This window comes from Stutzerimonas stutzeri SDM-LAC (assembly GCF_000235745.1).
GTDB classification, from domain to species: domain Bacteria; phylum Pseudomonadota; class Gammaproteobacteria; order Pseudomonadales; family Pseudomonadaceae; genus Stutzerimonas; species Stutzerimonas stutzeri_H.
The window spans coordinates 1-56,443 of sequence record NZ_AGSX01000048.1 but is presented as its reverse complement, the minus strand read 5'-3'; the positions used below and the strand labels follow the sequence as shown (position 1 = coordinate 56,443).

The 56,443-nt window shown below is 62.5% G+C and carries 54 protein-coding genes, 2 pseudogenes and 1 riboswitch (1 of these 57 cut by a window edge); of the genes and pseudogenes, 22 read left to right on the top strand and 34 right to left on the bottom strand.

What is annotated here, in order from left to right:
- The 5 genes in view from miaA to PSTU_RS0105865 are tightly spaced (at most 60 nt apart) and all read right to left on the bottom strand, a layout consistent with a single transcriptional unit that may run on beyond the window.
- Positions 1-947, bottom strand: partial view of a tRNA (adenosine(37)-N6)-dimethylallyltransferase MiaA gene (miaA, locus tag PSTU_RS0105885; RefSeq protein ID WP_019340118.1) — the 5' portion only. It extends 25 nt beyond the left edge of the window; 947 of the gene's 972 nt are visible here — the first part of the coding sequence; it begins with the start codon at positions 945-947; the stop codon falls past the left edge of the window.
- 60 nt (positions 948-1,007) lie between these two features.
- On the bottom strand, positions 1,008-2,885 hold the full coding sequence (gene mutL, locus PSTU_RS0105880; RefSeq protein WP_019340117.1) for a DNA mismatch repair endonuclease MutL: 1,878 nt from the start codon (positions 2,883-2,885) through the stop codon (positions 1,008-1,010).
- On the bottom strand, positions 2,882-4,303 hold the full coding sequence (locus PSTU_RS0105875) for an N-acetylmuramoyl-L-alanine amidase (protein WP_029404637.1): 1,422 nt from the start codon (positions 4,301-4,303) through the stop codon (positions 2,882-2,884). Before PSTU_RS0105875 ends, mutL begins: the two co-directional genes overlap by 4 nt.
- Positions 4,304-4,320: 17 nt before the next feature.
- Positions 4,321-4,791: a tRNA (adenosine(37)-N6)-threonylcarbamoyltransferase complex ATPase subunit type 1 TsaE gene (tsaE, locus tag PSTU_RS0105870; protein WP_019340115.1), complete on the bottom strand. Its 471-nt coding sequence runs from the start codon at positions 4,789-4,791 to the stop codon at positions 4,321-4,323.
- Positions 4,779-6,278 carry an NAD(P)H-hydrate dehydratase gene (locus PSTU_RS0105865; RefSeq protein WP_019340114.1) on the bottom strand — a complete coding sequence of 500 codons (1,500 nt, stop codon included), beginning with the start codon at positions 6,276-6,278 and terminating at the stop codon, positions 4,779-4,781. The genes tsaE and PSTU_RS0105865 overlap by 13 nt, the downstream gene beginning before the upstream one ends.
- 183 nt (positions 6,279-6,461) lie before the next feature.
- On the opposite strand from PSTU_RS0105865, the gene queG reads away from it, so the two are divergent.
- Entirely contained in the window at positions 6,462-7,535 is a 1,074-nt protein-coding gene (gene queG, locus PSTU_RS0105860) for a tRNA epoxyqueuosine(34) reductase QueG (protein ID WP_019340113.1), read from the top strand.
- A 179-nt stretch (positions 7,536-7,714) separates the two neighbouring features.
- Positions 7,715-8,863, top strand: a complete 1,149-nt coding sequence (locus PSTU_RS0105855; protein ID WP_029404636.1) for an aldose epimerase family protein — start codon at positions 7,715-7,717, stop codon at positions 8,861-8,863.
- Positions 8,864-8,931: 68 nt separating this feature from the next.
- On the opposite strand, the gene dgoD is transcribed toward PSTU_RS0105855, so the two are convergent.
- From dgoD to mpl, 12 genes are all read right to left on the bottom strand, one after another.
- Positions 8,932-10,080, bottom strand: a complete 1,149-nt coding sequence (dgoD, locus tag PSTU_RS0105850; protein ID WP_019340111.1) for a galactonate dehydratase — start codon at positions 10,078-10,080, stop codon at positions 8,932-8,934.
- A gap of 23 nt (positions 10,081-10,103) precedes the next feature.
- The gene (locus PSTU_RS0105845; protein WP_019340110.1) at positions 10,104-10,727 is read right to left on the bottom strand and encodes a 2-dehydro-3-deoxy-6-phosphogalactonate aldolase; all 624 of its coding nucleotides are present in this window, start codon (positions 10,725-10,727) and stop codon (positions 10,104-10,106) included.
- Positions 10,702-11,676 (bottom strand): 2-dehydro-3-deoxygalactonokinase, encoded by a 975-nt coding sequence (locus PSTU_RS0105840; protein ID WP_019340109.1) that lies wholly within the window; start codon positions 11,674-11,676, stop codon positions 10,702-10,704. Before PSTU_RS0105840 ends, PSTU_RS0105845 begins: the two co-directional genes overlap by 26 nt.
- A 39-nt stretch (positions 11,677-11,715) precedes the next feature.
- Complete coding sequence (araH, locus tag PSTU_RS0105835) at positions 11,716-12,684, bottom strand: L-arabinose ABC transporter permease AraH (RefSeq protein ID WP_019340108.1); 969 nt, start codon at positions 12,682-12,684, stop codon at positions 11,716-11,718.
- Between the two features lie 21 nt (positions 12,685-12,705).
- Complete coding sequence (araG, locus tag PSTU_RS0105830; RefSeq protein ID WP_019340107.1) at positions 12,706-14,220, bottom strand: L-arabinose ABC transporter ATP-binding protein AraG; 1,515 nt, start codon at positions 14,218-14,220, stop codon at positions 12,706-12,708.
- Positions 14,221-14,305: 85 nt separating this feature from the next.
- On the bottom strand, positions 14,306-15,310 hold the full coding sequence (locus tag PSTU_RS0105825; protein ID WP_019340106.1) for a substrate-binding domain-containing protein: 1,005 nt from the start codon (positions 15,308-15,310) through the stop codon (positions 14,306-14,308).
- A gap of 157 nt (positions 15,311-15,467) precedes the next feature.
- On the bottom strand, positions 15,468-16,286 hold the full coding sequence (locus PSTU_RS0105820; protein WP_019340105.1) for an SDR family oxidoreductase: 819 nt from the start codon (positions 16,284-16,286) through the stop codon (positions 15,468-15,470).
- Positions 16,287-16,338: 52 nt separating this feature from the next.
- Positions 16,339-17,211, bottom strand: a complete 873-nt coding sequence (locus PSTU_RS0105815; protein ID WP_019340104.1) for an SMP-30/gluconolactonase/LRE family protein — start codon at positions 17,209-17,211, stop codon at positions 16,339-16,341.
- 24 nt (positions 17,212-17,235) lie between these two features.
- A complete protein-coding gene (locus PSTU_RS0105810) occupies positions 17,236-17,961 on the bottom strand; it encodes a FadR/GntR family transcriptional regulator (protein ID WP_019340103.1) in 726 nt (241 codons plus the stop codon).
- 506 nt (positions 17,962-18,467) lie between these two features.
- Positions 18,468-18,752 carry a YceK/YidQ family lipoprotein gene (locus tag PSTU_RS0105805; RefSeq protein ID WP_019340102.1) on the bottom strand — a complete coding sequence of 95 codons (285 nt, stop codon included), beginning with the start codon at positions 18,750-18,752 and terminating at the stop codon, positions 18,468-18,470.
- A gap of 80 nt (positions 18,753-18,832) precedes the next feature.
- Positions 18,833-19,462, bottom strand: a complete 630-nt coding sequence (gene ubiX, locus PSTU_RS0105800; protein WP_019340101.1) for a flavin prenyltransferase UbiX — start codon at positions 19,460-19,462, stop codon at positions 18,833-18,835.
- 232 nt (positions 19,463-19,694) lie between these two features.
- Entirely contained in the window at positions 19,695-21,044 is a 1,350-nt protein-coding gene (gene mpl / locus PSTU_RS0105795) for a UDP-N-acetylmuramate:L-alanyl-gamma-D-glutamyl-meso-diaminopimelate ligase (protein ID WP_019340100.1), read from the bottom strand.
- A gap of 205 nt (positions 21,045-21,249) precedes the next feature.
- On the opposite strand from mpl, the gene PSTU_RS0105790 reads away from it, so the two are divergent.
- The 6 genes from PSTU_RS0105790 to ppa all read left to right on the top strand — a co-directional run bounded on the left by PSTU_RS0105790 (position 21,250) and on the right by ppa (position 28,736).
- On the top strand, positions 21,250-22,770 hold the full coding sequence (locus PSTU_RS0105790; RefSeq protein ID WP_019340099.1) for an aldehyde dehydrogenase family protein: 1,521 nt from the start codon (positions 21,250-21,252) through the stop codon (positions 22,768-22,770).
- Positions 22,771-22,935: 165 nt separating this feature from the next.
- Positions 22,936-24,384 carry an ethanolamine permease gene (gene eat, locus PSTU_RS0105785; RefSeq protein WP_019340098.1) on the top strand — a complete coding sequence of 483 codons (1,449 nt, stop codon included), beginning with the start codon at positions 22,936-22,938 and terminating at the stop codon, positions 24,382-24,384.
- Positions 24,385-24,397: 13 nt separating this feature from the next.
- Complete coding sequence (locus PSTU_RS0105780; RefSeq protein ID WP_019340097.1) at positions 24,398-25,792, top strand: ethanolamine ammonia-lyase subunit EutB; 1,395 nt, start codon at positions 24,398-24,400, stop codon at positions 25,790-25,792.
- 335 nt (positions 25,793-26,127) lie between these two features.
- Complete coding sequence (eutC, locus tag PSTU_RS0105775) at positions 26,128-26,934, top strand: ethanolamine ammonia-lyase subunit EutC (RefSeq protein ID WP_019340096.1); 807 nt, start codon at positions 26,128-26,130, stop codon at positions 26,932-26,934.
- Between the two features lie 321 nt (positions 26,935-27,255).
- Positions 27,256-28,068 (top strand): zinc-dependent peptidase, encoded by an 813-nt coding sequence (locus PSTU_RS0105770; RefSeq protein WP_019340095.1) that lies wholly within the window; start codon positions 27,256-27,258, stop codon positions 28,066-28,068.
- Positions 28,069-28,208: 140 nt separating this feature from the next.
- Positions 28,209-28,736: an inorganic diphosphatase gene (gene ppa, locus PSTU_RS0105765; RefSeq protein ID WP_019340094.1), complete on the top strand. Its 528-nt coding sequence runs from the start codon at positions 28,209-28,211 to the stop codon at positions 28,734-28,736.
- 97 nt (positions 28,737-28,833) lie between these two features.
- On the opposite strand, the gene PSTU_RS20495 is transcribed toward ppa, so the two are convergent.
- Positions 28,834-29,034: a hypothetical protein gene (locus PSTU_RS20495; RefSeq protein WP_019340093.1), complete on the bottom strand. Its 201-nt coding sequence runs from the start codon at positions 29,032-29,034 to the stop codon at positions 28,834-28,836.
- A gap of 611 nt (positions 29,035-29,645) precedes the next feature.
- On the opposite strand from PSTU_RS20495, the gene nirK reads away from it, so the two are divergent.
- Together nirK and PSTU_RS0105750 are read left to right on the top strand one after the other, a co-directional pair.
- Entirely contained in the window at positions 29,646-30,722 is a 1,077-nt protein-coding gene (gene nirK / locus PSTU_RS0105755; RefSeq protein WP_019340092.1) for a copper-containing nitrite reductase, read from the top strand.
- A 4-nt stretch (positions 30,723-30,726) separates the two neighbouring features.
- Positions 30,727-31,455 (top strand): SUMF1/EgtB/PvdO family nonheme iron enzyme, encoded by a 729-nt coding sequence (locus PSTU_RS0105750; protein WP_019340091.1) that lies wholly within the window; start codon positions 30,727-30,729, stop codon positions 31,453-31,455.
- Between the two features lie 107 nt (positions 31,456-31,562).
- On the opposite strand, the pseudogene PSTU_RS20490 reads toward PSTU_RS0105750, so the two are convergent.
- A pseudogene (locus PSTU_RS20490) lies at positions 31,563-32,460 on the bottom strand (manganese catalase family protein).
- A gap of 286 nt (positions 32,461-32,746) precedes the next feature.
- On the opposite strand from PSTU_RS20490, the gene PSTU_RS0105740 reads away from it, so the two are divergent.
- The 3 genes from PSTU_RS0105740 (at position 32,747) to PSTU_RS0105730 (ending at position 35,972) form a co-directional block, all read left to right on the top strand.
- Positions 32,747-33,286, top strand: a complete 540-nt coding sequence (locus PSTU_RS0105740) for an ATP-dependent zinc protease (protein ID WP_019340088.1) — start codon at positions 32,747-32,749, stop codon at positions 33,284-33,286.
- Positions 33,287-33,489: 203 nt separating this feature from the next.
- Positions 33,490-34,950, top strand: coding sequence for a vitamin K epoxide reductase family protein (locus PSTU_RS0105735; protein WP_237709837.1), 1,461 nt, complete (start codon positions 33,490-33,492; stop codon positions 34,948-34,950).
- A 23-nt stretch (positions 34,951-34,973) separates the two neighbouring features.
- Entirely contained in the window at positions 34,974-35,972 is a 999-nt protein-coding gene (locus PSTU_RS0105730) for an SDR family oxidoreductase (protein ID WP_019340086.1), read from the top strand.
- Positions 35,973-36,030: 58 nt separating this feature from the next.
- On the opposite strand, the gene PSTU_RS0105725 is transcribed toward PSTU_RS0105730, so the two are convergent.
- Positions 36,031-36,690 (bottom strand): cation transporter, encoded by a 660-nt coding sequence (locus PSTU_RS0105725; protein WP_019340085.1) that lies wholly within the window; start codon positions 36,688-36,690, stop codon positions 36,031-36,033.
- Between the two features lie 98 nt (positions 36,691-36,788).
- Between PSTU_RS0105725 and cadR the strand changes: the two genes are divergently transcribed.
- The 4 genes from cadR (at position 36,789) to PSTU_RS0105705 (ending at position 39,408) form a co-directional block, all read left to right on the top strand.
- Positions 36,789-37,211: a Cd(II)/Pb(II)-responsive transcriptional regulator gene (gene cadR / locus PSTU_RS0105720; RefSeq protein ID WP_237709836.1), complete on the top strand. Its 423-nt coding sequence runs from the start codon at positions 36,789-36,791 to the stop codon at positions 37,209-37,211.
- A 189-nt stretch (positions 37,212-37,400) separates the two neighbouring features.
- Positions 37,401-38,186, top strand: a complete 786-nt coding sequence (locus tag PSTU_RS0105715; protein ID WP_029404633.1) for a sulfite exporter TauE/SafE family protein — start codon at positions 37,401-37,403, stop codon at positions 38,184-38,186.
- A gap of 95 nt (positions 38,187-38,281) precedes the next feature.
- Positions 38,282-38,524, top strand: a complete 243-nt coding sequence (locus tag PSTU_RS0105710; protein WP_019340082.1) for an exodeoxyribonuclease VII small subunit — start codon at positions 38,282-38,284, stop codon at positions 38,522-38,524.
- On the top strand, positions 38,521-39,408 hold the full coding sequence (locus tag PSTU_RS0105705) for a polyprenyl synthetase family protein (protein ID WP_019340081.1): 888 nt from the start codon (positions 38,521-38,523) through the stop codon (positions 39,406-39,408). Before PSTU_RS0105710 ends, PSTU_RS0105705 begins: the two co-directional genes overlap by 4 nt.
- 75 nt (positions 39,409-39,483) lie before the next feature.
- On the opposite strand, the gene PSTU_RS20485 is transcribed toward PSTU_RS0105705, so the two are convergent.
- Positions 39,484-40,077 carry a FlgO family outer membrane protein gene (locus PSTU_RS20485; protein WP_019340080.1) on the bottom strand — a complete coding sequence of 198 codons (594 nt, stop codon included), beginning with the start codon at positions 40,075-40,077 and terminating at the stop codon, positions 39,484-39,486.
- Positions 40,074-40,814 (bottom strand): hypothetical protein, encoded by a 741-nt coding sequence (locus PSTU_RS0105695; RefSeq protein WP_019340079.1) that lies wholly within the window; start codon positions 40,812-40,814, stop codon positions 40,074-40,076. Before PSTU_RS0105695 ends, PSTU_RS20485 begins: the two co-directional genes overlap by 4 nt.
- A 247-nt stretch (positions 40,815-41,061) precedes the next feature.
- Here PSTU_RS0105695 and dxs point away from each other — a divergent pair, with 247 nt between their 5' ends.
- Both dxs and PSTU_RS0105680 read left to right on the top strand, forming a co-directional pair.
- Positions 41,062-42,966 (top strand): 1-deoxy-D-xylulose-5-phosphate synthase, encoded by a 1,905-nt coding sequence (dxs, locus tag PSTU_RS0105690; RefSeq protein ID WP_019340078.1) that lies wholly within the window; start codon positions 41,062-41,064, stop codon positions 42,964-42,966.
- 211 nt (positions 42,967-43,177) lie between these two features.
- A riboswitch (cobalamin riboswitch) is annotated at positions 43,178-43,393 on the top strand.
- A 91-nt stretch (positions 43,394-43,484) separates the two neighbouring features.
- On the top strand, positions 43,485-45,398 hold the full coding sequence (locus PSTU_RS0105680) for a TonB-dependent receptor (protein WP_036992705.1): 1,914 nt from the start codon (positions 43,485-43,487) through the stop codon (positions 45,396-45,398).
- Between the two features lie 114 nt (positions 45,399-45,512).
- Here PSTU_RS0105680 and PSTU_RS0105675 read toward each other — a convergent pair whose 3' ends face one another.
- From PSTU_RS0105675 to PSTU_RS0105630, 10 genes are all read right to left on the bottom strand, one after another.
- Positions 45,513-46,316 (bottom strand): cobalamin-binding protein, encoded by an 804-nt coding sequence (locus tag PSTU_RS0105675; RefSeq protein WP_029404631.1) that lies wholly within the window; start codon positions 46,314-46,316, stop codon positions 45,513-45,515.
- Positions 46,316-46,735 carry a hypothetical protein gene (locus PSTU_RS0105670; RefSeq protein WP_019340074.1) on the bottom strand — a complete coding sequence of 140 codons (420 nt, stop codon included), beginning with the start codon at positions 46,733-46,735 and terminating at the stop codon, positions 46,316-46,318. Before PSTU_RS0105670 ends, PSTU_RS0105675 begins: the two co-directional genes overlap by 1 nt.
- A complete protein-coding gene (gene ribA, locus PSTU_RS0105665) occupies positions 46,732-47,349 on the bottom strand; it encodes a GTP cyclohydrolase II (protein ID WP_019340073.1) in 618 nt (205 codons plus the stop codon). The genes PSTU_RS0105670 and ribA overlap by 4 nt, the downstream gene beginning before the upstream one ends.
- 178 nt (positions 47,350-47,527) lie before the next feature.
- Positions 47,528-48,175, bottom strand: a complete 648-nt coding sequence (locus PSTU_RS0105660) for a TIGR02281 family clan AA aspartic protease (RefSeq protein ID WP_019340072.1) — start codon at positions 48,173-48,175, stop codon at positions 47,528-47,530.
- A 93-nt stretch (positions 48,176-48,268) separates the two neighbouring features.
- Positions 48,269-48,769: a phosphatidylglycerophosphatase A gene (locus PSTU_RS0105655; RefSeq protein WP_019340071.1), complete on the bottom strand. Its 501-nt coding sequence runs from the start codon at positions 48,767-48,769 to the stop codon at positions 48,269-48,271.
- A 36-nt stretch (positions 48,770-48,805) separates the two neighbouring features.
- Positions 48,806-49,765 (bottom strand): thiamine-phosphate kinase, encoded by a 960-nt coding sequence (gene thiL / locus PSTU_RS0105650; protein ID WP_019340070.1) that lies wholly within the window; start codon positions 49,763-49,765, stop codon positions 48,806-48,808.
- A gap of 14 nt (positions 49,766-49,779) precedes the next feature.
- Complete coding sequence (gene nusB, locus PSTU_RS0105645; protein ID WP_019340069.1) at positions 49,780-50,265, bottom strand: transcription antitermination factor NusB; 486 nt, start codon at positions 50,263-50,265, stop codon at positions 49,780-49,782.
- Positions 50,262-50,738: a 6,7-dimethyl-8-ribityllumazine synthase gene (gene ribE / locus PSTU_RS0105640; RefSeq protein ID WP_019340068.1), complete on the bottom strand. Its 477-nt coding sequence runs from the start codon at positions 50,736-50,738 to the stop codon at positions 50,262-50,264. Before ribE ends, nusB begins: the two co-directional genes overlap by 4 nt.
- A gap of 64 nt (positions 50,739-50,802) precedes the next feature.
- On the bottom strand, positions 50,803-51,882 hold the full coding sequence (gene ribBA, locus PSTU_RS0105635) for a bifunctional 3,4-dihydroxy-2-butanone-4-phosphate synthase/GTP cyclohydrolase II (RefSeq protein WP_019340067.1): 1,080 nt from the start codon (positions 51,880-51,882) through the stop codon (positions 50,803-50,805).
- 22 nt (positions 51,883-51,904) lie between these two features.
- Entirely contained in the window at positions 51,905-52,573 is a 669-nt protein-coding gene (locus PSTU_RS0105630; protein WP_019340066.1) for a riboflavin synthase, read from the bottom strand.
- Between the two features lie 739 nt (positions 52,574-53,312).
- Here PSTU_RS0105630 and PSTU_RS0105625 point away from each other — a divergent pair.
- Positions 53,313-54,062 carry a hypothetical protein gene (locus tag PSTU_RS0105625; protein WP_019340065.1) on the top strand — a complete coding sequence of 250 codons (750 nt, stop codon included), beginning with the start codon at positions 53,313-53,315 and terminating at the stop codon, positions 54,060-54,062.
- 48 nt (positions 54,063-54,110) lie between these two features.
- On the opposite strand, the gene ribD is transcribed toward PSTU_RS0105625, so the two are convergent.
- Together ribD and nrdR are read right to left on the bottom strand one after the other, a co-directional pair.
- Positions 54,111-55,220, bottom strand: coding sequence for a bifunctional diaminohydroxyphosphoribosylaminopyrimidine deaminase/5-amino-6-(5-phosphoribosylamino)uracil reductase RibD (gene ribD / locus PSTU_RS0105620; protein ID WP_019340064.1), 1,110 nt, complete (start codon positions 55,218-55,220; stop codon positions 54,111-54,113).
- Complete coding sequence (gene nrdR / locus PSTU_RS0105615) at positions 55,217-55,684, bottom strand: transcriptional regulator NrdR (protein WP_019340063.1); 468 nt, start codon at positions 55,682-55,684, stop codon at positions 55,217-55,219. The genes ribD and nrdR overlap by 4 nt, the downstream gene beginning before the upstream one ends.
- 113 nt (positions 55,685-55,797) lie before the next feature.
- On the opposite strand from nrdR, the gene PSTU_RS0105610 reads away from it, so the two are divergent.
- Both PSTU_RS0105610 and PSTU_RS0105605 read left to right on the top strand, forming a co-directional pair.
- The gene (locus PSTU_RS0105610; RefSeq protein WP_029404629.1) at positions 55,798-56,226 is read left to right on the top strand and encodes a YbaY family lipoprotein; all 429 of its coding nucleotides are present in this window, start codon (positions 55,798-55,800) and stop codon (positions 56,224-56,226) included.
- Positions 56,223-56,443, top strand: a pseudogene (locus tag PSTU_RS0105605) (protein methyltransferase); the annotation flags it as partial. The gene PSTU_RS0105610 and the pseudogene PSTU_RS0105605, both read left to right, overlap by 4 nt.

The following is a 56,443-nucleotide window of genomic DNA, read 5'->3' as shown; positions in this document are numbered from 1 at the left end:
AAGTATTTCAATGCTCGCGGCAGATTGTCACAGGCTGAACTGTCCAACCAGTGAGCCCCCTCCCACCCCCTCAACCAGGTCAATTGACGTTTGGCCAGTTGTCGGGTAGCGATTACTCCACGCTCAACCATTTCCTGCGCAGAATACTCACCGTCCAAATAACGCCAGACCTGACGATAACCAACCGCTCGCATGGACGGCAGCTCGGCATGTAGATCTGGACGCCTGCGAAGGGATTCGACCTCTGCGACGAAACCCTGTTCAACCATCTGAACGAAACGCCGCTCGATACGCTGGTGCAATACCTGTCGTTGCGCAGGTGCTACGTACAGCTGCGCGACAGTATAAGGCAAGACGCCGCCGTCTGGCGTGCCGCTTCCGGCTTTTTGAACGGTCTGTCGAGCGCGATGCTCGGTCATGCTGATACCGCTGACCCGGTAGACCTCAAGCGCCCTGATCAGACGCTGCGGATCGTTCGGGTGGATCCGCGCGGCGGATACCGGATCGACTTCACTGAGCTGACGATGCAGCGCCGCTGCGCCTTCCGTCTGGACCTGCGCTTCGAGCACCGCACGCACCTGCGCATCAGCCGCCGGCATATCCGCCAGCCCTTCGAGCAGCGCCTTGAAGTACAACATGGTGCCGCCCACCAGCAGCGGAACACGCCCTGCTCCAGTGCTCTGCGCCATCGCCAGCAGGGCATCACTGACAAACTCGGCGGCTGAATAACTTTGCACCGGATCTCTGATATCGATCAGCTGGTGCGGGAAAGCCTCCAGCAGCTCGGCAGAAGGCTTGGCCGTGCCGATATTCATGTCACGGTAGACCAAGGCGGAGTCGACGCTGATCAGGTCACACGGCAAGACCCGAGCCAGCTCGATAGCCAAGTCAGTCTTGCCGGCGGCAGTCGGACCCATGAGAAAGATGGCGGGAGGTAGTCGGGGCATCGGATGCTCGAAGAAATGTATCGCGGACAATGGCTGAACCCGGCGAACCGGGCTGACCTGCTATCGCCCTCGGAGGAAGAGCTTATCCAAGTCGCCCATGCCCAGCTGGGTCCAGGTCGGACGACCGTGATTGCACTGACCACTGCGCTCGGTCTGCTCCATGTCACGCAACAGGCCATTCATCTCCGGAACGGTAAGGCGTCGGTTTGCACGTATCGCGCCGTGACACGCCATGGTGCCAAGCAGCTCGTTGAGGTGCGCCTGAATTCGGTCGCTGGTGCCGTATTCAAGCAGGTCGGCCAGTACGTCCTGTACCAGCCGGGTCGCCTCGGCCTGCTTGAGCAAGGACGGAATCTGGCGGATCGCCAAGCTCTCGGGACCAAGTCGCTGCAACTCGAAGCCAAGCCTCTGAAACCACTGCGCATGTTCTTCAGCGCAATCGGCTTCGCGCTGGCTGACGGCGATCGACTCGGGAACCAGCAGCGGCTGGCCGCGCAGCCCTTCGCTGGCCATCGCGGTTTTCAGGCGCTCATACATGATTCGCTCATGGGCGGCGTGCATGTCCACCAGCACAAGCCCTTGAGCATTTTCCGAGAGGATATAGATGCCCTTGAGTTGAGCCAGCGCATAGCCGAGCGGCGGCACATCGTCGTGGCTTTCCGGCAGGGCTGCGGAACTCGCTTCAGCCAGTGGCGAAAAGAATTCCCGGTAGGCGCCCTGCGCTTCTGCGAGGTTGCCGGCGGGCATCGGCCGAGGCGCCTGATAACCCGCACCGGCACCGCGCCAGGCAGGCTGCGCTGACTGCGGCTGCTCCAGTACATTGGCGGCAAGGCTCATTTCGTTCTGCCCGGCAAACTCTCCGGCATCACGACCGGAGACCTTGATTACCGGCGCCACGCTTGCCGGCGCGGCAAGCTGATCCTCCGGACGCACATCACCGAGCGCACGGTGCAAAGTGCCGTACAGGAAGTCATGCACCATGCGATTGTCGCGAAAACGCACCTCATGCTTGGTGGGATGGACATTCACATCCACCACCGCTGGGTCCACATCGAGGAACAGAACGAAGGTCGGGTGTCGACCATTGAACAGGACGTCGCGGTACGCCTGCCGCACCGCATGAGCGACCAGCTTGTCGCGCACCATGCGGCCGTTCACATAGAAGTACTGAAGATCCGCCTGGCTGCGGGAAAACGTCGGCAAACCGACCCACCCCCAGAGATGCAGACCGGTGCGTTCGATCTCGACAGGCAGTGCCTGCTCGAGAAACGCCGGACCGCACACTGACGCAACGCGGCGCCCGCGAGCCGCCGGGTCATTGGCCGGATGCAGCGCAAGGACTACCTTGCCGTTGTGTCGAAGGTGAAAGGCTACATCGAACCGCGCCAGCGCCAGCCGCTTGATCACTTCCTGCAGGTGATCAAATTCGGTCTTTTCGGTACGCAGAAACTTGCGCCTTGCCGGCGTGTTGAAGAACAGGTCGCGCACTTCGACCGACGTACCGACCGGATGCGCCGCTGGCTGAACGCGAGCCTCCATGTCACGCCCCTCGGTTTCAACCTGCCAGGCTTCGGTCGCCTTGGCCGTACGCGAAGTCAAGGTTAACCGCGAGACCGAACTGATCGATGCCAGAGCCTCACCGCGAAAGCCAAGGCTCATCACGCGCTCGAGGTCTTCCAGATCACGGATCTTGCTGGTCGCATGGCGAGCCAGGGCCAGCGGCAAATCCTCGGCTGGAATACCGCAGCCGTCGTCACGCACCCGCAGCAGCTTGATGCCACCTTGCTCGACATCCACCTCGATTCGGGTCGCCCCTGAATCGAGGCTGTTTTCCAGCAGCTCCTTGATCACCGAAGCGGGCCGCTCAACCACCTCGCCGGCGGCAATCTGGTTCGCCAGCCGCGGACTCAGCAGCTGGATGCGCGCCGCCTCGATCATGGCTGCGAGGCCAGCGTGGTTGCAGGAATATTCAGCGTTTGGCCAACTTTGATCACGTCGCTTTTCAAGCTATTGGCACTGCGCAAGGCCGGCAGACTGATCTGATAGCGCTGAGCGAGCAGCGCCAGGCTATCGCCAGACCGGACCACATGTTCGCGAGCCACGCTGGCGATCTTGCCGGAGTCGCGCATCCAGGCGACGTAGGTGCCAGGCGGCGGATTTTCATGGAAAAACTGTCGCACGCCGCTGTGGATGGAGCGCGCCAGTGCTTGCTGATGGGCAGAGGTTTGCAGCTTTCGTGCCTCGGATGGATTGGAGATGAACCCGGTTTCCACCAGAATCGATGGGATGTCCGGCGACTTAAGCACCATGAACCCGGCCTGTTCCACACGGCGTTTGTGCAACGGCGTGATGCGCCCCATGTTACTCAGCACTTTCTGCCCGACGTTGAGGCTGGAAGACAGCGAGGCGGTCATCGACAGATCCAGCAGCACGCCGGCCAGCATTTGATCTTTATCGTCGAGACTGACGTTGCCGGCACCACCAATCAGGTCCGACCGGTTTTCACTGTCCGCCAGCCAACGTGCCGTTTCCGACGTCGCGCCGCGATCCGACAAGGCAAATACCGAAGCGCCATAGGCCGACGACCGCGGCGCCGCATCGGCATGGATGGATACGAACAAGTCCGCGCCCTTCTTGCGCGCAATCTCGGTGCGTTTACGCAAAGGGATGAAGTAATCGCCGGTGCGCACCAGCTCGGCGCGAAAGCCTTTTTCAGTATTCACCTGACGCTGCAACTCCTTGGCCAGAGCCAGCACCACGGTTTTTTCATAAACCTTGCCAGGACCGATCGCGCCGGGATCTTCGCCGCCGTGCCCAGCATCGATCGCAACGACGATGTCACGCTTGCTGCTTGGCAGCGGCGGCAGCTTGATTGCCGGCAGGGTTGGCGATACAGGCGCAGTCGGCGTACTCGGCGTGGCGGTCGCCGGAACGTTGGCAGTGGATGCCGCTACCGCATCGGCAGGGTTGTCATACAGATCGACCACCAACCGATGGCCATATTGCTGATTCGGCGTGAGCGTGAAGCTTTTGGGCGAAACCTCGGCACTCAGATCGATGACCACCCGCAAGGTATCAGCATCGTATTTCGCTGCGCGCAGCCCGGAAATGGGCGTGTTCTTCAGCGGCAACTGATCGAATGGCTTGGGCAGGTTGCCGCCGTCGACGTCGATGACGATGCGATCCGGTGCCGTCAGGGTGAACACCTTGTGCTGGACCGGGCCGGACAGGTCAAAGACCAGCCGCGTGTTGTCCGGCGCTCGCCACAGACGCACGCTCTGGACGTCAGAAGCCGCCAGAACCTGCATGGCCGCGAGCATTAATGCCAAACCACTAACCAGCGCGCGCATGCGCATACCCAACCCCATGATGTTCATTGATTGCCGACGGTCAGGATGGAACACCAGCCTATACCGCGCTCGCCTCGTGGCGTCAGGCACAGCATACGACCGGCCCCGTGCGGCGTAATGGTAATGTCCAGGTCAGCCTTTGGCAAAATACCGGCGCCACGTTCCGGCCACTCTACCAGGCACAAGGCATCCCCTTCGAAATAGTCGCGAATGCCGAGAAATTCCAGTTCTTCCGGGTCAACCAGACGGTACAGGTCAAAATGGAACACTCGGGCAGCCGGGGTTTCATAGGGTTCGACCAGGGTAAACGTCGGGCTTTTTACCTTGCCCTCATGCCCTAGCCCGCGGATCAGCCCCCGCGACAGCGTGGTCTTGCCTGCACCGAGATCGCCGTGCAGGTAGATCACGCCGCGACCGCCGGTCGCTTGGGCGATGCGCGCGCCAAGCGCGAGCATGGCATCTTCGTCAGCTGCAAAAAGCGTTACGTCAGACATGGCGAATGCTCCTCGAGCAGCTCTCGAATCACAGGGATCAGATCGGCGGCTGCCAACCCGCGTCCCGCCGCACCAAGACGCTCACCCGCCACCGCATGCAACCAGACTGCAAGACAGGCCGCTTCGAAAGGCGCCAGCCCCTGCGCCAACAATGCGCCAGCCACGCCCGCCAACACATCGCCGAGACCCGCACTGGCCATAGCTGGGTGCCCGCGATCACACAGCGCCAGCCGGCCGTCGCGATCGGCAATCAGGGTTCCGGCGCCCTTGAGCAATACCGCACAACCGAAGCGAGCAGCCAGCGCGCGAGCCGCGGCGGGTCGATCGGCCTGCACAGCGGCCACGGAAGTATCCAGCAGCCGCGCGGCCTCTCCAGGATGTGGTGTGAGCAGACAATCATTTGGTAACTCGACCGCACCTGCCGCCAGCAGATTCAGGGCATCGGCATCCCACACCTGCGGGACGCGACACTGCGGTGCCAGCGACAGCAAGCTGCGCCCCCACGGCGCCTGCCCTAGACCTGGCCCGATAACCAGCACATCGGCGCGTTGGGCCAACGCCGTCAATGCATAGGTGGATTCGACGCCACTGCACATGATTTCCGGACGCCGCACCAGCGACGCGGTGACGTGCTCAGGACGCGTCGCCAGGGTCACCATGCCTGCACCGCAGCGCAGCGCAGCTTCGGCACTGAGCAACGCCGCGCCGCCGGTGCCGAGGTCGCCACCGATGACCAGCACCTGGCCAGAGCTTCCTTTATGAGCAGTGGGTGAGCGGGGGGTGAGAACCGGTAAGTTCGCCTCGCATAAGCGCAGGGCGAATGGCTCGATTTGAGCGACAACCTCCGCATCGGCTTGCAGGTCATCGAATACCAGCGTTCCGATTCGATCCGGCCCCTGCCCGGTAAACAGACCGAGTTTGAGGCCGATAAAGGACACGGTCAGGTCGGCCCGTACAACCTCCCCGAGCAAACGCCCCGTGTCGGCGCACAGTCCCGACGGCAAATCGACCGCGAGGATCGGTTGCACGCTTTCATTCATCGCCCGTATGACACTGGCATAGGGCTCGCGAACCTCACCGGTGATACCGGTGCCAAGCAGCGCATCGACCAGCACACCGCGCAGCTCGGTGCCGGCCGACCAGGGTGCGATCCGGACGCCGGCGGCCTGTGCTTCGTTGAAGGCACTGGCAGCATCGCCCTGCAACTGCTGCGGATTACCCACGGCAATGACCTCAACCCGACGACCGGCACGCTGCGCCAGCGCAGCGATCAGATAGCCATCACCGGCATTGTTGCCGCGCCCGGTCAGCACGGTGATTTCATCCGCATCAGGCCAGCGTCGCCGCAAGGCACGCCAGGCCGCATGCGCGGCGCGCTGCATCAGTGCGAAACCAGGCGTCCCGGCCGCGATCAACCGAGCGTCGAGCTCACGCACCTGAGCGGCCGAGTAAAGCGGGATAGGAAGTGTATTGGTGGTCTGGGACATGAATCACCCGAGCGAATATCTGGCAGAATTATACGCATGCGCCGACCGGGCCGCCCGCGGCGCATCGGTGGCGGATCAATAAGCGTCACCGTCGTCTCGGGGGCGCGGCGCGGCAGATCCATCTTTCTCCCGACCACCCGAATCCGCTCACCCAAGCACCGCAACGTTCAACGACCCAAAACCATGTCCAACACCACCCTCGACCCAACTGTTCTTGCCAACTCCATCAAGGAGTGGGGCCGCGAGCTCGGCTTCCAGCAGGTCGGCATCACCGATGTCGATCTCGGCGAGCACGAGGCGCACCTCGAACGCTGGCTGGCGGCGGGTTATCACGGTGAGATGGACTATATGGCTGCCCACGGCAGCAAACGTTCCCACCCCGAGCAACTGGTGCCCGGCACGCTGCGTGTCGTGTCGCTGCGCATGGATTACCTGCCGGGCGACACGCGCATGGCTCAGCAACTGGCGCATCCAGAAAACGCCTACGTGTCCCGCTACGCACTGGGCCGTGATTATCACAAGCTGATCCGTAAACGCCTGCAACAGCTCGCCGAGCGTATTCAGCAGGTGGTCGGACCTTTCGGTTTCCGCGCGTTCGTCGACAGCGCACCGGTGCTGGAGAAAGCCGTGGCGGAGCAAGCCGGCCTCGGCTGGATCGGCAAGAACACGCTGGTGCTCAATCGCAAGGCTGGCAGCTGGTTCTTCCTTGGCGAACTCTTTGTCGACATCGCCCTGCCGGTCGACGAGCCGACTGCGCGTGACCATTGCGGCAGTTGCCACGCCTGCCTGGACATCTGTCCGACCGAAGCTTTCGTCGGCGAACGGGTGCTGGATGCGCGTCGCTGCATTTCCTACCTGACCATTGAGCTGAAAGGCCCGATCCCCGTCGAGCTTCGCTCGAAGATCGGTAACCGCGTGTTCGGCTGCGATGACTGCCAGATCGTTTGCCCCTGGAATCGCTTCGCCAAGCCGACCGGACAGACCGACTTCCAGCCGCGTCACAGCCTGGACAATGCCGAACTGGCCACGCTGTTCCGCTGGACCGAAGACGAATTTCTCAGCCGTACCGAAGGCTCGCCGCTGCGGCGGACCGGTTACCAGAACTGGCTGCGTAACCTGGCCGTCGGACTCGGCAATGCACCCTCAAGCATTCCTGTGCTCGAAGCACTGCAGGCTCGCCGTGACGATCCATCGGAGCTGGTCCGCGAGCATGTCGAGTGGGCGCTGGCACAGCATAAAGCCGGCCAGGAAACCTGATCGCCGTCTGTATCTGCAGCTGAAACGACATATCGTTTTGCGTATCGCAGCCGCCTTATTTGGTATTGGGACGGAATGGCTCGGCTGTCTAGGCTTCAGCCGGCGCAACGCGGCCAGGCAACCGTTCAGCCCTGGCAGCGTGCACTCACGCAAAAACAACAACAATGTCAGGTGAAGCCATGCAACCCAGATTGCTACTCAACGGAATTGCTCTCGCGCTTATGATCAGCACATTCGGCACTCAGGCCGCAGGCCTGTCCAACCAGCACGGCAGCTTCGGCAAGATGCCGGACGGCACGCCGATCGAAAAATACACATTGAAAAACAGCCAGGGGATCGAGGCGGTGGTGATCACCTACGGTGGTGTGCTGCAGTCGCTCATGGTTCCGGACAAGAACGGCAAGCTCGAGGACATCGTGCTGGGCTTCGATGACGTCGACGGCTACATCAAGAACGGCAACGTCTATTTCGGCGCCACCATCGGGCGCTTCGGCAATCGCATCGCCGATGGCCGCTTCGAACTCGACGGCACCACCTACCAGATCCCGCAGAACGATGGCAGCAACGCGCTGCACGGCGGGCCGGAGGGCTTCGACAAGCGGGTCTGGAAGGCCAAGCCCGCCGACGAGGACGGCTGGGTCGGTGTCGAATTGAGCTACGTGTCGCCCGATGGCGAAATGGGCTTCCCCGGCACCATGACCACCCACGTGACCTACAGCCTCAACGAAGACAACGAGCTACGCATCCAGTACCGCGCCACCACCGACAAACCCACGGTGCTCAACCTGACCAACCACAGCTACTTCAACCTCGCCGGGGCCGGCAGCCCGAGCGTGCTGGATCAGGTCGCGACGCTGCACGCTTCGCGCTACACACCGGTGACCAAAAAGCTGATCCCCACCGGCGAGCTGGCCGACGTCAAGGGCACGCCGATGGACTTCCTCCAGCCGACTCGCTTCGGTGCGCATATCAAAGACGATCACGAACAGCTGAAATTCGCCGAGGCCGAGGCCGGCGGCTTCGATTTCAACTGGGTGCTGGACACTGATGGCGACCTCAACAAGCTGGCCGCCGAAGTACACGACCCCGAGTCCGGACGGCGGCTGCTGATGTACACCACCGAGCCCGGCGTTCAGCTCTACACCGGCAACTTCCTCGACGGCAGCATCAACGGCAAGGGCGGCAAGGCGTACCCCCACTGGAGCGCCTTTACCCTGGAAACCCAGCACTACCCGGATTCGCCCAATCAGCCGAACTTCCCGAGCACGCGCCTCGACCCGGGCAAGACGTATACCCAGACCACCATCTACAAGTTTCCCAAGCCCTGATGCAAAAAAGGCCCCGCGAGGGGCCTTTCTTCACAGCGGACGGTGAGGACGGTCAACTCACAGATGGCTCACCACTCGGCAACGCTACCGTCAGCGTGGCGCCAGATGGGGTTACGCCAGCGATGGCCGATACGCGCCTGCTCCAACACGTATTCCTCGTTGATCTCGATCCCCAACCCCGGCCCGTTCGGTATCGCGACGAAGCCATCCTCGTATTCGAATACCTCGCGATTGCCGATGTAGTCGAGCAGGTCGTTGCCCTGGTTGTAATGGATGCCCAGGCTTTGCTCCTGGATGAAGGCGTTGTAGCAGACGCCGTCCAGCTGCAGGCAAGCGGCCAGGGCGATCGGCCCGAGCGGGCAATGCAGCGCCAGCGCGACGTCGTAGGCCTCGGCCATGCTGGCGATCTTGCGCGTTTCGGTGATGCCGCCGGCGTGGGAGGTGTCGGGCTGGATGATGTCGACGTAGCCTTCGGCGAGGATGCGCTTGAAATCCCAGCGCGAGTACAGCCGCTCGCCCAAGGCGATCGGTGCGCAGGACAGCGGCGCCAGCTCCTTGAGCGCCTCGTAGTTATCACTGAGTACCGGTTCCTCGATGAACATCGGCCGATAGGGCTCGAGTTCCTTGATCAGGATCTTCGCCATGGGCTTGTGCACGCGGCCGTGAAAATCCACGCCAATGCCGATGTTCTTTCCCACCGCATCGCGCACGGCGGCCATGTTCGCCAACACCGCATCGACCTTGGCGTGGCTGTCGACGAACTGCAGCTCCTCGCTGGCGTTCATCTTCACCGCGCTGAACCCCCGCGCCACGGCGTCGCGGGCGGCGTTGGCGGTATCCGCCGGGCGATCACCGCCGATCCAGGAATAGACGCGGATGCGCTCGCGCACCCGGCCACCGAGCAACTCGCTGACCGAGACACCCAGCGCCTTGCCCTTGATGTCCCACAGCGCCTGATCGATGCCGGCAATGGCACTCATGAGGATTGGCCCGCCGCGGTAGAAGCCGCCGCGGTACATCACCGTCCAGAGATCTTCGACGTTGCGCGGGTCGCGCCCCACCAAGTAATCGGATAACTCATCCACTGCCGCGGCGACGCTGTGCGCGCGGCCTTCGACGACAGGTTCGCCCCAGCCGATGATGCCTTCATCGGTTTCGATTTTGAGGAACAGCCAACGTGGCGGCACGACCAGCGTGGTAAGGCGGGTAATTTTCATTGCTCGTCTCTCGCAGAAAGTGGTCAGGCCATCGCCGCATGGCGGGCCTGGATGAAGGCATGTGCCCGGCGACCCACCTCGTCAGCGGGCAATCCTGGCGAATAAAGTGCCGAGCCAAGGCCGAAGCCGGCCGCCCCCGCCTGGAGATAAGGCGCCATGTTGTCCGGCGTGATACCGCCGACCGGCAGCAACGCGGTGCCGGCCGGCAGCACGGCCAGCCAGGCTTTCATGGCGCCAATGCCGACCTGTTCGGCCGGGAATAACTTGAGCGCGTCGGCGCCCGCCGCCAGCGCAGCAAAGGCTTCGCTCGGCGTGGCAACACCCGGCGTGAGGTAAAGGTCCGCGTCCTTCGCGGCGTGCAGCACTGAAACATCGCAGTGCGGCATGACGATGAGCTGACCACCGGCCTCCTTGACCGCCTGCACCTGCTGTGTGGAAAGCACGGTACCAGCGCCAACCAGGCAATCTTCGGGTAGGGTCCGGCGCAGGATTTCGATGCTGCGCAGCGGCTGGGGAGAATTGAGCGGGACCTCGATGATCCTTATTCCGGCGGCATAGAGCGTGCTGCCGATCGCCTCGGCTTCCTCGGGGCGCAGGCCCCGGAGAATCGCGATCAACCCGTTAATGGCGAGCGTACGGTCGAACATTCGGCTCTCCTGCAGCGTCGGTGGTGACCAGGCCAGCGCCCGCGGCAATCTTCCATAGCCCGGCCGCCGTGGCCTCCGGCGCGAAGCGCAGCGACTCGAAGCCGCAGTGTTCGAGCGCCCACAGGTAACGGGCACACAGCGTCGAATTGCCGATGAGGACGATGGGTTGCGATGGCGGCACCTGCAGCGCCGAGGTCATGGCCGTCAGCTCATGGCCGATCAGCAGGCCGGACAGGTAATCGCCTTGTGCTGCGCCGCTGAGTTCGCCGGTCAGCACCAGCGTGCGGCTGCTGAAGATGGTCGAAAGCGGGCCGGCCTGGCCCTCGCTCGACCTGGCGATCTGCAGACCGCGCTCGAAGGCCGCGGCGTTGAAGCTGTCGCGGGTCTGCGCCGTGCGACCGAGGATCGTGTGGCCGAGCAGTGCCTGATAGACCTCCCCGGTCATGAACGTCTGGAACCGGCTGAGCTGTCCCTTCTCCACCATGACCCATTTGCTGTGGCTGCCCGGCAGGCCGATCAGCAATGGCGCAAGCGGATCGGCATCGTCTTCGAGCAGGCCGAACACCTGGGTTTCTTCACCACGCATCACATTCGGCACGCTGCCGCGCTGAATCACGCCGGGCACCAGCCATAGCGGCATCCCATGCAAGCGCTCGATGGGCAACAACGTCAGCTCATCGGCACCGAGCGGTGCTTCGATATAACGGGCTTCACGCCAACCCTGGGCGCTGCCGACCATGCCGCAGGCGATCATCGGAGCTTGGGGAGCGGCGCGCTGCCAGTCGCCGCAGGCCTGTTCCAGCGCACGCTCGAAGCTCGCCTCGCTACCGTCGAGTTGCATGACACCCAGCGGCAAGCTGCGCACGTCCAGCGTTTCGCCGGCCGCACCGAGCCGATAAGCGCGCAATGAGCTGGTACCCCAATCCAGCGCGATCAGGTGTGTATCCACGGAATTTCTCCAGCGCGCCGGTCAGCGACGCGATTGGGATCAGCGCTGCTTCAGCCGATCGATGATCACCGCCAGCAGTAGAATCGTGCCGCGGATGACGTACTGGTAGAAGGTGTCGATATTCTTCAGGTTCATCGCGTTCTCGATGATCGCCAGAATCAGCACCCCCGCGATCACGTGGCGGATCATGCCGATGCCGCCGCTGAGCGAGACGCCCCCGAGCACACAGGCAGAAATCACCGTCAGCTCGAAGCCCTGGCCGATCATCGGCTGCCCCGAGGTCATCCGCGACGCCAGCACCACGCCGGCCAGCGCACCGATCAGGCCATGCACGGCGAAGATAATGATCTTGGTGCGATCGACATGGACACCGGCCAGCAGCGCCGCTTCCTGATTGCCGCCGATGGCCATGGTGTTGCGGCCGTAAGTGGTGTAGTTGAGCAGCCAGCCGAAGAAGGCAAAGCAGACCACGGTGATCAGAATGGGCACCGGCACACCGAACAGGCTGCCGTTGCCGAACAGGAAGAAGTCCTCCTGCATCACCCCGACGGCCTTGCCGTTGGAGAAGATATAGGCCAGCCCGCGCACGATCTGCATGGTCGCCAGCGTGGCGATCAGCGCGTTGATACGCAGTTTGGCGATCACGATGCCGTTGATCAGGCCGACCACCAACCCCATCGCCAGTGCCGCCGAAACACCGAGGAACACGCTTTCGGTATCGCGCATCACCACCGCGGCCACCACGCCAGCGCAGGCGATCACTGAGCCAACCGACAGGTCGAAGTGCCCGGAAGCCAGGCAGAACAGCATGGTGCAGGCGGCGATGCCCACGGTTGAGATCGCCAGCCCCAGGCCGCGCATGTTCAGCGGCGAGAGGAAGTTCTCGATGAAGATTGCCGACAGCACGAAGATGCCGAGCGCCGCCAGCACCATGACCCAGTCATCGAGAAAGCGGCGCATGTTGAGACCCTGCCGCGGCGCGGCCAGAGCGTTTTGTTGAGCAGACATAAAGCACCTCATCATTGTTGTTCAGCCGCGCGAGCGCGGGAGTGCCAGTTGCAGCAGGCGGGATTCTTCGGCCTGGTCGCGGGTGACTTCGCCGGTGATCGCGCCTTCGCTCATCACCAGGATGCGATCGGAGATGCCGATGACTTCCATCAGGTCGCTGGAAACGACGATCACCGCGATCCCGCTCGCCGCCAGGTCATGGATGATCTGGTAGATCTCGGCCTTGGCACCGATATCGATGCCGCGGGTGGGCTCGTCGAGCAGCAGCACCTTCATTGGCATCGACAGCCAGCGACCAAAGATCACCTTTTGCTGGTTGCCGCCGGAGAGGTAAACGATCTGTTGATCGGGCGACGGCGTCTTGATGTTCAGGGCGCGGATCTGCCGGTCAGCGTTCTCGCGCTCCCAGCGGCCCTGCACCAGGCAACCCAGCCGGGCATTGCGACCACGCGCGCCGATGTTGATGTTTTCCGCCACGCTACCCAGCGGGACGATGCCCTCTTTCTTGCGGTCTTCCGGGCAGAGCAGGATTCCCGATGAAATGGCGTCACGTGCGGATTTGAGCTTCAGTGGTCGACCGTCGAGTTGCACCGTACCGGCCTGATGCGGCGCCAGCCCTGCGAGCAGGCGCAGCAGCTCGGTACGCCCTGCGCCGACCAGACCGAAGAAACCGAGCACCTCACCACGGCTGGCCGAGAAGCTCACCGGCTCCTGCAGACCATGACCCAGCAGGCCCTCGACGCGCAGCGCCTCGCCCTGCTGCTCGCGCGGCCGGTAGTTGTAGATGTCCTGGATATCGCGCCCGACCATGCAGGTCACCAGCGCGTCATGGGTCAGCTCGCTCATGTCATCGAAGGTGCAGACGAAGCGGCCATCCTTGAACACCGTGACCGCGTCGCAGATGCGGAAGATTTCTTCCATCCGATGCGAGACATAGAGCACGACCCGCCCCTCGTCGCGGAGCTTGGTGATGATCGCCATCAGGCGCTCGATCTCCCGCGCCGACAGGCTGCTGGTGGGCTCGTCGAAGGCGATCACATGGGCGTTGCGCGACATCGCCTTGGCGATTTCCACCAACTGGCGCTGCCCCAGCGACAGGCTGCCCAGACGGGCAGCGGGGTCGATCTCATCAGCCAGCCCCTTGAGCAGATCCCGTGCCTCACGCAGCATCGCCCTGCGATTGACCAGCCCGAAGCGCGACGGCATGTGGCCAAGCATCAGGTTCTCGGCGACGCTCATTTCCGGCACCAGATGCAACTCCTGATGAATCACCGCGACACCGCTGGCGATGCTTTCACCGGCGCAGCGAAACGCCAGGGTCTGGTCGCCGATCTGCAGCTCGCCGCTGCTCGGCTGATAGGCACCACCGAGAATCTTCAACAGGGTCGACTTGCCGGCGCCGTTCTCGCCCATGAGGGCATGCACCGTACCGGGTCGCGCTTCGAAGCTGATCTCCGACAGCGCTCGGACGCCTGGGAAGTTCTTGCCGATGCCGTTGAACCGCAGGCTGTCGCCTGTTTTGACTTGCTGAAACATGGAGCCTCTCCACCCTCGCCCGTTCGACTGGGCGAGTTCGATACTGAAATCGGCCCAGAATCAGGCCTCCCACGAATGGATCGGCTTATTTCCAGAGGCCGATTTTTTCCAGTTCTTCCTGGAAGTTCTCGCGGGTAATCAGGGTGACTTCGTCCATCGCGGTGTACTTGGGCGGCTCTTTGCCCTCGGTAACCCACTCGTACATCATCCGCGCGGTTTCATAGCCTTCGATGTGCGGGCTGGGCAGCATCGAGCCGTAGAAGCCGCTGTTGTCCTTCTTCAGCTCGCCGATGGCGTCAGTGCCATTGATGCCGATACCGATCACATTCTCGGCACTGAACCCGGCGCTTTCGGTGGCGCGCACGCCGCCCAGCACGGTGTTGTCGTTCATGCCGCCGATGATCAGGTTCTTCGCGCCGCGCGGCAGTTTCACCAGCGCCGAAGTGGTGGCGTTCATGCTGCCCGGAACATCGAGGGTCTTCTGCGGGGTGTAGAAGATGTGATCTTCGGGAAAGCCGGCCTTCTTCAACGCATCCACCGAACCGTCGGTGCGTTTCTTGCCGGTGTCGAGCTCGTTATATGTGTTGATCACCGCGTAGGTGTCGTTCCAGTCCCAGCCGCGCTTCTTGGCCTCTTCGGCCATGGCTGCGCCCTGCTTCTGGCCCACCTCGAAGGCCGCCATACCGAGGTACGGTACCTCTTCCATGGGCTGGCCCTTGGCATCGACGAAGCGATCATCGACGGCCATGACCTTGAGGTCGTTGAACTTGGACTTGGCGACGATGGCCGGGCCGAGCGCCACGTCAGGCGTGCAGATGACGAAGCCCTTGGCGCCGTTGGCCGCCAGGCTGTCGATAGCCGCGAGGGTTTTCTCGCCGTCCGGTACGGCGATCTTCAGCAGGGTGAAGCCCTTGTCCTTGGCGGCCTTCTCGGCGAAGGCCCATTCGGTCTGGAACCAGGGCTCTTCAGGTTGCTTGACCAGAAAGCCGATCTTGACCTCGTCTTCGGCCAGGGTCGCACCGGCAAAACTCATCGCACCCACAGTCAGCGCAGCACAGCAAAGCGAACGGATTCCGAAAGACCGGAACATAGCTACCTCCATTGTTCTTATTGAATAGCTTTTTGTTGAATAGCTTTTTTGTTGACTCGTCAGGGTTCACCACCCTGTTACGTCACCACCGAATGCGCTGCTGGCGGCTTGCCGCTGGGGCCGCTGTCGGCCCCTTGAAAACGAACCCTCGTACTGCTCAATCGTGGTAGAGCACCGAACGGCCGCCATCGATGGTGATGCAGGCGGCATTGATGAAAGGCGCCTCGTCGGTGGCGAGGAACAGCGCGGTCATCGCCACCTCGATCGGCTGGCCGATACGCCGCGGCGGATGCATGTCGAAGGCGCGCTGGCGCTCGGCATGCGGGTCGGCGAAGTCGTTCCAGTAATCGACGTTGAGCTGCGTCTCGATGTAGCCCGGCGCAATGGCGTTGACGCGGACGCCCTTGGGCGCATATTCGATGCCCAGCGCACGGGTTAGCCCGAGCAGGCCGTGCTTGGCGACCGGGTAGGGAAAGCAGCCGGGAATGATGTTGGTCGAGTGCACCGAGGCGATGTTGATGATGTTGCCGATGCCGCGCTCGACCATGTGCGGCAAAGCCGCCTTGCAGCCAAACCAGACGCCGTCCAGATCGATGGCGAAGCAGCGTCGCCAGTCCTCTTCGGTCATTTCCAGCGGATCGCGGAACACATTGACGCCCGCGCAGTTGACCAGCACATCGACCTGGCCGTAATGCTCGAGCGCCATGCCGACCAACGCTTCCAGCTCGGCAGGCTGGGTGACGTCGGTCTTCAGTGCGCGCACCTCACCGCCCCGCTCGCGCCAGCCGGCGGCGACCCGCTCGGCCTTGTCACCCTGGATGTCACCGATCACGACCTTGGCCTGTTGCGCCTGGAAACAGGCCACGATGGCCTCGCCGATGCCCTGGGCACCACCGGTGACGACCACGACCTTGCCCTTCAGGCGCTCGCCGCGTTGGGGTTCGGGTGTCGGCGGCAATGAAAGCGGTGAAGCCATGTGAACAACTCCTAAGCAGTTAAGTGGCCGCAGCGCGGCCGGATAAAACAGGTCAGCCGGCGAAGCCTGTACAGGGCAGCCCGACGATGCCGACGTCGGCCATCAGCACGGCGCCGTCCAGCTCGTTCGCCGCCTCGCCTGGCATGGCCGAGGTCACGTACAGATGGGTCAGGTCGGGCCCGCCGAACACGCAGCTGGTGGGGTGGCTGACGGGCAGTTCGACGATGCGATCGAGACAGCCGTCCGGCGCGAAGCGCAGCAGGCAGTGCCCGCCCCAGCGTGCATTCCAGACGTAGCCCTGCGAGTCCATGGCCGAACCGTCGGGCACGCCACGCGGATGCGGGCCAGCCCAAGTGCTGCGGTCGACCAGGCGCCCGTCGTTGGCGATTCGGTGGCTGTAGAGCGATTCGTCCAGCGTGTCGCCGCAGAGGACCTGATCGCCCGCCCCGTTCCACAGCAGCGTATTGACGATGCCCAGATCGCTGAGCAATTGGGTGACCGAGCCGTCCGGATCGACCCGAAACAGCCCGCCGGAGCGCCGCGTGATCGGAATATCGCCGCCATCTTTAGCGATGTTGTTCTGCATGGTGCCGAGCCAGAGCCGGCCCTGGGCGTCGCAGCGCGCCTCGTTGGCGCGGTTGCCGGGCGTGGCGTCAGCGATACAAAAGCGTTTGAGCTCAGCCCCGGTAGCGATGGGATCGAGGCGGTACACGCCACTGGCCAGGGTCACCAACGCATCGCCGCTCGCGCAGGGCATGAAGGCTGATACCGGCTCGGTCAGTTGCCATTGCCGGTAGCCGTCCGGGCCCAGCCGGCAGGCCAATCGACCAACGATGTCTGCCCAGTAAAGCGCCTGGTCCCGGCCATCCCAGAACGGGCCCTCGGCCAGCTTGTAGCGATGTTGCGAGATGGGCAGCCATTGCATGGTCGCACTCCGCTTTGATTGTTTTTATGACGCAGTCTGCTCGCCGCGTGACACGACCAGCTCCGGGTAATGACGTGAAATGGTCAGGGCGGCACGCTCGATCAGCGTCATGCAGGCCCATACGCCGCGCGCGCCATCACGAATGGCGATGGCATCGGCAATGTCCTTGTGCAACGGCAGGGTCAGCCCGAGCTCGTCGGGGACCGTCGAGGACACTTCGAATGACACCGCCAGCAAGGCGCCCAACGCCGGGACCATGCGTTCGATGAACTGGTTGTGACTGGCGGCGAGCACCGCCTCGTGGAACAGCTTGTCGGCACGGTTGTATTCGGTCTTGTCGCCCAGGGACGCGGCCAGCAACGCGTAGGCGGCCTGAATTTCGGCGATCTGCTTGGGCGTGGCGCGCTCGCAGGCCCAGCGTACTGCGGTCGGCTCGATGGTCCGGCGCAGGTCGATCAGGTCCAACACGAAGCTCTCCGGCAGGCCGTGCTCGGCCAGCCAGCCAACGACCTGAACGTCGAACAGGTTCCACAAACGCACCGGCGTCACGCGGGTGCCGACCTTCGGGCCGACATCGAGCATGCCCTTGGCCACCAGCGTTTTGATCGCCTCTCGGATCACGGTGCGGCTCACGCCCAGTTCCTCGCAGAGACCGGCCTCGACCTTCAGCGCCTCGCCCGGTTGAACCTTGCCCGAGGCGATCCAGGAACCCAGCCATTCCACCGTTGCGCTGTGATAGTTGTTCGACATGCCAGCCTCTGTGCGACTACCCTTGGATCTACTGAACCCTATCATCATATGATTGGCTGTCAAATTCGGCCGGTGACTTTGCTTTCGAATTCGCTCGAACGATGTAGTAGACCCTGAATAATCGATCCGACCTCGCTGCGCTGCATGCAGCTGGCCCGGCAGAGTCGGGCCATCAAGGTGACGTGGACAAGCCTGAGCAGGATGCGCACGACCGAGGCTCGCCGTACCACGCGAGACACGCTCAGCGCGACTCAGATCATATGAATTAGAAACAGCCGACACGTTTTTGCGCCGCTGCCAACTCGTGAGCAGGCCAGGCCTCATCGTCTTCCCTCGGCTTCTTGTTCTTCTGGGCGGCCATGCGGCCTATGCATGGCGCCACTCTAAGAACCATCAGGCGTGCTGCCTAATGACAGCGGCTGATCCGGCGATAACCTTTTCTTATCGGAAGCGAAGCGACCCGCTAACACGGGGATTAGGAGCGCGTGTGGATCGGGATGATGAAACTAGAGACCGCCCTGCACGTTCAACCCCAGCCCGAGCACGGCCGCGAGTGAAGACGGCAGCAGAAGCGTATCAAGCAGTACGCAGGCGGGAAGATCGAGCGCCGCGTGTTTCGGCGCATCGGCACCGAACCGGTCGAGGGGACAGCAGCCGCCGTTGAGGCTGTACCAGTCCAGGCGGCTGCCGGAGTAGATGATGGGTGCGCCGGGCTTGGCGGCATCGAGGGTGCGCACCGTGGCGCAGCCGGAAAGTAACAAGCCGGAGAGCAGCGTCGAGACAAATCGCATCGCCGGTCGTTTCACAGCCGCTCCCCTGACGTTGTTGCGATTGGTGCCGGATCGGTACGCTTTCGCAATCCGACCACAGCCTAGTCATCGCTGACGATATGGTGCTCACCCCAACGCGGCAGCATGTCCTGCGGGATGTTGAGCAGGTTGAGAATGCGCGCGACGACGAAGTCGACCAGGTCATCGATGGTCTGCGGCTGATGATAGAAGCCGGGCGACGCCGGCAGGATGGTCACGCCGAGGTTGGACAGCTTGAGCATGTTCTCCAGATGGATGCTCGAATATGGCGCTTCACGTGGCACCAGGATCAGTTGACGGCGCTCTTTCAAGGCGACGTCCGCGGCACGCTCGATCAGGTTGTTGCAGGCCCCGGTGGCGATGGCCGACAGGGTGCCGGTCGAGCATGGCACCACCACCATCGCGGTCGGCGCGCCGGAACCGGACGCGGGCGGCGCCATCCAGTCTTCCTTGGCGAACACGCGGATCTGCCCCGCCGCCGCGCCGGTGTATTCGGACAGGAACGCCTGCATGGCCTGCGGCTTGGCCGGCAGCACCACGTCGGTCTCGGTGGCCATCACCAGCTGTGCCGCCTTGGAGATCAGAAAGTGCACCTCGCGGTCTTCCTGGATCAGGCAATCGAGCAGGCGCAGACCATATTGGGCGCCAGAAGCGCCGGTCATGGCCAAAGTGATGCGTTCCGGTCCGTTCATGAATGTGCTCCCAAAGCTGCTGCGCTTGCTTATGCTGCGTTGAAACCTTACTCGAAATGCTCACTTGCACCAGCAAGCTCCGCTTTCTCGCAAGGTTTCGCCTTGCCTAAGCTTCGCTCGCGACGCTTTGAAAACAAATTCGACGTATTCCGAAGCTCGTAGGGTGGAAAACCGCGAAGCGTTTTCCACCGCCGCAACCATACGCGTTAAAAAGCCTTCGGCGTTTTCCACCCTACGCCAGTGCGGCGGCCAATTTGACGTGCAAGCCACCAAAGCCGCCATTGCTCATCACCACCACCTGCGTACCCGGCGTGGCGTCAGCCTTGACCTTGGCGATGATCGCTTCCAACGAATCGCAGACGGTGGTTTCGACCGGCGAGCCAGCAACCGTCGCGGCCAGGTCCCAACCGAGATTCGGCGGCGCATACCAGATCGCCTGATCGGCCAGCGCCACCGATTCGGCCAGCCCTTCGCGGTGAGCACCGAGCTTCATGGAGTTGGAACGCGGCTCGACCACCGCGATGATTGGCGCCTCACCGACGCGCTTGCGCAGCCCGTCGAGCGTGGTAGCGATGGCGGTCGGGTGATGGGCGAAGTCGTCGTAAATCGCCACACCGCTCACCTCGGCAACCTTCTCCATGCGCCGCTTGACGCTCAAGAATTCGCTTAACGCCTCGGCACCCTGCTTCGGCAGCACACCGACATGGCGCGCCGCGGCCAGGGTCGCCAGGGCATTGTTGACGTTGTGCTGGCCGGTCAGTTCCCAGTCGACTACGCCGTGCACGACGCCGTCGAAGATCACTTCGAAGCGGGAGCCGTCGGCGCTGAGCAGGTTGGCCTGCCACTGCCCGCCTTCACCTGTGGTTTGCACCGGCGTCCAGCAGCCCATGTCGATGACGCGTTTGAGCGCGTCTTCGGACTGGGGATGGATGACCAGCCCTTCGCTAGGCACGGTGCGCACCAGATGGTGGAACTGCCGCTCGATCGACGCCAGGTCGGGGAAAATGTCCGCGTGATCGAACTCCAGGTTGTTAAGGATCGCCGTGCGCGGACGGTAGTGGACGAACTTACTACGCTTGTCGAAGAAGGCGCTGTCGTACTCGTCCGCCTCGACCACGAAGAACGGCGTGCCACCCAGCCGCGCCGAGATGCCGAAGTTCTGCGGTACGCCGCCGATGAGAAAGCCCGGGCTCATGCCGGCATGCTCCAGCAGCCAGGCCAGCATGCTGCTGGTAGTGGTCTTGCCATGGGTCCCGGCCGCAGCCAGTACCCAGCGCCCCTGCAGCACGTGATCGGCCAGCCACTGCGGGCCGGAAACATAAGGCAATCCCTTGTTGAGCACGTATTCGACCGCCGGATTGCCACGCTTCATCGCGTTGCCGATCACCACCAGATCCGGTGCGGGTTCGAGCTGGCTGGGCTCGTAGCCCTGGGTCAGTTCGATGCCCTGGGCCTCGAGCTGAGTGCTCATCGGGGGATAGACGTTGGCGTCGGAGCCGGTGACGCGATGGCCCAGTTCCTTGGCCAGCACCGCCAGCGACCCCATGAAGGTGCCGCAGATGCCGAGAATATGAATATGCATGGATGACCTCTGAAATACGCCGTGGCGCGCGAGCGAACGTAACGGCCCGGCCGCGCCTGTGGGCGCCGAAAACTGCGGCGCAGATTAGCACAGGCCCTGCCCTTCATCCGCCGCACCGCACGTCGCCTCGGCAGCCGACGAACGGGCTTTGTTCTACGCTGAATCACAGCAGTCCCAACACAATTACAAGTCCCGGAGACTCACCATGCGTTACGCCCATCCCGGCAGCGAAGGCGCTGTCGTTTCCTTCAAGTCCCGCTACGGCAACTTCATCGGCGGCGAGTTCGTCGAGCCGGTCAACGGCCAGTACTTCACCAATCTGTCCCCGGTCAATGGCCAACCCATCGCCGAGTTTCCCCGTTCCGACGCCGCCGATATCGAAAAGGCGCTGGACGCCGCCCATGCCGCGGCCGACGCCTGGGGCAAAACCAGCGTGCAGGCGCGCTCGCTGATCCTGTTGAAGATCGCTGACCGCATCGAGCAGAACCTCGAGATGCTCGCCATCACCGAAACCTGGGACAACGGCAAGGCCGTGCGCGAGACGCTGAATGCCGACATTCCGCTCGCCGCCGACCATTTCCGCTACTTCGCCGGTTGCATCCGCGCGCAGGAGGGCACCAGCGCGGAAATCGACGAGCACACCGCGGCTTACCACTTCCACGAGCCGCTGGGCGTGGTCGGGCAGATCATCCCGTGGAATTTCCCGATCCTGATGGCCGCCTGGAAGCTCGCCCCGGCACTGGCTGCCGGCAACTGCGTAGTATTGAAGCCCGCCGAGCAGACCCCGCTGGGCATCAACGTGCTGCTCGAATGCATTGGCGACCTGCTGCCGCCGGGCGTGCTCAACGTGGTGCACGGCTACGGACGCGAGGCCGGCGAAGCGCTGGCCAGCAGCAAGCGCATCGCCAAGATCGCCTTCACCGGCTCCACCCCGGTCGGCTCGCACATCATGAAGCGCGCCGCCGAAAGCATCATCCCGAGCACCGTCGAGCTGGGCGGCAAGAGCCCGAACATCTACTTCGAAGACATCATGCAGGCCGAGCCGGCCTTCATCGAGAAGGCTGCCGAAGGGCTGGTGCTGGGCTTCTTCAACCAGGGCGAAGTGTGCACCTGCCCATCGCGAGCGTTGGTGCAGGAGTCGATCTACGCCCCCTTCATGGAAGCGGTGATGAAGAAGGTCGCGCAGATCAAGCGCGGCGATCCGCTGGACACCGACACCATGGTCGGCGCCCAGGCCAGCCAGCAGCAGTTCGACAAGATCATGTCCTACCTGGACATCGCCAAGCAGGAAGGCGCCGAGGTGCTCACCGGGGGTGGCGTCGAGAAGCTCGAAGGCAGCCTGGCGACCGGCTATTACATCCAGCCGACGCTGCTCAAGGGCACCAACAAAATGCGCGTGTTCCAGGAGGAAATCTTCGGCCCGGTTATCGGTGTGACCACCTTCAAGGACGAAGCCGAAGCGCTGGCCATCGCCAACGACACCGAGTACGGCCTCGGCGCGGGTGTCTGGACCCGTGATATCAACCGTGCCTATCGCATGGGCCGGGCGATCAAGGCCGGGCGCGTCTGGACCAACTGCTACCACCTCTACCCCGCCCATGCGGCGTTCGGTGGCTACAAGAAGTCCGGCGTCGGTCGCGAAACCCACAAGATGATCCTCGACCACTACCAGCAGACCAAGAACCTGCTGGTGAGCTACGACATCAATCCACTGGGGTTCTTCTAACTTCCAATGCGCCGAAAACGTGCCCGCCCGCGCCGCAAGGCGTCGGGCTGGTGCGCCTGTGCTCCGTCACGACCGGACGCCTGCTGAAACCAGCGTTCCCACCTGAAGGCACAGCCTTTGCTTTCACGATCCTGCCGTACCCGAACCCATTAAAGGATGATCCCCATGGCTCTCGAACACAGCAGTGCGACACCCCCGACACACACCGTCGATTTCGAAGCAGTTGGCAGTACCTATTTCCAGGAACGCGAACTGAAGAAAGGCGCCGCCGGTTGGGTGCTGCTGGTGGGCCTGGGCGTTGCTTACGTGATCTCCGGTGACTACGCCGGCTGGAACTTCGGCCTGGCCCAAGGCGGTTGGGGCGGGTTGTTCATCGCCACGCTGCTGATGGCGACCATGTACCTGTGCATGTGTTTTTCGCTGGCCGAGCTGTCCTCGATGATTCCCACTGCGGGCGGCGGCTATGGCTTCGCCCGCAGCGCATTCGGCCCGCTGGGCGGCTTTCTCACCGGCACGGCGATCCTTATCGAGTACGCCATTGCCCCAGCGGCCATCGCCGTGTTCATCGGCGCCTACTGCGAGTCGCTGTTCGGCATCGGCGGCTGGGCGATCTACCTGGCCTTCTACATCATTTTCATCGGCATCCACATCTTCGGTGTCGGCGAGGCGCTGAAGCTGATGTTCATTATCACCGCGGTCGCCGCGCTGGCCCTGGGCGTGTTCATCGTGGCGATGGTGCCGCACTTCTCCGTCGACAAACTGCTGGATATCGCACCGACCGCCGCTGCTGGCGCCAGCAGTTTCCTGCCTTACGGCTACGTCGGCATCTGGGCGGCGATTCCCTATGCGATCTGGTTCTTCCTCGCCGTCGAAGGCGTGCCGCTGGCTGCCGAAGAAACCAAGAATCCACAGCGCGACATGCCGCGCGGGCTGATCGGTGCCATGCTGATCCTGGCCGCCTTTGCCGGGCTGATCCTGCTGGTCGGCCCCGGAGGCGCAGGCTCCAGCACCCTGGTGGAATCCGGCAACCCGCTGGTGGAAGCGCTGACCACAGCCTACGGCTCATCGACCTGGATGAGCGGCTTCGTCAATCTGGTTGGCCTGGCCGGCCTGATCGCCAGCTTCTTCTCGATCATCTACGCCTATTCGCGGCAGATCTTCGCACTGTCGCGGGCCGGCTACCTGCCACGCAAGCTGTCGCTGACCAACCGGAACAAAGCGCCGGTCATGGCGCTGGTGATTCCGGGCATCATCGGCTTCCTGCTCTCGCTGACCGGCCAAGGTGATCTGCTGATCTTGGTGGCGGTGTTTGGCGCGACCATTTCCTACGTGCTGATGATGGCCTCACACATCGCCCTGCGCCTGCGTCGACCGGAGATGCATCGGCCCTACAAAACGCCCGGTGGCATCCTCACGTCCGGCATCGCATTGGCGCTGGCTTGCATCGCAGTCGTCGCCGGGTTCCTGGTGGACCCGCGCGTAGTCATCGCCGCGGTGATCATCTACGGCATCTTCATCGCCTACTTTGCCGTGTATAGCCGACACCACCTGGTCGCCGGCACGCCGGAAGAAGAATTCGCCGCAATCGAGAATGCCGAGGCGTCATTGCATTGAGTTGGAGGCAAGCATGGCCGGTTATTCCAATAGCGTAGGCGGCACCACTTGGCGCTTCGACAGCCTGCGCGAGGTCATGGCCAAGGCCAGTCCGGCGCGCTCCGGCGACTTTCTCGCCGAAGTCGCGGCGGGCAGCGATGCCGAGCGGGTCGCGGCGCAGATGTGCCTGGCGCACATCCCGCTCAAGCGGTTTCTCGAAGAAGCACTGATCCCGTACGAAACCGATGAAGTCACTCGCCTGATCATCGACAGCCACGACGCAGAAGCCTTCGCCCCGGTCAGCCACCTGACCGTCGGCGATTTCCGCAACTGGCTGCTGGGCGATGACGCCGATGAAGCTTCGTTGAAGGCCTTGGCGCCAGGGCTGACGCCGGAAATGGTTGCGGCGGTGTCGAAGATCATGCGCGTGCAGGACCTGATTCTGGTGGCGCAGAAGGTCCGAGTCGTCAGCCAGTTCCGCAACACCATCGGCCTGCGCGGGCGCATGTCCACGCGCTTGCAGCCCAATCACCCCACCGACGAGGCCGCCGGCATTGCCGCGAGCATCGTCGACGGGCTGCTCTACGGCAACGGCGATGCGGTGATCGGCATCAACCCGGCCACCGACAGCACCAGCGGGATCTGCGAGCTGTTGAAGATGCTCGACGCCATCATCCAGCGTTACGAGATCCCGACTCAGGGCTGCATCCTCACCCACGTCACTACTTCCATCGAGGCGATCAATCGCGGCGCGCCGCTGGACCTAGTGTTCCAGTCCATCGCCGGCACCGAAGCGGCCAACGCCAGTTTTGGCATCAACCTGGCGGTACTGCAGGAAGGCTACGAGGCAGGCCTGTCGCAGAAGCGCGGCACGGTGGGCGACAACCTGATGTATTTCGAGACCGGCCAGGGCAGCGCCCTGTCGGCCAACGCTCATCACGGCGTCGATCAGCAAACCTGCGAAGCGCGCGCCTATGCCGTGGCGCGCAAATTCAAGCCGCTGCTGGTGAACACCGTCGTCGGCTTCATCGGCCCGGAATACCTCTACAACGGCAAGCAGATCATTCGCGCAGGGTTGGAAGATCACTTCTGCGGCAAGCTGCTCGGCGTGCCGATGGGTTGCGACATCTGCTACACCAACCACGCCGAAGCCGATCAGGACGACATGGACATGCTGCTGACGCTGCTGGGCACCGCGGGCATCAACTTTATCATGGGCATTCCGGGCTCGGACGACGTGATGCTCAACTACCAGACCACCTCCTTTCACGATGCGCTCTATCTGCGTCAGAGCATGGGCCTGCGCCCCGCGCCGGAGTTCGAGGCGTGGCTGGCGAAGATGGAAATCCTGCGCCAGGACGGCGGACGACTGCAGATGGGCGAGCAGCTCCCGCCAGCCTTTCGCCGGGCGTTGGAGAACATGACATGACAGGTCAACGCCGGTGCGCGAGCGGTCTCGACCGCCAACAAACCCCAATCCCATGCCGCCCCTGTGGGAGCGGTCTCGACCGCGAACGAAGCATGCTCGGCTTCGCGGCCAGGCACGCAACCCGCTTTAACGATACCTCGCACGTCAAGAATCGCTTTTCGTAGGATGGAATCGCCGAAGGCGCTTCCGTCGTTTACCGCGCACCGGCCACGCGCACCGGGGTGAGGATGCTATCAGTGATGTCGGATTACGCCGTCGGCTAATCCAACCTACACGCGGCATAGCGCCCCACAAGGCGGCCAGATATTTGCGTTTGAACGACAGCCGAGGTTGCCATGCCTAACCGCTCACCCATCACCACCAACCCCTGGAATCACCTGCGCCAGCTCACCCCCGCGCGCATTGCCCTGGGCCGCGCCGGCGCCAGCCTGCCGACTGAGGCCCAGCTGGATTTCCAATTCGCCCATGCACAGGCCCGCGACGCGGTACACCTCGCGCTGGACACAGACGAGCTGGCCTCACAACTGGAGCAGCGCGGTTATCGCTGCCTGCTTCTGCACAGCGCCGCCCCCGATCGCTACACCTATCTGCAACGCCCAGACCTCGGGCGTCGGCTGGACGAACAATCGGCCGAACGCCTCAACGACCATGCGCACCAGCACCCAGCGGGCTACGACCTGGCTATCGTGATCGCCGATGGCCTTTCCGCGCTGGCGGTGCAGCGCCACGCCCTGCCTCTGCTCCAGCGCATCGAAGAACAGCTCGAAAAGGATGGCTGGAGCCTCGCGCCGATCAGCCTGGTGCAACAAGGCCGCGTCGCGCTCGGCGACGAAGTGGGCGAACGCCTGAAGGCGAAGATGGTGGTGATGCTGCTCGGCGAGCGACCCGGCCTGAGTTCTCCGGACAGCCTCGGCCTGTACTTCACCTACGCACCGAAAGTCGGCCGCACCGATGCCGACCGCAACTGCATCTCCAACATCCGCCTGGAAGGCCTGAGCTACAACCTCGCCGCCCACCGCCTGATCCACCTGATGCGTGAAGCCTGCCGCCGGCAGCTCTCGGGCGTGAACCTCAAAGACGAAGCGGAAGTGCTCAGCCTCGACGATGGCACACCGAAAGCCGGTAACTTCCTGCTGGGCTGACATACGTGGGGGCACTCTTCGGCTCGGTTCACCGCGGCGGTTTACGTGATACAGCGCTGTTACCGATGGAGGCGGTCGGGGATGCCTGGTCTGGACCGCGAAAAGCGCACCGCGAACCTCGCTACGGGTCCTCGTTATCGCGCTCTTTTCCAGTGCTTGCCGGTGTCCCGACAGCCCGCTTAAGGTTGTCGGTGCGTTACATTCAGACTTTTGACATTCGCGGTCAAGACCGCTCCCACAAGCTAATGTGCGCCCCCGCGAAACTCCCGATCCACACGCACTACCATTACCAAGACGGTGCCCCAGGCTGGAAGCTTCCTCATGTGGTCTTTTCGCGACTGGCGCCGCAAGCGCATTCTGGCCCGCCTCGCCATCGAGCCGATCCTTTGGCAACAGGTGCTCGACAGCCTGCCGATCCTCGACGGGCTGACCCAGGAGGAAACCGAGCGCCTGCGCGAGCGCAGCCTGCTGTTTCTGCATGCCAAGCGGCTCACCGCGCTACCCGGCGTGGAGCTGGAACTGGCCGACCGTTTGCGTCTGGCTGCCCAAGCACAGCTGCCGTTACTGCACCTGGCCGAGCTGAACTGGTATCAGGGCTTCCATGAGATCGTGATCTATCCCGGCGACTTCCATAGCCCGCAAAAACACCGCGATTCGGCGGGCGTGGTGCATGAATGGGACGGCGAGCACAGCGGCGAGGCGTGGTTGCAAGGGCCGGTCATCCTGGCGCTGCCTGGCGTTCAGGAGAGCGGCGGCTGGGAAGCCTACAACCTGGTGATCCACGAACTGGCGCACAAGCTGGACATGCTCAACGGTGACGCCAACGGCCTGCCGCCACTGCACAGGAACATGCGCATCGACACTTGGGCAAGGGTCATGCAGCACGCCTACGACGCGCTTAACAGGACGCTGGACGCCGATCCCGACGCCCACACCCCGATCGACCCCTACGCGGCGGAGAACCCCGCCGAGTTCTTCGCCGTCACCAGCGAATACTTTTTCAGCGCGCCGGACGTGCTGCACGCGGCATTCCCCGAGGTCTATCAGCAGCTGGCCGCGTTCTACCGCCAGGATCCGCTGACGCGCCTGCAGCAGCTCCAGCACGACCACCCGGCGTACGCGGAACCTCATTGACTTCGCACCGTCGAATGCGCGCGTCACCCTGCCAGCAAAGGTCCGTCGCGACCGGCATGGCAAAACGCCCGACACTGCGCCTATAATCGCGCCCACTTTTTTCGCCCCAGGCCGCTTCGGCCGACCACGGAGCAATGTTCATGAGCTACAGCAAAGTCCCGGCCGGCAAAGACCTGCCAAACGACATCTACGTCGCCATCGAAATCCCGGCCAACCACGCGCCGATCAAATACGAAATCGATCACGACACTGACTGCCTGTTCGTCGACCGCTTCATGGCCACCCCGATGTTCTACCCGGCCAACTACGGCTTCATCCCGCATACCCTGGCTGACGACGGCGACCCGCTCGACGTACTGGTTGTAACCCCCTATCCGGTTGCTCCTGGCTCGGTTATCCGCTGCCGTCCGGTCGGCGTGTTGAACATGACCGACGAAGCCGGCGGCGACGCCAAGCTGATCGCCGTCCCGCACGACAAGCTGACTCAGCTCTACACCGACGTTAAGGAATACACCGACCTGCCACCGCTGCTGATCGAGCAGATCAAGCACTTCTTCGAGAACTACAAGGATCTCGAGAAGGGCAAGTGGGTCAAGGTTGAAGGCTGGGAAGGCGCAGACGCCGCCCGCGCCGCCATCATCAAAGCTGCCGAGGCTTATCAGAAGTAAGCCGAAGCACTGAAGAAAAACCGGCCACAAGCCGGTTTTTTTATGCCCGTAATTCGGGCCTCGCCTGGATGCAGGTTCGATGAAACCTCAAGTTGCGTTAAGGCTGTACGCCTTTGACGAGCTGCAACTTGATCGGATACCCCTGAGCGGGTTGCACCACGGTCTCGGATTCGGTGATGTTCAGGATGTTGCCGCTGGCGTCCTTGGTCACGGTGACTGTCTTGCTGTAGGTGCTCTGCACTACACAGCCGGAGAGAAGTGTTGTAGCGGCAAGCGCTGCGAGATAGCGAATTTTCATACTGTGAGGCTCCATGCCTGAATTAGGGGGCGCGGAATCTAACATCACATTGCCACCACAGCCAGCTAGCCGCTCAGCTTCACGACCTAACTAGAACTATCCGAAGCCGCCCCCGCTCTAGGGTCCCGCATCCAGCCCTACACATTTTTCTTCCGGCCATGGCCTGCTCGCCCCCTGTGGTGGCCAGTTGTTCGTTGAGTTGGCGGGTCTGGGTCAGGCGGGTTCTGGTTGGTCACAGAGGCCAGCAGCAGTCGTTGCATTTTTTTCAATCACTGCCTGATGTGCCAGTTCGCCCTCGGCAAACATCACGCAAGTGACGCGAGATGACCAATCTGTCGTGTGCAAATACCGCCGCAATCTGCTGCAAGTTCAACCAAATGCTAATTGCGTTCCAGCGCGTGATCCTGATGACGCCGCCTCTCCAACTTCTCCCATTGGCATTTTCTTGCGTCGATTTGCGCCGTACTTCTTCGATAAACGGAATTTTTTGCCGCATCGACCCCTTCTGCGTCAAATTGCCACCAGCCTCGTCTTCTTGTCGACGCTCAAGGCTTGCAGTGGGTGTCCGCCGCGTAATAGGCGCAGACAAAAAACCTGCAGGAGTAATAATTGTGAACAGCATCAAGCATCTAGCGTTGTCGGTGGCACTGGCGTTTAGTGGTCATGCACTGGCGGATGCAGCCGACGCTCTGCCCCACGTCAAGGTCAATCTAGTTGCGCCGCCGCAGGTGCACGCCCATCAGCAAGTGGCACCGAAGGAAGCGCGGGTCGTCCAGTTTCGCCTGGTCATCGAAGAAAAGAAGATGGTGATCGACGACCAGGGCACCACCCTGCAGGCGATGACGTTCAACGGCTCAATGCCGGGCCCGACGATGGTGGTACACGAGGGTGACTTCGTGGAACTCACCCTGGTCAACCCCGCCACCAACAGCATGCCGCACAACATCGATCTGCATGCTGCCACCGGCGGGCTGGGCGGTGCCGGGCTGACACTGGTCTCTCCGGGCCAGGAAGTGGTGCTGCGCTTCAAGGCTGATCGTACCGGCACTTTCGTCTACCACTGCGCGCCGGAAGGCATGGTCGCCTGGCACGTGCTGGCGGGCATGAGCGGAACGCTGATGGTGCTGCCGCGCGATGGCCTGAAGGACCCGGCCGGCAAACCGCTGCATTACGACCGCATCTACACCATCGGCGAGTCCGATCTCTATATCCCCAAGGACAAGGACGGCAAGTACAAGAACTACAACACGCTGATGGACAGCTACGGCGACACTCGCGAAACCATGCGCGGCCTGATTCCAAGCCACGTGGTCTTCAACGGTCGGGTTGGCTCACTGACCGGCAAGAACGCCCTGACCGCCAAGGTCGGCGAGTCGGTTCTGTTCATCCACTCGCAGGCTAATCGCGACAGTCGTCCGCACCTGATCGGGGGTCACGGCGATTGGGTATGGGAAACCGGCAAGTTCGACAACCCGCCGCTGAAGAATCTCGAGACCTGGTTCGTGCGGGGCGGTTCGGCGGCCGTGGCGCTTTATACCTTCCGCCAGCCAGGCGTCTATGCCTACCTCAATCACAACCTGATCGAGGCGGAGATGGGGGCTGCCGCGCACATCGTGGTGGACGGCGAGTGGGACGACGAACTGATGAAGCAGATCAAGGTGGCCGGCCCGATCACCGAGCAGGAGTAAGACCATGCAGCGCTTCGTGTACCGCGCGGCACCGCTGCTGCTTGGCCTGCTGGCCGCCTGCGGCGAGCCGCTGGAGGAGCCGGATCTGATCAGGGTGCCGGCCGGTCTGGCGCGCTATCACTTGCCGGGGAGCAGTGAGGTTCACGAAGTGCCGCTACAGGAATTTTCGATCATGCAGCGGCAGGTAAGCCAAGCCGAGTACGCTGCATGCGTTGCTGACGGCGATTGCCCGGCGCTGGAATCTGCAGCCGACGAGATGGTGGCACAGCTGCCAGCGGTGGGACTGAGCTGGCAGGACGCCAACGCCTATGCGGCTTGGTTTTCGCGCCGCAGCGGCCATCACTATCGGTTGCCACAGCACGCTGAGTGGGTACTGGCGGCCGCTTCGGCCTACGTAGACGAGGTGCCGACGGTGGATGATCCGCGCAACCCCGCCCGCCGCTGGCTGGCCGAGTATGCACAGCGCGCGAGTCGCGAACGCCTGCCAGAAGCGCTCAAGACCTTCGGCGGCTATGGCAGTAACGAGTACGGTTTGCTGGATGCCGGCGGAAATGTCTGGGAATGGACTGAAACCTGCTTCTCGCGCAATGCCGGCGAGTTTTGCGGTATTCGTATCGCTGCCGGACGCCATCCTTCAGTACTGTCGGAGTTCGAGCGCAACCCCTCCAGCGGTGCCTGCTCGGTAGGCCAGCCGCCGACCCACCTGGGTTTGCGACTGGTGCGTGACGACTGAGCAGTCACTGTTGGTTTGTTGGTCGCGGGGATACAGCCCACCCAGTAAGCCAAACCCGCGTCGAGGCGATGCCGATGTGCGTCCACACCGGCACCGACCATGACGGTTCAGCCTTTTTTCGTAGCTGACCCAGACACCGCGGCTCCCGAACCGAGATCCGCCCCGGTCATCGGGTCGACGGAAACATCAGACTGCGTCCGCACCGCCATCTGCTGCACGACTTTCTGCTGCGCCTTGCTCAGGTCAACGGAAGGCATCCCATCACCGCCGTCTACAGCTGGCGCTGGGTTCTCGACGAATTCCCACTCCGGCCCCTGATTCCATGGACCGCGCAGATCACCCTCGCCCTGCGAAAGGTTGTAGTAGACGCTGGCAAACTCTGGCTCACCCGGCAGTTTGCCCTGAGAGGAAGTTGGGTTGAATCGCGTGCAAGGCCTTCTCGAATGATTTCTGGTGCGCGATTTCGCGGGTCATCAGGAATTTGAGTGCATCCTTGATGCCCGGATCGTCGGTCACGTTGATCAGGCGTTCATAGACGATCTTGGCGCGCGCCTCGGCGGCAATATTGGAACGCAGGTCGGCGGTCGGCTCACCGATGGAGTCGACATAGGCCGCCGTCCACGGCACACCCGCCGAATTGGTCAGCGCCGGACCACCGCCGTACAGCAGCGAGGTGATGTGCGAATCGTTGCCGCCGCCGGTCAGGGAGCGATACAGGTCCGCTTCCTTTTCCACACCTTCAGACAACTCGCCCTTGGCACCTTTGTTGAGCATGCCGACGATGGAGCCAATGACTTCCAGGTGGCTGAGTTCTTCGGTCGCAATGTCCATCAGCATGTCTTTGCGGCCTGGGTCATCCTCGGCTATGCCTTGGACGAAGTAACGCATCGCAGCGGCTAGCTCGCCTTGCGGTCCGCCAAATTGCTCGAGCATCAGGTTGGCCAGCCCAGGATTCGGAGCGGCTACTCGCACGGTGTATTGAAGTCGTTTGTTATGGACGAACATGGTTCACCTCTCAGGTTGGGCTTCCCTAATTCACTGCCTCCTATGTGGTCGAAAGTGGTCGCTGCGAATTGCGCTGATTGCAGGCGACCCTAGTTGTGGAGTGCAACGCGCGGAAGCCGTCCGATTGTTTTTTTCAATGACGGTCATGAGAAATGGCAATGGATTGTCGTCGATGCGTTAGGGTCTCTCGCCCGCGTTTTCGCTTCGCCTGCCTTTAAAAAAACGTGAACGGATCCAGACAAGGCGACTCTATCGAGACCATAGCTTTGGCTGATCGAGGTTTCAAATGCGTCATGCCCGAAACTCCCTTCGTAACCGCTTCGTCCCCTTGACGCTTGCCGCAGCCGCGCTGTCGCTCGGCAGCACGCCAGGGTTTGCTGGCTCGCCACAAGTGCTCGGCTGGGTCGAGGAAGGTTTGATCTTCCCTGAGAAAGTCGCTGTGAAGTTCAAGCTCGACACCGGTGCGCTGACCTCCTCGATGCATGCCGAGGACATCGAACTATTCGAGAAAAATGGCGACGACTGGGTGCGTTTCACCCTCGAACTTCAAGATATCGATACCGACGAAAAAATCGAGAAACGCCTGGAGCGCGAGATGGTGCGGGACATCAAGGTACGCGGTGCAGGCGGCGCCGAAGAGCGCCCTGTGGTGATGATGAAGGTCTGCCTCGGCAATCAGTTGTACGAAGAGCAGTTCTCGCTGAACGACCGGGACAAGATGAATTACCCGGTTCTGATTGGCCGCCGCACGCTGGAGAAAGTGGGCCTGGTTGATTCGTCCAAAACCTTTACCGTCGAGCCAAGCTGCTCCGAATCGACCGAGTGACCGCCGCCAACCTGACCGGCCGCTGCGCATTTGCCAGGGGGTTTTAGCGCAGCAGCCCGTGCCGAGCCGCATGCAGAGCATTTCTCTGCAACTCACCCAACCCCCTCCGGTCAACTAAACAGCAGCCCCTGTCGCCCCAGCGAGGCGACGGCCCCGGCTGCCTGGGCAGATCTCGGTACAACGACCGGTCATGCGGGGGATTCGTGGAGCATCAAGGTGAATACCTGAGACAGGGCGCCATGCCGTCGGACATGAGCATGGACGCGCACATGCAGATGATGGAGCGACGCCGGCTCGCCACGCTCTGGTGCCACTTCGTCAATGCGTTGCTGGGTCTCTGGGTGCTCAGCGCCCCCTTCATCTTCGGCTACCTGAACATCGCACCAACCGATCTCGACTTACTGAGGCTGGCGGCCGAGCGCGAACTCCCGGACGTCGCCACCCGCGCCCTGCTGATGACTTGGAACGATGTTGCCAGCGGTGCGCTGATCGTGCTGTTTTCGATCCTTTCGCTGAAACGTATTGCCTGGGCGCAATGGGCGAATACCGCCATGGGTCTCTGGCTGATGTTCGCGCCGCTGTTGTTCTGGACGCCTTCGCCGGCCAGCTATGGCAACGCGCTGCTGGTCGGCGGGCTGGTGATCGCCTTCTCGACCCTGGTGCCGATGATGCCCGGCATGAGCATGAGCGGCATGATGCAGAAGGCCGCCGTGCCGCCGGGCTGGGACTACAACCCGTCGACCTGGATGCAACGGCTGCCTATCGCCTTTCTCGCCGTAATCGGCATCCTGCTGGCGCGCTATCTGGCCGGCTATCAGTTAGGGCATACGGCCAACGCCTGGGACCCATTTTTCGGCATCGACCCCAACGGCACCGAGACCATCATCACCTCCGATATGTCACGCGCCTGGCCGGTTTCCGATGCCGGGGTGGGTGTCATGGCCTACATGATCGAACTGCTGATGGCGGTGATGGGCGACGCGCGACGCTGGCGAACCATGCCCTGGATGGTCGCCGCGTTCGGCGTGGTGGTAGTGCCGCTGGGGGCGGTGAGCATCTTCTTCATCATCGCCCAGCCGATCTTCATCAACACCTGGTGCACGCTCTGCCTGATCCAGGCGCTAGCGATGCTGGTGATGATGCCCTACGCGCTGGATGAGCTGGTGGCCATGGGGCAGTTCCTCAAGGATGCCCGCCAGCGTGGCAAACCCTTCTGGAAGACCTTCTGGCACGGCGATGCAATGAAAGGCGCACGGGAAGACAACACTCCCGAGTTCGACGGCAGCTTGTCATCCATGACGTTGAAAGGCCTGCGCGGCGTGAACTTGCCGTGGGGCCTTGCCCTGCTCTGCATCCTCGGCGTCTGGCTGATGTGCACCCGCCTGATTTTCGGCACTGAAGGATCGATGGCCAACAGCGACCACCTGATGGGTTCATTGTTGATCACCGTCTCGGTGCTGGCCTTCGCTGAAGTCGCACGTCCGCTGCGCTTTCTCAACTTGCCGATTGGCGCCTGGCTGATCGCCGCTCCGTCATTTCTGGAGGGCGCCGGCTTCGCCGCTACCGCCGGCAGCCTGATCGCCGGCTTACTGGTCATTGGTCTGAGCCTGCCGCGCGGACCGATCCGCCACCGTTATGCGGGCTGGAACGCGCTGCTGCGCTAACCCTTGAAGACAGGAGCTTTCAAATGAGCGACCGCGAACAGACTGCCGTGATCTGTGGAGGCACTGCTGGCGTAGGCCGCGCAACGGCCCATGCGTTCGCGCAGGCGGGGTTTCGCGTGGCGGTGATCGCACGCGGTGAGCAGGGCCTGGCCGACACACGCAAAGAGCTGCAAGCGGCCGGGGCGAAGGTGTTGGCGATTTCAGCCGATGTCGCCGATGCCGAAGCCATCGATTACGCCGCCGAGCGAATCGAAGCGGAGCTGGGCCCGATCGAGGTATGGGTCAATGCCGCCATGGCCACGGTCTTCGGGCCAGTCAACAAAACCAGCGCCGCGGAATTCAAGCGGGTCACCGAGGTGACTTATCTGGGTTTCGTTCACGGTACGCTGGCGGCGCTGCGCTATATGGAGGCTCGCAACCGCGGCACCATCGTCCAGGTCGGATCAGCGTTGTCGTACCGTTCGATTCCGCTGCAATCAGCCTACTGCGCGGCGAAATTCGCGATCCGAGGTTTTACCGATTCGCTGCGCTGCGAGCTCATTCATACCAACAGCCAGATCCGGTTGACCATGGTCCAGCTTCCCGCGCACAACACGCCGCAGTTCGACTGGTCGCGTAACAAGATGGGCAAACGCCCGCAGCCGGTTCCGCCCATCCATACCCCGGAGGTGGCCGCACGCGCGATTCTGCGCGCCGCGACCGATGCACCGCGTGAACTCTGGCTGGGGCGCGCCTCGCTCCAGGCGATCATCGGCAACATGTTCATGCCTGGCCTGCTCGACCGGATGATGGCCAAACAGGCCTGGAGTGGGCAGATGACGGATGAACCGGCCAGTGATGAACAGCCAGACAACCTGTTCCAGCCGGTCGACGGACTGCACCGAATCGACGGCCGGTTCGGCAGTCAGGTGAAGGACAAGGCTCTCGGTTTGAGTGCCGAAACGGTCGGTAAACTGGCCGCCGGTGGCCTGGCAGTGATCGCCGTACTCGTCATCGCGCTGGTCGCCGCCATCGCCAGTTAGGGCCACGCATGGGCGCCCTGCCACGGCCCGGCCGGGCAGATTTCGACCCATGGCTCCGTCAACCCGCCTTGGTGTCTGTCGAGACAGCTTCGCCCGGAGTCGCTGAGTGGAATTTCAGCTCTTGGCGCGCCTGCCGAACGACCGAGAAGCCGGCTGACAACGCAAGCCCGGCCATGACCAGCGCCACGACCAGATCAGGCCAGCCGGCGCCAGTGCCGAACACCCCGGCAGCGGCAATCATCACGGCGATGTTGCCGATTGCGTCATTGCGGCTGCACAGCCAGACCGAACGCATGTTGGAATCGCCTTCGCGGAAGGTGTAGAGCATCACCGCAACGATGACATTGGCAACCAATGCCAGCGTGCCGACGATGCCCATGGTCAGCGGTTCGGGCACCACGTCGGCGTACACTGCCCAGCCGGCTCGGCCCAGTACGAGCACGCCAAAGGCCAGCATCGACAAGCCCTTTACCATGGCCGCGCGCGATCGCCAGACCAGCCCCATCGACAACACCACCAGGGTGATCCCGTAGTTGGCCGCATCGCCCGCAAAGTCGATGGCATCCGCCAGCAAGGAAACCGAGCCGGAACGAATCCCGCTGATGATTTCCACGACAAACATGAGCAGATTGATCGCCAGCGCGACCCACAACGCCTTGCGAAAGCCCGGATTGACCGCCGGGGTTGAGCAACCGGAATCACAGCATCTCGACGACATTGGATGTCCTCCTGAACTATATTCGGCGCCATTGCACACCCTGGAGCAACTCCAGGGTCAAGAGTCTTTTGCCGAGCCAACCCAATAAGCAGGAGGCCATGATGCGCATAGGCGAGCTGAGCACAGCGGCCGAGGTCGACGTCGAGACCATTCGCTATTACGAAAAGATTGGCTTGATGCCTGCCCCGGAGCGCGGCGCCAACGGCTATCGGTCCTATTCATCCAAGCAGCTGGCGCAGCTGACGTTCATCCGCCATTGCCGCGCTCTGGACATCGGTCTGGCTGATATTCGCCGGCTGCTGGAGTTCTCCAACCACCCGGATGCCAGCTGTGAAGACATCAACCTGTTGATCGACGAGCAGCTCGAACGCGTCCGCACGCGACTGCAAAACCTTCATGTCCTTGAACGCCAGTTGCAAGAATTGCGCAGCTGCTGCACGGGCAACAGCGCCATGCACGGCTGCGGCATTCTCAACGAGCTGATCAGTACGCCGATGGCTGGCGACGATACGCAGCCGTAGGCAGCAGTTTCTCGCCCGCGGCCAGTCCGCTACCAGCGAGACCTGGCATGCGCCCAGTTCGTCCGAGAACAAAACACGGTCTAGCGGCGCCTCGCTGGCATTGGTCGTTGCTTAGAACTGCAAATGGCCTGCTTGGCGCAACAGAGCGGCAGCGATACTCTTCGGCTCTTTTTGCCGCGAGCCTTTCCAATGCCCTTGTTCGATATGCTGCTGTTGATCGCTGCCGGCTTTGCTGCGGGAGGCATGAACGCACTCGCAGGCGGCGGCACCTTCTTTTCGTTTCCCGCACTGCTGGCAACCGGCTTGCCACCCGTGACCGCCAACGCGACGAATGCCGTAGCGCTCTGGCCCGCCAGCCTCGCCGCCGCCTGGGCAGCACGCTCGGCGTTGCGCCCCCTTGGCCGCTACCTGATCCCCCTGCTGCTGGCGGGCCTGGTCGGTGGTCTGCTGGGTGGCCTGTTGCTGCTGGCCAGCGGCGATGACGTCTTCAGCCTGCTCATTCCCTGGCTGCTATTGCTCGCTACCGCACTGTTCGCCGCCAGCCCGTGGCTGAGCCGCTGGCTCGCCGCGCGCCGCAAGGACAGCAATGCGGTGCCGCCTCACGCCCCAACATCGCTGGCCGCTCACGGACTGGTCTCGATCTACGGCGGCTACTTCGGCGCCGGCATGGGCATCCTGCAATTGGCGGCCTTTTCCATCGAAGGCCACCAGTTGGTCCGCGCCAACGCGCTGAAAAACCTGATCTCTGCAGTGATCTACAGCGTGGCCACGGCGACCTTCGTGATCGCCGGTCGGGTGAGTGGCTACGAGCTGGCGATCCTGCTGGTGGGCACCACGCTCGGCGGCTACGCTGGCGGCGCACTGAGCAAGAAATTGCCGCCAACCTGGTTGCGCCTGTTCGTCATTCTGGTCGGTAGCCTCATGACTCTTTATTACTTCCAGGCCACGTATTGGCCAGCATCAACAGGCGCCTAGCGACGTGACCTAGCCCGCTTGGCTTATGGCTTCTGCCCGCCAGCTCTGCTAGTGTCGCGCCCGTTTCAGAGCAGCCGCAGAGAACAGGTTCCGTCATGGCCCGCAAGAAAGTCGCCCTCGATTTCGAACAATCCCTCGCCGAGCTGCAACAGCTGGTCGAACGTCTGGAAAGCGGCGAGCTGTCGCTGGAGGATTCGCTGACCTGCTTCGAGCAAGGCATCGGCCTCACCCGCGATTGCCAGGCAGCCCTGAGCCAGGCCGAGCAGAAGGTGCAGATCCTGCTGGAGCGCGACGGCAAGTTGCAGGAAGCGCCCTTCGAGGTGGACCCGCAAGCATGATCGGCGCCTACCAGAAACGCTGCCAGCAACGCGTCGACAACTGCCTCGACACCCTCTTCACCCCGCCGCGGCCGCAACTCGACCGTCTTTACCAAGCCATGCGCTACAGCGTGATGAATGGGGGCAAGCGCGTCCGCCCGCTGCTGGTCTATGCCGCGTGCGAAGCGCTCGACGGTGAGGTTGCGCTGGCCGATGGTGCCGCCTGTGCTGTCGAGCTGATCCATGCCTATTCGCTGGTGCATGACGACCTGCCGGCGATGGACGACGATGACCTGCGTCGTGGCCAACCCACCACGCACAAGGCATTCGACGAAGCCTGCGCGATCCTCGCCGGCGACGGTCTGCAAACCCTGGCCTTCGAGACGCTGGCGACCGAGGCGCACAACCCGCAGGATCCGGCGCTGCGCCTGGAGATGTTCACCAGCCTCGCTCGCGCAGCGGGTCCGGCCGGGATGGTCGGCGGGCAGGCGATCGATCTCGGATCGGTGGGCCGCAAACTGGATCGCAATGCGCTGGAGCTGATGCACCGACACAAGACCGGTGCGCTGATCGAGGTCAGCGTACGTCTCGGCGCGCTCGCCAGCGGTCGCTCCGATGAGCAGAAACTGGCGGCATTGCAGCAGTACGCTCAAGCGGTGGGCCTGGCGTTCCAAGTACAAGACGACATCCTCGATGTGGAAAGCGACACCGCTACGCTGGGCAAACACCAGGGTGCCGACATCGCGCGCGACAAACCCACCTACCCGTCACTGCTCGGCATGAACAGCGCCAAGGCCTATGCGCTGGAGTTGCGTGACCTGGCGCTAGACGCCGTCGCCCCGTTCGGGCCCAGCGCCGAGCCGCTGCGCCGACTGGCTTGCTTTATCGTGGAACGCCGCAGTTGAAGTAACGCTCGCCGCATAACCGGTCCGCAGCGCCCAGGGTGCGGCCGGCCTGCTTGCCTCCGATCAACAGCCAACCTATCTAGCCGGATACGTGGCCGGCCATGCGGTATTGCGCCACCCGCGCAGCAAAAGCAGGCGATTTTCATCGTTCAGTGGCAGGGTGTAATCATGCGCGGCCAGAACGATGCCTCGTTGCGGCTGGATGACCTTCAGGTTGATGTACACCTGGTCGCGGCTGACAGCGTAGGTTCCCACAACCACAGCCTGTGCGTTGTGGCTCGTCACCAGCTCACCGACCTCGCGACTCAGCATCAGCTCGGCCTGGTCCTTGAGCATGTAGGCCCGGTTACGCAGCTTCATTTCCACCATCGGATAGCCGGCCATGGTGAAGCGCGCAGAGATCTGATCGGTCGTTATTCGGCCGAAGGTGGAGGAGCGGTCCAGGGCATCAGTATTAACCAGCGTACCGATCAGTATCGCCCCCCGCTTGAGCGGAAGACGGTAGCGCAACTGCGCCAGCAACGATTCGGCAGCACGATAGTTTTCTCGCACCAACGGATTGCTGGGCGGCGGCCCTGCCTCTATGGATCGGGTCGGCGAGACGCCGCAACCCTGCAGTACCAGGCAGCCCAGCAGTGAAGCGGCGGCGCACAATGCTCGAATGGTCATTTGCTCTCACCCCCGACAACCGGAATATCGACTCCGACCCAGCCGGGTGCATACAGCTGCCACTCCGGATCTACCGTGTAGTAGGCATTGGAGACCTGGGCGTAATAACGGTCCCGGTCCGATACGCTCGTATTGACGACCAGCTCGATTTCAGGGGTTGGCCCTTTGGCAAACTCGGTGTGGTACCACTGCGCGGCATCCAGCGCTACCGCAGCCGTGACCATGGCAGCGCCGGGCGATACGTTGCGATAGATATTGCGCAGCACCCAAAGCCCACTGGTCAGCGTCGTTGCCGTGCCGACATACCGATACTGCAGGCGATTGGGCGAAAAGCGCACCGGCTCAGCGTTCACGTCCACAACCAGAACGTTGCCGCTGTCGCGCTTGTGAACCGGGTAACCGGCGCTCAGCAGCGAGCTGATGAGTTGCTGGCTGAACACCCGCGCAAAGGGACTTTGCGTATCAGGCTGGTTCACATACAGCGGACGATCGTCGGGCAGCGAACGAATCAGTTGCCTGGCCGTATCCTCGGCGATCAATTGCCAGTGAGACGCAGCCTGAAGCTTTTCCTGCTTGGCATACGGAAAGTTGACCGCAACCGGAACCGGTGTAAAAGGCGCCCGGCAGCCTGCACAGAGCAGCGCGGCGCTGAGCAGCCCCACATTTACGGCGAACCGTCGCGACCGAAAGACAGGCGACACCTCACCAGCGCCTGTCGACACAAGTCTCTTACCCATCAAAAACGTTCCATATTCAGCGACGACCGACGATTCCCTGGCGACAAGCCCTAGGAGTAGTGGCGCAATGGTGGCATGCGCATGTCGCCGCTTATCGGCCAAGCTGGGAAGAACTTAAGACATCAGATGGCAGGGTCATCGTTGACGAACGGTTCGTGCAGACTGTCCGGTATCGTCTGGCCGCTTAAAGCGGGAAGGCTTTTTCGGTTAGACTGCCGCTCTTTTTTCAACTAAAACGATTCGCCCGATGCCCAAGACGTTTCATGAGATTCCTCGGGTCCGCCCTGCGACGCCCGTCCTAGATCGCGCGGCCACGCCCGAGCAGCTGCGCCGGCTGGGTGAAGTGGAACTTGAAGAACTCGCCAACGAGCTGCGGCAGGACCTGCTCTACAGCGTCGGCCGGACCGGCGGGCACTTCGGCGCCGGACTTGGCGTGATCGAGCTGACCATCGCGCTGCACTACGTCTACGACACGCCGAAAGACCGTCTGGTCTGGGATGTTGGTCATCAGGCCTATCCGCACAAGATCCTCACCGGGCGCCGCGAGCGCATGGAAAGCCTGCGCCAGAAGGACGGCCTCGCCGCGTTTCCACGTCGCAGTGAAAGCGACTACGACACCTTCGGCGTCGGCCACTCCAGCACCTCCATCAGCGCCGCACTGGGCATGGCCATCGCCGCCCGCTTGCAGGGCAAGAAGCGCAAGTCCATCGCCGTGATCGGCGACGGCGCGCTCACCGCCGGCATGGCCTTCGAGGCCCTGAATCATGCGCCTGAAGTCGGCGCCGATATGCTCGTCGTGCTCAACGACAACGACATGTCGATCTCGCGCAACGTCGGCGGCCTCTCCAACTACCTGGCCAAAATTCTCTCCAGCCGCACCTATTCGAGCATGCGCGAAGGCAGCAAGAAGGTCCTGTCACGCCTGCCGGGTGCCTGGGAAATCGCCCGCCGCACCGAGGAATATGCAAAGGGCATGCTGGTCCCCGGCACGCTGTTCGAGGAGCTTGGCTGGAACTACATCGGCCCCATTGATGGCCATGATCTTCCGACCTTGATCGCGACCCTGCGCAACATGCGCGATCTGCCCGGCCCACAGTTTCTCCATGTGGTGACCAAGAAAGGCAAAGGGTTTGCGCCGGCGGAAGTCGATCCGATTACCTGGCATGCCATTAGCAAACTTGAGCCCGCGGGCGGCCCGGTCACCCCAAAAAAGCCCAGCGGTCCGAAATACTCGAACGTCTTTGGTCAGTGGTTGTGCGATATGGCCGCCGCCGACCCGCGCCTGACCGGCATCACCCCCGCCATGAAGGAAGGCTCCGACCTGATCGACTTCAGCGAGCGCTATCCGAATCGTTATTTCGACGTGGCCATCGCTGAGCAGCATGCCGTGACGCTGGCGGCCGGCATGGCTTGCGAGGGTGCCAAGCCGGTGGTGGCAATCTATTCGACCTTCCTGCAGCGCGCCTACGATCAGTTGATCCATGACGTCGCGGTGCAGAATCTCGACGTGCTGTTCGCCATCGACCGCGCCGGCCTGGTCGGCGAAGACGGGCCGACCCACGCCGGCAGCTTCGATCTGTCCTATCTGCGCTGCATCCCCGGCATGCTGGTGATGACGCCCAGCGACGAGAACGAGATGCGCCGCATGCTCACCACCGGCTATCACTTCGAAGGCCCGGCGGCGGTGCGTTATCCACGCGGCACCGGGCCGAACGCCGCGATCGAGCCCGGCCTTGAGCCGCTGGAAATCGGCAAAGGCGTCGTGCGGCGCCAGGGCAGTAACGGCAGCGGTCAGCGGGTCGCCTTGCTGGTCTTTGGCGTGCAGTTGGCCGAAGCGCTGCAGGTCGGCGAAGCACTCGACGCCACCGTGGTCGATATGCGCTTCGTCAAACCGCTGGACGAGGCGCTGGTGCGGCAAATGGCCGATAGCCACGAGCTGCTGGTGACCATCGAGGAGAACAGCATCATGGGCGGGGCCGGTAGTGCAGTCGGCGAGTTCCTCGCCGCTGAAAATCTGCAAAAGCCGATCCTTCATCTGGGGCTGCCGGACTACTACGTCGAGCACGCCAAGCCCGGCGAGATGCTCAAGGAATGCGGGCTCGATGCCACCGGTATCGAAGCTGCGATCCGCACCCGGCTGACTCAGCTCTGAAGAGCTGTTGCGCTGGGTACGCCTGTACCCGGCGCCGCCTCGCCGCCTTGCTCGGCGTCACCAAACCCATCACCTCACGACGGCAAACGGGTGCCTGTTCGTATGCCAACGCCCCTTTCCCGCCACACCGGACCAGGGATCCCTCGCGCAAACTTTCTCCTACACCACGCGCCTCGCTTGTCTTTCTTCCGAACAGCCCTTAAGGTTCCCGCGATTTCTTATCCGCCCAGGTGTGCACGACCGCAAGGTCCGCATTAAACGGGAAGCCGGTGCACTCGCAAGAGCAAGTCCGGCGCTGCCCCCGCAACGGTAATCGACCGTGATCCATTGGATCACCACCCGCTCAACCGCCACTGTGCTCTGCATGGGAAGGCGAGCAGCGTGCGTGTCGAAAGCCCGGAGACCGGCCTGGTGGATTCGACTGGTGTTGCGGAGGGCAGCACCGTCAAGCGCGGCTGCCTGTCCTTGCGCTTGTTCCTGCCCTTCTCAAAAGCGCTGAACTTTTGAGGATCATTGAAGTGAAACCATCTCGTATCGCTCTGGCACTGGGATTGCTGCCAGGAGTCGCCGTTGCTCTCGAGCCCTATGAAGCTCCTCCTATGGTCATTACCCGTGCGACTGTACTGGAGAAGCCTGCACCTGCCAGTACACGTGTGATCAATCGAGACGAGATCGAGCGCAGCGCCGCCAGTAGCCTCATCGACGTGCTAAACGGAAAAGCCGGCATTCAAATCAGAGACACCCTCGGCGATGGCAATCGCGCGTCCATCAGCTTGCGCGGCTTTGGCGAAAACGCTGGGAACAACGTGCTGGTTCTGGTCGACGGCAGAAGGCTGAACAACCCTAGCCTAAACGGCCCTGATCTCAACAGCGTGCCACTGGCGAATATCGAGCGGATCGAGATTTTGCGTGGCGCCGGTACGGTGCTGTACGGCGATCAAGCCGTCGGCGGGGTGGTCAACATCATCACACGGCTTCCCGACGGAAACGATGCCTATATCGAAACCAGCACGGGCAGCCATGACCTCGAAGCCTACCGCGCGCACGTATTGCAACAGCTTGGTGGAGGGTTCTCCGCCTACGCCAGTGGAGAAAGTCGAAATACAGACGGTTATCGCGACCATAACAATGCCGGCTACCGCGACCTTTTCGGACGGCTGCGCTATGACCATAGCGATGGCTGGCTGCTGTACGAATACCAGAACGTCGACGATGAGCTTCGTTACCCGGGCCCCCTTACCGTTGCGCAACGCCGCACCGACCGTAGGGCAAGCACATCCGACGAGTGGAACGACAACAAGACCGACGTGCATCGTTTTGCTGCCGAGCAGACGTTGAGCAACCAGTGGACCGGGAACTTCGATTACAGCATCAGGGACAGCGATGGGGTGGGGTCTATATTCGGCAGCCGGTTTGCCGAAGGCACGCGGGTCGAATCCATTAGCCCTCGCGCGACTACACACTGGGGCAGTGACCTGGGCCGCAGCGAGTGGCTGTTCGGTTTCGACTATTTGAAGTCCGATTACCAATCGACATACGCACTGTTCCCTTCCCTGAGTAGCACCGCTGAACAGACCCAGCGAGATTGGTACACACAACTCAGCCAACCGTTGAGCGAACAGTTGACGCTGAGCCTTGGCTATCGCGTCAGCGAGGTGGACGACCGGCATAACGGCCGCAAGCACAGCGATGACGAAGACAGTACCAGCATCGCGCTAAGCTGGCAGATCAACGACCAGACCCAGGCGTTCATAAAGCGTGAAGACGTGTTGCGGTGGGCCAATGTCAACGAAAATGCCCTTGTCGAGCCTGGCGTCGACTTCCTTAAACCTCAGACAGGGGAGTCATGGGAAACAGGCATAGCTTGGCATGACGATAAACAGCACTATCAGGCCAGCATCTACCGTCTCGATCTTGACGACGAGTTGCTCTATGACCCGTCGTCCAATGGCGGCTGGGGTGCGAATGTCAACCTGGACCGGACACGCCGCGAAGGCCTGATGTTAGAAGCCGAGCGGGAGCTGAACCCCCGGCTCCGTGTTGGCGGCCAATATAGTTTCACCGACGCGGAGCTGAGCGCTGGGGCGAACAAAGGTCACGACATCCCGTGGGTATCACGCCACAGCGCTGGCATGCATCTCGATTACCAGATCATGCAAGGGCTGCACGGCTACCTTGAGGCGATCTATACCGGTCCGCGCTACCTTACCAGCGACGAAGGCCACGCGATGCCACGCGAAGGCGGCTATACCTTGTTCAATGCAGCCGTCCGATACGAGTACCGAAACTTCAACACGAAGCTACGAATCAACAACCTGACCGGCAAGCGCTACGACAGCTTTGCTAGCTACAGCAGTTGGCAAGCCGGCAACAAGGCGTTATACCCAGCGCCTGAAGAGGATGTTCAACTGAGCGTGGGCTATCGTTTCTGACCCATGCCGTAGGCCCTAGAAGCGAGTCTGCTTGCGCAGTGACTTGCTTCTATGGTCAACATCATGCGCCTCCGGCGCAAGAACAGCCGGCCTCGCAGCGCCCGTTTCAAGTCATCAGTCGGACTCCGCCTGCCCCATCACCTCACAGAGCTTCCCGATTGCGTCGAGCATCTGGAAGCTCGGGCGCTCCAGCCCCTTGTCCGGCACTTCCAAAAGTTGCCCTTTGCGCACCGCAGCCAGCTGCGGCCAGGCCTTCCATTCGGATAGCTGAGCGCCGCTACCCGCCAGAATCACTTCAGGATTGCGGGACAGCACGGACTCGATGCTGACCTGAGGCGCGGGCAGCTGGAGGTCCGCGAACACATTGCGGCCGCCGCAGACTTCGATTGCATCGCTGATGATTTGTCGGCCACCGAGCGTATACAGCGGGCGGTTCCATATCTGATAGAACACCGCCAACGGTTGCTCACGGTGGTAACGCCGCCGCAACTGAGCCAGCCCCTGCTCGAAGCGTCGCGCCAGCTCCCGCCCCTGCTCACCCCGCCCAACCCGCTCGCCAATCAGTTCGAACTGCTCGGTCAGCTGCGCCAGCGATGCCGGTTGAGCTACCAGCACCGGTATGCCGAATTGCGCCAACTGGTCGCGTTGTGCGTGGCTGATGCTGTCCGGTCGCAGTAATACCAGCGTTGGCTGCAGTGCCAGCAAGGTTTCCATTTCCAGCTGGCCGAGGCGCCCGACGGATGGCACACCGGCCAACGCGCCCGGCCGCTCGCCACCGTCGAGCACGCCCACCAGCAGATCGGCGGCGTCCAGCTCCAGCATGATTTCACTCAGCGAGGGCGCCAGGCTGACGACCCGCTCGGAGGCGGCAAGCAGCGGCGAAAGCAGCAACGCCACGACCAACGTCAGCGTTCGCATCATTGCAGCTGACGTGGAACGCGATAGAGCACCAGCAGCGCCAGGCTGCCACAGACCAGCAGCAGCTGTGCGACAGGCTCAAGCCCGAACGGCGCACCGATAGCCGCTAGCCAGGCCGGTAGGGCTGCGATCCACAATGCGCGCAACCGAACGGCACGCAGCGTCGTCCAGGCCGACGATTCGCCGTCGGTACCCAATTCCTTCTCGACGGCAATCAAGGCGTGTTTATAGGCTGTGAAGCGGGGCAGATTGAGAAACAGTGCGGCCAGGCCGATGATGAACAGGGGCAAGGCGAGCGACTCGCCGAAGCGGCCCGCCAGTTCGGGAAGCTGACGACTGATAAGCACGGGGGCGATGATCAGTAGCAGAAACAGCCAGCCATCACGAGAAAGCTGGCGGCGCGCGGCCGTACGACTCACGACTGCTCGGCTTCGCCCTGATGGATCTCACCGAGCATATGGCCAAGCTTGCCGGCCTTGGTGGCGAGATATTTCTTGTTATACGGATTGTGGGCAATCTGAAGCGGCATGCGCTCGGCGATGCGAATACCGAAGCCCTGCAGCGCCTTGACCTTGCGCGGGTTGTTGGTCATCAGCTTGATCTCGGCGATGCCCAGGTGCTCGAGCATGGGCAGACAGATCGCGTAATCGCGCATATCAGGCGCGAAGCCAAGGCGCTCGTTGGCCTCAACGGTATCGGCACCGCCGTCCTGCAACTCGTAAGCGCGGATCTTGTTCAGCAGACCGATGCCACGGCCCTCCTGGCGGAGATAGAGCAGCGCACCACGCCCCTCTTCCGAAATCGCCCGCAGTGCGGCTTCCAATTGAAAGCCGCAATCGCAGCGCAAACTGAACAGCGCATCACCCGTCAGACATTCAGAATGCAGGCGACCCAACACAGGCTTGCCATCGGCAACATCGCCCAGCGTCAGGACGACATGTTCTTTGCCGGTGTCCTGATCGAGAAACCCATGCATGGTGAACACACCGAACGGCGTCGGCAATTTGGAAGCGGCGACGAACACGACAGACACCGGAGAAACTCCAGAAGGCGGAAAAGCGGATATTGTAACATCAGCACTTGCCGCCGGGTGAGGTGAAGATGCGCTGGCGACTGGACAGCGCTCCGCCTGTGAAATTTATTTGGCTCTGGTTCAACCGCCCAACAGCCGGACATCAGTTTTCAGCTTCCAGCACATCTATCGGCACTTCTCAAATCTTCGACTCCAGCTTCAACACACCTTGATCCTCGCGCCAGCTGACTCGGCCGAGAAAGCTCATTCCGAGCAGGGCGTCGGTAGGCGAGCTGCCTTCCACCACCACGGCTTCGACCCCGAGCACGTCGATCGCACCGACCTTCACGCTGCCGAGATTGACCCGCCAGGCTTTGGCCGTGCCGCTTGCCGTGCCGACGACGATTTGCCGGCCATCGACCCGGTAGTCGATGCCGAGGCGCCGCGCCTGGATCTCATTGATCGCTACCGAGGTGGCTCCGGTATCGACGAGAAACTGCACCGGCTGGCCATTGATCGAGCCGGCTACCCAATAATGGCCGCCCTGCCCCTGAGCGATGCTCAACTGACGACGTTCGGGCTCGGCGAAACCGGCGCTGAGTTCACGGCTCAACCCGTATTGACGCTCGATGCCCTCGACACGCAGCACCGCGCCTTTCGAGTCCGCGCTCAGCACTTCCACGCCGCCGGGCCCCACTTGACCGACCCGCACGAGCTTGCGCTGTCCATCGACATTCAACACGGCAGCACCAGGAAACAGGCCGACGACCTGTACCCGTGGCGCAGCCGTGACGGCGAGCGAGGCGAACGAAAGGCCAGCGGCGAACAGCAAGGCAACGGGGTGCATCAGTGGCGTTCCTCGAATCAGGGCGGGATGCATTCTTTCACGCGATGCGCCGGCATTGCAGCGATCCGACGCACAGCTTCGCCGCAAACAGAATCAGCCCAGCAGCCGCACTGCGAGATGCATTACGCCGCAGGCGGCAAAGCCAGCGAGGATGTCGTCGAGCATGATGCCCAGCCCGCCGTGAACCTGTCGGTCGACCCAACTGATCGGCCAGGGCTTGAGGATATCCAGCAAGCGAAACACGACGAATCCGAGCAGCAACCAGTACCAGCCTGCGGGAACCAGCCAGAAGGTGATCCAGATACCGGCGAACTCATCCCAGACGATCCCTTCATGGTCATGTACCCCAAGATCCTGGGCGACCTTACCGCAGAGCCAGATGCCGAACAGCATGCTGAGGAGGATCAGCGCACCGTAGCCCCACGCCGGCAGCATTTGCCACAACGGCACAAACGCCAGCGCCACAAGCGACCCCCAGGTGCCCGGCGCCTTGGGCAGCGTGCCGGAGCCGAAACCAAAGGCCAGGTTGTGCCACGGATTGCTCCACACCGAATGCGGGATCGGTTCGACGGCAGGCTGCAGGGAATCGGTCAAACGGTGGTCCTCTTGTTCTAGTCGAGCAGCAACGACTCAGCTCGTGAAGTGGTTGTAGCCACGATGACTGACGCTTACGGAATGTCCATCGGCAGCGACTAATCGAACCCCCTCACCCACTGCCACATGGCCGATTACATGGATGGGCCAGCCTTCGGCCTGCATGATGGGTAACGCATCGGCTGGCAAGGTAAATGCCAGAAGATAGTCATCACCTCCTGCCAAGCCGCATTGCAGTGCCTGCTCCGCGCCAGCAAAACGCAGCAGCGAGTCCGACAGCGGCACTCTGGATTGCTCGATTACCAGTGAAACTGAAGAGGCCGTAGCGATATGCGCGCAATCGGCCAAGAGGCCATCGGAGATGTCCAAAGCAGCGGTCGCCTTGCCCCGCAGCGCCTGACCCAGCGCGAGCTGAGGTTGCGGCGACCAGTAGCGTCGAAGCAGCGCTGCCGCTTCGACGCTGTTCGCCTCGCGCTCGCCGAGCACAATCGGCAGAGCCCCGGCCGCATCGCCAAGTGCTCCACCAACACACAGCAGATCGCCTGGTTGCGCGCCGCTGCGCAACAACGCCTGACCTACCGGCACGCGCCCGAATACCGTCAGCGTCACGCTCAGCGGACCGCGCGTGGTGTCGCCGCCGATCAGCCGCATGTCACAGCCCGCCGCCATGGTATCGAGACCACGGGCGAACGCGCTCAACCAGTCGGGATCAGCGGAAGGAATCGTCAGCGCCAGCGTGAAACCAATCGGCGCCGCGCCCATCCCGGCAAGGTCACTGGTCGATACGGCCAGCGCGCGCTGACCAAGTAGATAGGGATCACAGGGGTCAGGGAAGTGCACACCAGCAACAAGCGTGTCGGTAGAGACGGCCAGTTGCTCACCGAGCGGAATGCTCAGCAGCGCGCAATCATCACCAATCCCCAATACGACATCGCCGCCAGCCCTGGCACAAGCGGCGGCGGCGAAGTAGTGGCGGATCAGCTCGAACTCACCCATCAGGTCGTGCTAACTCAGCGCTTGTGAGCGCCAACCTCTGCACTGCGCAGGCTGGGCGCCAGCTTGTCCAGCACACCGTTGACGAACTTGTGCCCGTCAGTGGCGCCGAACACCTTGGCCAGCTCGATGCCTTCGTTTATCACCACCCGGTAGGGCACATCGATGCGGTGCATCAGCTCGTAGGTGGAAAGCCGCAGAACAGCCAGTTCGACGGGATCGAGTTCTTCCAGCGGACGATCAAGGTGCGGCACGATGGCGCCGTCGACTTCGGTCTTGGCGCGTGCCACACCGGTCAGCAGCTCATGGAAGTAGCTGCCGTCGACGCCAGTGAAATCGTTGTCGACGCGAAACTGCGCCTCGATCTCGTTGAGGCTCTGGCCCGCCATATGCCACTGATACAACGCCTGCATCGCCAGGCTGCGCGCCACACGGCGCGTAGCAATCTTGCCCTTGGCCTTTGGCTGCGGAGCGTCCTGGCTGTCGTCGTGATTAAGGCTCACTTAGCCTCCAGCTGCGCCAGCAGACTCACCATTTCAAGCGCGGACAGTGCGGCTTCGGCGCCCTTGTTGCCAGCCTTGGTGCCAGAACGCTCGATGGCTTGCTCGATGGAATCGACGGTCAACACGCCGAAAGCGACCGGCACACCGAACTCCATGGAGACCTGCGACAGGCCCTTGGTGCATTCGCCTGCGACATATTCGAAGTGTGGAGTGCCGCCGCGAATGACCGCACCGAGGGCGATAATCGCGTCGTACTCGCCTTGCTGAGCGACTTTCTGCGCCACCAGCGGAATCTCGAAGGCACCCGGCGCACGGATGATGGTGATGGCGTCTTCAGCGATGCCGTGGCGCACCAGCGCATCGACGGCGCCGCTTACCAGGCTCTCGACAACGAAGCTGTTGAAGCGGCCAACGACCAGGGCGAACTTGCCCTGTGGGGCGATGAAGGTACCTTCGATGGTCTTCAGTGTCATAGGTGGTTTCTCATCTCTTTAAAGAACGAAGGCGCCGCGTTTCGTCGCGGCGCCCTGGCATCACTTATTCGGCGGGCAGGTATTCTACAACTTCCAGATCAAAGCCGGATATCGCGTTGAACTTCATCGGCGAACTCATCAGCCGCATCTTGCGCACGCCAAGGTCCCGAAGAATCTGCGAACCTGCCCCAACCGTGCTGTAGGTCGCCGGCGTTGGAAGTTGCTGACGGTTGAGCTGAGCCAGCAACTGCGGACCGGTCAGCGGATTGCCCAGCAGCAGCACCACGCCACTGCCAGCCTTGGCTACTTCGCTCATCGCGGCGCGCAGGCTCCAGCGTCCCGGCACGGTCACCAGCAGCAGATCGCGCAGCGGCTCCATATTGTGCACGCGCACCAGCGTGGCGTTTTCCGGCGATATCTCGCCGCGGGTCAGCGCCATGTGCACGGTGTCTTCGACGCCGTCGCGGTAGGTGACCAGCTTGAACTGCCCCAACTCGGTTTCCAGCGGCTGCTCGGAGACGCGCTCGACGGTACGCTCATGGATCATTCGGTAATGGATCAAATCGGCGATGGTGCCGATCTTCAGCCCGTGCTGTTCGGCGAACAGCTCAAGCTCCGGGCGACGCGCCATGGTGCCGTCATCGTTCATGATTTCGCAGATCACACCGGAGGGCTCGAATCCGGCCATACGGGCCAGATCACAGGCCGCTTCGGTGTGACCGGCACGTGCCAGCACGCCGCCTGGTTGCGCCATCAGCGGGAAGATATGTCCGGGACTGACGATGTCTTCGGCGATCGCATTTTTCGCGATCGCGGCCTGTACGGTCCGTGCACGATCAGCAGCCGAGATGCCGGTGGTGACGCCTTCGGCGGCTTCGATAGAGACGGTGAACTTAGTGCCGAAACCGGAGCCGTTGCGCGGCGCCATCAGCGGCAGCTGCAGAGTTTCGCAGCGCTCGCGGGTCATCGGCATGCAGATCAGGCCGCGTGCGAAGCGGGCCATGAAGTTGATGTGCTCGGCGGTCACGCATTCGGAGGCGACGATGATGTCGCCCTCGTTCTCGCGGTCCTCGTCATCCATGAGGATGACCATCTTGCCGGCGCGGATGTCTTCGATCAGTTCTTCAGCGGTGTTCAGAGCCATGATGGCCAATCCTTCTATTCGTTTACCGAGCCGGGTTCAGGTAGCCGTGTTCGGCCAGGAAGCTTTCGGTCAGACCGGAGGCATTCGGCTCGGCGGCCTTGTCACCCATCAGCAGACGCTCCAGGTAACGGGCCAGCAGATCCACTTCCAGATTCACCTGCCGCCCGGGGCGGTAGTCGACCATGATGGTCTCAGCCAGGGTATGCGGAACAATGGTGAGCTCGAATTCCGCGCCGTTGACGGAATTGACCGTCAGGCTGGTGCCATCGACCGTGATCGACCCTTTCAACGCGATGTACTTGGCCAGCTCGCGCGGCGCACGGATGCGGAACTGCACAGCGCGGGCATTTTCTTCGCGCGAAACCACCTCACCCACGCCATCGACGTGACCGCTGACCAGGTGGCCACCGAGGCGGCTGGTTGGCGTCAACGCCTTCTCCAGATTCACCCGGCTACCGGTCTTGAGATCAACGAAGGCGGTGCGTGCCAGCGTCTCGCGGCTGACGTCGGCCCAGAAGCCGTTGCCCGGCAGGTCGACGGCGGTCAGGCAGACGCCGTTGACTGCAATGCTGTCGCCAAGCTTGACATCGGCCAGGTCCAGCTTGCCGGTCTCGACCAGCACGCGAACGTCGCCGCCCTTGGGCGTCATCGCACCAATGGTTCCGATGGATTCGATTATTCCTGTGAACATGCGGCCTCCCGTGGAAGGCTGGTGAAACGATGCATATGACGAACTCCTGTTTTGGATAAAACAGGGCGCTGCAGATCGATAGGGAGTGGACGCGCGCACGAAAGGCGCCCGTCGAGGCATCCCGCTCTCTCTCATCCGGACTATACCGTCGGCCCCGGAATCACACCGGGTCTGCTGACCTTGTCGGAGACAAGCGCTCGCGGGCTAAACGCATTGAAAGCTACTGCGCCCATGACAAGCTGCGTTGTGCCCCTCCTCAAAATGCTCATTTACCGCAGTAAATTCCGCTTTTGCGTCGGATCACGCCTTGCCTGCCAAGGGCTCGCTACGCTTTCAACCTTACTGCGCATTACCGCCGGTGGGGAATCGCACCCCGCCCTGAGAACGTGGACCCTTTCAGGCCCGGCGCAGTTTTTACCACAGTTGCGCTGATTCTGCAGCCGGCAAACGACCGTTTGAGTTCCCGCTCCGCCAGCAAAGATTTCCAAAGTCATCGCAACTAGCGTTGCGCTTGTTTGTCCATACGCATCGCAGCGGGTCATGCGCATAGCCACCGACCGCATCGATGCAACGAAAGACGATCAGGAAGGAACGTCACGCCCGCATTCTTCGTACCGATACGCCGAGCCAGGATCCGCTCGCAGTTGCAGATCCTTCGTGCAGACAAGGACACGATCAGGACGAACGCTCCGAACCTTCACATGTGCCACGAGGGATGGGTATGTCAGAGGTTACGGCTATGGAACCGTCGGCTGCGGCACGCGCTGCCGAAATCGACCGTAAGGGCTACACGGTCATTGAGCACTACATTTCACCCGAGCAACTCGAACTGGGCCGCGCTTTCATCCGAGAGCAGGCTGCCAGCCGTGGCGGTGAATACTTCGCCATTCACGGCATCGAAGCGCTGGGCGGTAGCCTCATCGCAGGCCTGGCACTCTCGCCTCCGCTCAAGGAGACGCTGGCGGAACTCTATCGACTCCAGACGGGGCGTGAGCCGGCCGCAACGGAGCAGGTCTTTCCTGTCATTCGCTGCCTGCAGGGGCGCAGTGGACTCAAGCAGTCGCACTTCTACCACTTCGACGCCACGGCCGTTACTGCGCTGCTTCCGTTATATATCCCGACCGAGGGCAAGCACTGCGGCGATCTGATCATCTTCCCCAGCGTGCGCCACGTGCGCTTCAACGCGTTACGCAACGTCATTGAAAAGGCCGTGCTGCATAACACCGCCAGCCAGAGACTGATTGCCTTTGCGGTGCGCCGTGGCTGGCTTGAACCAATCCGCCTGAAGCTGGAGCCGGGCAACCTCTACCTGTTCTCGGGCTACCGAAGCCTGCACGCCAACGATGAGTGCGACCCCGCCATGCTGCGCGCCACAGCGCTGTTCCACTTCGGCAATCCGCACCACGAAAGCCTGCTCGCACGGCTCCTTCTGGGAACCAACAAGCGAAAAGCCAAGCTCGATCACAACGGGTTGAAGCCGGTGAACTAAAGGCTCTGCGGAACGGCGCTGTCGATCAGACAGTTATCGAGCGACTGATCAGGCGCTGGGTACGGCGGTGATTTTCCAATCACTGCCAATTGCCCGGATATCCTTGATCTGCAGCTCGCGTGCCTCGCTCATGCGCCCCAGCGGCAGATCGAGGAGCGGTCGCGCCGAGGAGCCCAGGAACTTGGCGGCGACGAATATCTGATACTCGTCAATCAGGCCCAGCGCGGCAAAGGCACCCGCCAAGCGTGGCCCTGCTTCGAGCAGGACCTCGTTGACATCGCGCTTGGCCAGTTCGTGCAACAGACGAGGCAGATCGACACGTCCAGCCTCGCCGGGGAGCGCCATCAGCTCATGGCCCGCCGACCGATAACGTGCGGCATGATCTTCGCAACTGGTGACCACGAGTGCAGGTCCGGCCTGGAAGAAGGGCGCGTCCAGCGGCACGCGTAGTCGTCCGTCGACCAGCACGCGAAGCGGCGGGCGCTGGGTGGCCAGAGAGATCATTTCATCATCCAGCCGCAGCTCGGCGGCGCGCACCGTCAGGCGCGCCTGATCCATCAGCACCGTATCCGCGCCGGTCAGCACCGCGCTCGACTGCGCCCGCAGTCGCTGCACCTCGGCGCGTGCATCAGGCCCGGTGATCCACTGGCTTTCGCCGCTGGCCATCGCAGTACGCCCATCGAGGCTCATCGCCAACTTCGCACGCAAGTAAGGCAGCCCGGTTTCCATGCGTTTGATGAAGCCGGCGTTCAATGCGCGCGCGTCGCTTTCCAGCACGCCGCTCGCGACCTCGATGCCCGAGCTGCGCAACAGCTCGAGTCCGCGACCGGCCACCTGTGGGTTCGGGTCCTGCATGGCTGCGACTACTCGGCCTACCCCAGCCTTGACCAACGCCTCGGCACAGGGCGGCGTGCGCCCATGGTGGCTGCAGGGTTCGAGCGTGACGTAAGCAGTGGCGCCGCGCGCGCGCTCGCCAGCCTGGCGCAAGGCGTGGACCTCGGCATGCGGTTCTCCGGCGCGCACGTGCCAGCCTTCGCCGACCAGCTCCCCGTCCTTGACGATAACGCAGCCGACCCGCGGATTAGGGTGCGTCGAGTAGAGTCCCTTGCGCGCCAGTTGCAGCGCATGGGCCATCCAGGCGTGATCGTTGGCGCTCATTCGGTTTTGGCGGGTTCGCGTGACAAACGCTCGATTTCCTCGCGGAACTCATTGAGGTCCTGAAAACGGCGGTAGACGGACGCGAAGCGGATATAGGCAACTTCGTCGAGCTTTTGCAACTCGCCCATCACCAGTTCGCCCAATACGCGCGACTTGATTTCACGCTCGCCGGTGGCACGCAGACGGTGCTTGATATGGGCGATAGCTTCTTCGAGACGTTCGACACTGACCGGGCGTTTTTCCAGCGCCCGCTGCATGCCGGCACGCAGCTTTTCCTCGTCGAACGGCTGGCGACTGCCGTCCTGTTTGATCAGCCGTGGCATGACCAGTTCGGCGGTCTCGAAGGTGGTGAAGCGCTCACCGCAGGCGAGGCATTCACGGCGACGGCGCACCTGATCACCTTCGGCCACCAGGCGCGAGTCGATGACTTTGGTGTCATGTGCACCACAGAAGGGACAATGCATGGGCTAGGGCTGCCAGACGTCGGGACAGCCATGGTAGCGCATCCCGACGGCAAGACAAATCGAGCCGATTGTTGCTATACAGCGCGCATCAACGTCATGTTTTGGAGCCGTTCGTGCAGTTACGCCCCTTTGTTTTGCCTGCTTTACTACTGGCTCTGGTTGGATGTTCGAGTGAGCAAACCCAGCGCCCCACCGCGGCCGTCACGTTCGAGGAGCCGCCGCAGGCGACCACCTTGATGCACGAACTGCACGGCAGCCTGATCGGCGTTCCCGCCAACAGCGAAGTCGAGCTGGCGCTGCTGGAGGTCAACCGCCGTGACCAGCCCGACCGCCTGCTGAGCAACGTGAAACTGCAGGGCCGAGGAACCGAACTGCCGTTCATTCTCAAGTTCAACGCCGAGAAATTCCGCAAGGGACAGGATGTGGAACTGCGCGGCCGAGTGACCCGCTCGGGACAACTGATCATGCGTCTGCCTGCGGTGAAGGTCAGCAGTTCGGCCAGTCAGTCCCTTGGCCCGTTGCATCTGGTGCCAGCCCCTTGACTCCGCCCGCTGCGCTGCAACAGGCGCTGACCGAGCTGCTCGGTGATGCCTCGTTGAGCGTTGAGTCCTTGCCCGGCACCGACATCCGGCTCTGGTTGATCGACGCGGCGAACATGGACCGCGCGTTCAGCCCCGAGGAAACCCGGCGGATTCTCGAAGAGCCGCCCTACTGGTGCTTCTGCTGGGCCAGCGGCCTGGTCCTGGCCCGCTGGCTGGC

Coding starts and splice junctions, on each gene's coding strand:
- mutL (WP_019340117.1), bottom strand. CDS start 2,885: ATGATCGAGGCGGCGCGCATCCAGCTGCTGAGTCCGCGGCTGGCGAAC.
- PSTU_RS0105875 (WP_029404637.1), bottom strand. CDS start 4,303: ATGCGCATGCGCGCGCTGGTTAGTGGTTTGGCATTAATGCTCGCGGCC.
- tsaE (WP_019340115.1), bottom strand. CDS start 4,791: ATGTCTGACGTAACGCTTTTTGCAGCTGACGAAGATGCCATGCTCGCG.
- PSTU_RS0105865 (WP_019340114.1), bottom strand. CDS start 6,278: ATGTCCCAGACCACCAATACACTTCCTATCCCGCTTTACTCGGCCGCT.
- queG (WP_019340113.1), top strand. CDS start 6,462: ATGTCCAACACCACCCTCGACCCAACTGTTCTTGCCAACTCCATCAAG.
- PSTU_RS0105855 (WP_029404636.1), top strand. CDS start 7,715: ATGCAACCCAGATTGCTACTCAACGGAATTGCTCTCGCGCTTATGATC.
- dgoD (WP_019340111.1), bottom strand. CDS start 10,080: ATGAAAATTACCCGCCTTACCACGCTGGTCGTGCCGCCACGTTGGCTG.
- PSTU_RS0105845 (WP_019340110.1), bottom strand. CDS start 10,727: ATGTTCGACCGTACGCTCGCCATTAACGGGTTGATCGCGATTCTCCGG.
- araH (WP_019340108.1), bottom strand. CDS start 12,684: ATGTCTGCTCAACAAAACGCTCTGGCCGCGCCGCGGCAGGGTCTCAAC.
- araG (WP_019340107.1), bottom strand. CDS start 14,220: ATGTTTCAGCAAGTCAAAACAGGCGACAGCCTGCGGTTCAACGGCATC.
- PSTU_RS0105825 (WP_019340106.1), bottom strand. CDS start 15,310: ATGTTCCGGTCTTTCGGAATCCGTTCGCTTTGCTGTGCTGCGCTGACT.
- PSTU_RS0105820 (WP_019340105.1), bottom strand. CDS start 16,286: ATGGCTTCACCGCTTTCATTGCCGCCGACACCCGAACCCCAACGCGGC.
- PSTU_RS0105815 (WP_019340104.1), bottom strand. CDS start 17,211: ATGCAATGGCTGCCCATCTCGCAACATCGCTACAAGCTGGCCGAGGGC.
- PSTU_RS0105810 (WP_019340103.1), bottom strand. CDS start 17,961: ATGTCGAACAACTATCACAGCGCAACGGTGGAATGGCTGGGTTCCTGG.
- PSTU_RS0105805 (WP_019340102.1), bottom strand. CDS start 18,752: ATGCGATTTGTCTCGACGCTGCTCTCCGGCTTGTTACTTTCCGGCTGC.
- ubiX (WP_019340101.1), bottom strand. CDS start 19,462: ATGAACGGACCGGAACGCATCACTTTGGCCATGACCGGCGCTTCTGGC.
- mpl (WP_019340100.1), bottom strand. CDS start 21,044: ATGCATATTCATATTCTCGGCATCTGCGGCACCTTCATGGGGTCGCTG.
- PSTU_RS0105790 (WP_019340099.1), top strand. CDS start 21,250: ATGCGTTACGCCCATCCCGGCAGCGAAGGCGCTGTCGTTTCCTTCAAG.
- eat (WP_019340098.1), top strand. CDS start 22,936: ATGGCTCTCGAACACAGCAGTGCGACACCCCCGACACACACCGTCGAT.
- PSTU_RS0105780 (WP_019340097.1), top strand. CDS start 24,398: ATGGCCGGTTATTCCAATAGCGTAGGCGGCACCACTTGGCGCTTCGAC.
- eutC (WP_019340096.1), top strand. CDS start 26,128: ATGCCTAACCGCTCACCCATCACCACCAACCCCTGGAATCACCTGCGC.
- PSTU_RS0105770 (WP_019340095.1), top strand. CDS start 27,256: ATGTGGTCTTTTCGCGACTGGCGCCGCAAGCGCATTCTGGCCCGCCTC.
- ppa (WP_019340094.1), top strand. CDS start 28,209: ATGAGCTACAGCAAAGTCCCGGCCGGCAAAGACCTGCCAAACGACATC.
- PSTU_RS20495 (WP_019340093.1), bottom strand. CDS start 29,034: ATGAAAATTCGCTATCTCGCAGCGCTTGCCGCTACAACACTTCTCTCC.
- PSTU_RS0105750 (WP_019340091.1), top strand. CDS start 30,727: ATGCAGCGCTTCGTGTACCGCGCGGCACCGCTGCTGCTTGGCCTGCTG.
- PSTU_RS0105740 (WP_019340088.1), top strand. CDS start 32,747: ATGCGTCATGCCCGAAACTCCCTTCGTAACCGCTTCGTCCCCTTGACG.
- PSTU_RS0105730 (WP_019340086.1), top strand. CDS start 34,974: ATGAGCGACCGCGAACAGACTGCCGTGATCTGTGGAGGCACTGCTGGC.
- PSTU_RS0105725 (WP_019340085.1), bottom strand. CDS start 36,690: ATGTCGTCGAGATGCTGTGATTCCGGTTGCTCAACCCCGGCGGTCAAT.
- cadR (WP_237709836.1), top strand. CDS start 36,789: ATGATGCGCATAGGCGAGCTGAGCACAGCGGCCGAGGTCGACGTCGAG.
- PSTU_RS0105715 (WP_029404633.1), top strand. CDS start 37,401: ATGCCCTTGTTCGATATGCTGCTGTTGATCGCTGCCGGCTTTGCTGCG.
- PSTU_RS0105710 (WP_019340082.1), top strand. CDS start 38,282: ATGGCCCGCAAGAAAGTCGCCCTCGATTTCGAACAATCCCTCGCCGAG.
- PSTU_RS0105705 (WP_019340081.1), top strand. CDS start 38,521: ATGATCGGCGCCTACCAGAAACGCTGCCAGCAACGCGTCGACAACTGC.
- PSTU_RS20485 (WP_019340080.1), bottom strand. CDS start 40,077: ATGACCATTCGAGCATTGTGCGCCGCCGCTTCACTGCTGGGCTGCCTG.
- PSTU_RS0105695 (WP_019340079.1), bottom strand. CDS start 40,814: ATGGGTAAGAGACTTGTGTCGACAGGCGCTGGTGAGGTGTCGCCTGTC.
- dxs (WP_019340078.1), top strand. CDS start 41,062: ATGCCCAAGACGTTTCATGAGATTCCTCGGGTCCGCCCTGCGACGCCC.
- PSTU_RS0105675 (WP_029404631.1), bottom strand. CDS start 46,316: ATGCGAACGCTGACGTTGGTCGTGGCGTTGCTGCTTTCGCCGCTGCTT.
- PSTU_RS0105660 (WP_019340072.1), bottom strand. CDS start 48,175: ATGCACCCCGTTGCCTTGCTGTTCGCCGCTGGCCTTTCGTTCGCCTCG.
- thiL (WP_019340070.1), bottom strand. CDS start 49,765: ATGGGTGAGTTCGAGCTGATCCGCCACTACTTCGCCGCCGCCGCTTGT.
- ribE (WP_019340068.1), bottom strand. CDS start 50,738: ATGACACTGAAGACCATCGAAGGTACCTTCATCGCCCCACAGGGCAAG.
- ribBA (WP_019340067.1), bottom strand. CDS start 51,882: ATGGCTCTGAACACCGCTGAAGAACTGATCGAAGACATCCGCGCCGGC.
- PSTU_RS0105630 (WP_019340066.1), bottom strand. CDS start 52,573: ATGTTCACAGGAATAATCGAATCCATCGGAACCATTGGTGCGATGACG.
- PSTU_RS0105625 (WP_019340065.1), top strand. CDS start 53,313: ATGGAACCGTCGGCTGCGGCACGCGCTGCCGAAATCGACCGTAAGGGC.
- ribD (WP_019340064.1), bottom strand. CDS start 55,220: ATGAGCGCCAACGATCACGCCTGGATGGCCCATGCGCTGCAACTGGCG.
- nrdR (WP_019340063.1), bottom strand. CDS start 55,684: ATGCATTGTCCCTTCTGTGGTGCACATGACACCAAAGTCATCGACTCG.